The organism is Flavobacterium sediminilitoris (assembly GCF_023008245.1).
In the GTDB taxonomy this organism is placed as follows: Bacteria; Bacteroidota; Bacteroidia; order Flavobacteriales; family Flavobacteriaceae; genus Flavobacterium; species Flavobacterium sediminilitoris.
The window spans coordinates 2,593,150-2,650,820 of record NZ_CP090145.1; the positions used below are offsets into that span (position 1 = coordinate 2,593,150).

A 57,671-nucleotide genomic window follows, 5' to 3' on the forward strand; every position below is an offset into this window, starting at 1 on the left:
TGATAAGCTGCGAAAAGCTACGGGGATTGGCACACACGAATTGATCCGTAGATATCCGAATGGGGCAACCCACTATGTTGAAGACATAGTACTCCGATAGGAGAGTAAACCCGCTGAACTGAAACATCTAAGTAGGCGGAGGAGAAGAAAACAAAAGTGATTCCGTAAGTAGTGGCGAGCGAACGCGGATTAGCCCAAACCAAAGTTGTTACGGCAATTTTGGGGTTGTAGGACTGCGACATTCTATGCGGATTGAATTAGAATAACCTGGAAAGGTTAACCAAAGAAGGTGATAGTCCTGTATAGGTAAGAGAAGATATAGATAGCAGTATCCTGAGTAGCGCGGGGCACGTGAAACCCTGTGTGAATCTGCCGGGACCATCCGGTAAGGCTAAATACTCCTGAGAGACCGATAGTGAACCAGTACCGTGAGGGAAAGGTGAAAAGAACCGTGAATAACGGAGTGAAATAGATCCTGAAACCATACGCTTACAAGCGGTCGGAGCCCTTTCGTGGGGTGACGGCGTGCCTTTTGCATAATGAGCCTACGAGTTACCGTTGCTGGCAAGGATAAGTACTTCAGGTATGGATCCGTAGCGAAAGCGAGTCTGAATAGGGCGCCATAGTCAGTAATGGTAGACGCGAAACCGTGTGATCTACCCATGGGCAGGATGAAGCTGTGGTAACACACAGTGGAGGTCCGAACCCGTTGACGTTGAAAAGTCTTGGGATGACCTGTGGGTAGGGGTGAAAGGCCAATCAAACTCGGAAATAGCTCGTACTCCCCGAAATGCATTTAGGTGCAGCGCTGAATTAGTTATATAGAGGTAGAGCTACTGATTGGATGCGGGGGTTTCACCACCTACCAATTCCTGACAAACTCCGAATGCTATATAATGATGCTCAGCAGTGAGGGCATGGGTGCTAAGGTCCATGTCCGAGAGGGAAAGAACCCAGACCATCAGCTAAGGTCCCCAAATGTATACTAAGTTGAAAAAACGCGGTTTGTCTGCTTAGACAGCTAGGATGTTGGCTTGGAAGCAGCCATTCATTTAAAGAGTGCGTAACAGCTCACTAGTCGAGCGGACGAGCATGGATAATAATCGGGCATAAGTATACTACCGAAGCTATGGACAGATTAATCTGTGGTAGGGGAGCATTCTAAACTGGGTTGAAGGTGATATGTGAGTATTGCTGGACTGTTTAGAAAAGAAAATGTAGGCATAAGTAACGATAATGCGGGCGAGAAACCCGCACACCGAAAAACTAAGGTTTCCTCAGCTATGCTAATCAGCTGAGGGTTAGTCGGGTCCTAAGGCGAACCCGAAAGGGACAGTCGATGGCCAACGGGTTAATATTCCCGTACTACTTATAATTGTGATGGAATGACGGAGTGATGAAAGCACCGCGAACTGACGGAATAGTTCGTTGAAGTACCTAACTATATTCTCTATAGGCAAATCCGTAGAGAATGGTGAAATACGATAGTACTCGGAGTCTTCGGACAAAGGGATAGTGTGCCTAAGGGCTTCCAAGAAAAGTTTCTAAACTTAGATTATAAGTACCCGTACCGTAAACCGACACAGGTAGTTGAGGAGAGAATCCTAAGGTGCTCGAGAGATTCATGGCTAAGGAATTAGGCAAAATAGACCTGTAACTTCGGGAGAAAGGTCGCCAGCAGCAATGCTGGCCGCAGTGAAAAGGTCCAGGCGACTGTTTATCAAAAACACAGGGCTCTGCAAAATCGTAAGATGAAGTATAGGGCCTGACACCTGCCCGGTGCTGGAAGGTTAAGAGGAGATGTTATCTTCGGAGAAGCATTGAATTGAAGCCCCAGTAAACGGCGGCCGTAACTATAACGGTCCTAAGGTAGCGAAATTCCTTGTCGGGTAAGTTCCGACCTGCACGAATGGTGTAACGATCTGGACACTGTCTCAGCCATGAGCTCGGTGAAATTGTAGTATCGGTGAAGATGCCGATTACCCGCAGTGGGACGAAAAGACCCTGTGCACCTTTACTATAGCTTAATATTGACCTTGGACACGTGATGTGTAGGATAGGTGGGAGACTTTGAAGTGGCGTCGCTAGGCGTTGTGGAGTCATTGTTGAAATACCACCCTTTGCTTGTCTGAGGCCTAACCCCGCTTAAGTGGGGGACATTGTTTGGTGGGTAGTTTGACTGGGGTGGTCGCCTCCAAAAGAGTAACGGAGGCTTCTAAAGGTTCCCTCAGCACGCTTGGTAACCGTGCGTAGAGTGCAATGGTATAAGGGAGCTTGACTGAGAGACATACAGGTCGATCAGGTACGAAAGTAGAGCATAGTGATCCGGTGGTTCCGCATGGAAGGGCCATCGCTCAAAGGATAAAAGGTACGCCGGGGATAACAGGCTGATCTCCCCCAAGAGCTCATATCGACGGGGGGGTTTGGCACCTCGATGTCGGCTCGTCACATCCTGGGGCTGGAGAAGGTCCCAAGGGTTGGGCTGTTCGCCCATTAAAGTGGCACGCGAGCTGGGTTCAGAACGTCGTGAGACAGTTCGGTCTCTATCTACTGTGGGCGTTAGAAATTTGAGTGGATCTGATTCTAGTACGAGAGGACCGAATTGGACAAACCTCTGGTGTATCTGTTGTTCCGCCAGGAGCACTGCAGAGTAGCTACGTTTGGAAGGGATAAGCGCTGAAAGCATATAAGCGCGAAACCCACCACAAGATGAGATTTCTTTTAAGGATCGTGGAAGATGACCACGTTGATAGGCTATAGATGTAAAGGCAGTAATGTCATAGTCGAGTAGTACTAATAATCCGTAAGCTTATGTACGCTTTTCCTGCGCCGCAAGGCGCAGGGAGAAACTTTCTGTAAAAAATAGATTTTCTTGTCTCAATATGTTAAGATATTATTGTAGTTATTCATTTTGAAAAATAAATGTATATTACAAATAGTTGCCTAAAGCAATTATAACCTCTTAAGGTGGTTATTGCGGTGGGGCTCACCTCTTCCCATTCCGAACAGAGAAGTTAAGCCCACCTGCGCAGATGGTACTGCAATCCTGTGGGAGAGTATGTCGCCGCCTTTCTTTTAAAAACCCTAATCAGTACGATTAGGGTTTTTTTGTTTTTAAAATTTATTGGATATTCGCTATTTTTAAATGATTACTAATATCTTAAGTAGGTACTAGTGCTTATCCTTATTTATTGAATTGATTTATTACTATTTTAAAACTATATTTGTTTTATGCAGTATTTTATAGAAGTCATTTTACCATTAGCTCTCCAAAAGTCTTTTACTTATGAGGTTTCGGACAATTTTTTATAGACCTTATGCCTCTATTTTTAAATTGTTGTTAATTATTTTTTGATACTCTAAAATAGTTAAATTATTTAATAGGTTTGTGTCTTTTTTGGTTATTGCAAAATGTTTCGATATATTGTTTCGCAAGTTCACTACCGGTCTGGTCAAAGATTTATAATTCTGTCTCTTGTTTGGTTTGATAACGATTTTGATAAATTAATTCTACTTTTAATATTTTGAAAAATATTCCTATAACAGCATTATCATAACGATTCCTTTTTCTTGACATGCTTCTGATTATGGATTTATACCTGTTTAATTCTGATGTAAATTCTTCGCATGCATACTGTGTATTCCTCTATCAGAATGAAAATTAATGATTTATTCTTGATTGGACTATATCAAAACGGTTGGTATCTTTTGCTCTCATTGTGTTACTTAATAACCCTTTAAATACTTTCCTGTCAAACAAATCAATAACTAATGTTGAATACAACCAACCTTGACCAGTTCTGATATGAGTGATTGTCTGTACCCAAGCTGTATTCTCTTTAATTACTGTAAACTCTCTATTCAATTTATTTTCTAAAACAGCATATTTATGGGAAGAATTTATAGTTATTTTAAACTTACGTTTTATAATACTTTGTAAATAATTTTTTTTATTAGCTTTCTAACTAATTTTTTGAACGCTTTAAATCCTAACATTTCTACTCTGGTAATAAATTCCTTTTCGATGTTGTTCTTACAACCCATTTATAATAGCTGCTTTTATCGACTTTAAAAACGAAACATATCTTATTGACTGAAAATTCAGATTTATAGAATTAGATAAATTTATATTTTACTTGTCGTTCTTGGAAATCGAAGATTCATGAATTCCAATAAATAAAATGAAAACTTATGAATAAAAGATACCTACTGCCTTTAGTTTAAATTATTTCATTTGTATTTATTTTTTATGGTATTCAATAATTGCTTTGCAGTTTTAAACTGTAAATTCTTCTCTGTTTTTCCATTTTGTAAAGTTACAGCAGAAGGATTTAATTAATTTGTCCACCTAAAGGTAGTAACTCCCACTTATTAGTAATTGTATAGTGGTGTAATATATAAAATATTTTAGCTTATTTATGATAATATCTTTATAAAAAAGAATTAGGAGATTCATTAAAAATATCTGATTGAGTAAATTTGTAATAAATTCTCTGTTTTTTTATATTATAAAATTCCTCTAGCTTTTATCTCTAAATATTTGTTTATTGTATCTAATGTAAGATGTTCAGGTTGAGTTAATACAGAATAAATACCGTATTTTTTAAGTTCATTCACGATTAGTCGTTTTTCAAAAGCAAATTTTTCAGCAATGACTTTATCGTATATTTCCTGTACATTTTCAGCTTTCTTTTGGATAAGTTCGTTTAGTTCAGTATTATTGAAGAAGACTATTACAAGCAGATGATTCTTTGCAATTCCTTTTAAATAGGGAAGTTGTCTATGTAAACCATCAAGTGTTTCAAAATTTGTATATAGCATTATCAAACTTCTATGATTGATATGTTTTTTTATATCTACATATAAACGACTAAAATCGCTTTCAAAGTAATCAGTTTTAATGTTATATAAATTTTCCATGATGTTTTGCATCTGGCTTTGTCTTTTTTCAGCTACTACACGATTTTCTACTTTCTTTGAGAAAGTAAACATTCCAGCTTTGTCTTGCTTTTTGATAATTACATTTGATAAAACCAATGTAGCATTAATAGCATAATCAAGTAAACTTAATCCATTAAATGGCATTTTCATAACACGTCCTTTGTCGATAACCATGTAAACATTTTGAGATTTTTCATCTTGAAATTGGTTTACCATTAATTGATTACGCTTTGCTGTTGCTTTCCAGTTTATTGTACGAATATCATCTCCTTGTACATATTCTTTTATTTGTTCAAATTCCATAGTATGTCCAATTCTTCTAATCTTTTTTAAACCATATTGGAATAAATTATTAGAGAATGCCATTAGATCATATTTACGTAATTGAATATATGATGGATAAGTGGGCACCATTTGATCTTTATTAAAAGTATAGCGCTTAGCAACTAGTTGCAATGGAGATACTGCGTAGAAATTAAGATTTCCAAAGGAATATTCACCACGCTCTGTAGGACGAAGAAAATATTGGTAATTATCATTTGTAGAAGCTTTTATTTTTCGTTTTACTTCAAAATTTCGTTCTTGAAATTGAAATGGAATTTCATCAATAATTTTTGCAAGAATAGGAAATGTATATTTGTTTTTTATTCTGATAATTATTGAATTTTCATCACCATTTGATAATTTTTCGGGTGTAATTCTAGTAGCTTCAATTTTATTTCCAAATCCGAATAACAATAGAATGTCAATAGCTGTAAAGACGATTAATACATATAGTAAATACCAAGCGGCATTGTAAAACATGGGAAAAAAGTATGCAATAGTAAATAGGGTAATTATACCCATGAGGCAATAAAAAAAGAAATTATTGAGATATAGTTGTTTTAAAAGTTGCTTCATTTATCTATTGATTTTTTTATGAATCTATTGAATTCGTTCTATCTAGGAATTTCTACTGAATCAATAATTTGTTTGATAATTTCGGTGCTAGTAATACCTTCCATTTCGCGTTCTGGCGTAACTACAACACGGTGTTGTAATACAGGAATAGCAGCTTCTTTAATATCTTCTGGAGTAACAAAATCTCTATTTTTAAGCGCAGCAAAACCTTTAGAAGCATTTAAAATTGCAATAGAAGCTCTTGGTGATGCTCCAAGGTATAAAAATGGATTTTCACGTGTGTTTAATACAATTTTCGCAATATATTCTACTAAATGCGGTTCTATTAAAATTTGCTTTATTAAAGTTTGAAACGTTAAGATGTTACTTTTTGCAATAACTTGAGCAATTGGAGCTAGCTTGTCATTATTTTGTAAAACGTTCTCTTTCTGAAGAATTTGTATTTCTTCTGATAAATTAGGATAGTCAATGTTTATTTTAAAAAGAAAACGGTCTAATTGTGCTTCTGGTAAACGATAAGTTCCTTCTTGTTCTATAGGATTTTGAGTAGCTATAACAAGAAAAGGTAAATCAAGTTTGTAAGTATGACCGTCAGCAGTAATTTGACGTTCTTCCATAACCTCAAATAAAGCAGCTTGTGTTTTTGCTGGAGCACGATTAATTTCATCGATAAGAACAAAATTAGAGAAAATAGGCCCTTTTTTGAACTCGAAAGATGATTTTGATAAGTCAAAAACGGATGTTCCAATGATATCGGAAGGCATTAAATCGGGTGTGAATTGAATACGACTAAAATCTAAACTTAAAGTTCTTGATAACAATTTTGCAGTTATCGTTTTTGCTACACCAGGAACACCTTCTAGTAATACATGTCCATTAGAAAGAATAGCTACTAATAATTGGTCAACCATTTTAGATTGTCCTACAATTACTTTTGCTATTTCTTCTTTTATATTTGTTATACTTTCCTGAAGCGGTGCTAAATTTAAACGGGTTTGAAAGTTTAGATTATCATTTAAATTTTCGTTTACATTTAGATTTTCGTGTGATTCAAAATTATTTTCCATATATTTTTTCTTGACTTAATTTTATATTATTGAGACATGAGTACAGATTTGTGTTTTTATAATATCTGTAAAGTCTATATTATTCTTGTTTTATATTCCCAATTTTTCAATGGTATTATTAAATTCTAATAGGTCTTTCTCCGTACTTTGTTCTTGGTTTCTATATTTTTTTATTAAACGAACAAGGTTTTCAATTTCAGCTTTACTTTTTCCGGTTTTTTGATGCAAACGATTGATAAAACTTTCATTTAAATCGAATGTGTCAACTAAGTATTCATTTCTTATTTTTTCAAGAAAGAATTTTATTTTTTTATCAATTATATCTTGATGATTTCCTTCTTGATAATACAAGTTCCCAATAGTTTTTGTGAAATCGACTGTTGTATTTCTTAGTGGCTCTTTTATAGGAATAACTCGTTGTCTTCTTTTAGCGTTGAATATCATGAAGATAAAAATACTGATTAAACTAATATACCAAGCCCATTTTAATGCAGGTTGACTTAGCCAATATCTCATAGGAGAACCTACATTATTGCGATTTCCTTCTAAATACCAAAATATTTTTTCATCTTCAATATAAGAAAGTGTTCTTTCTGCATATTTATAATTTTCTTTATGAAGCAGGTAATAATTGGTAAAAGCGGCTGGTTGTGTATGCAAATAAAAATATCCGTTTACATGTGGAATTCTGATGAAGTTTGGAACAGAATCATTATTGCTGTTTTTTTGATAACCTAGTATTTCTACTTTAGTAGAATCGTATTCTTTAAAATAAACATCATTTACGCCTTTTAAGTACTTGTATTTTTCTTTGTTGTTTAACGAAAATTGTAATGTGTCAGCATAATTATTGGCATAACCATAGTCGAAATGTAAAGTATCTCTAATAGCTCTAGAAAAATCACTAGCACTTATAAATATTGAATTACCATGAGAAGCAAAATATAGTAGTTCATGTGCTGATTCATTATCAATATCACAATTCTCATTTATATATAAAATAGTTCCTTTTGTATTATAAGTACTATCTGTATAGGTATATTTTGGATCTAAAAACTCATATGGAGTAACACCAAATTTTTCTATTTTTTGCCCCTTAAATAAATTATCTATTTCATTGTCTAAAACATAAAGCCCATAAGGAATTTTGTCTTTAACACTATAAGTTGGTGCCCAATTTACTGGTTTTGGTCGGTTTGCATCAATAACTATTACTCCTATAAAAATAAGGACTAATATGAAGATGTATATTTTTATACTTTTTGGCATTTTACTTTTCTTGTATTGCTTTTAAAAATACGGTTTCAGCTTTTAAGAAATCGGGTTCATTAATTTCAAATTCTCCATACCAACTGTAATCGTAGATATATGAGAGGTATTTGAAATTTTCTTTTGTATTTTGAGATTTTAGTTCAGATAAATAATCTGAGTTTGTTTTTTCAATATCCCATTCAATTAGCTCTTTATCAGAATATGATTTTAATAACCATAAATAGTAATATCTAATAGTAAGTCGATAATCTTTTTCTTGTTTTGATTTTTTTATAATCTCATTAAAATTGATAGAATGAATGTTTTCTTCTACCAATTCTGAAACAGTAATTTTTTTATTTTTTTTACCAAATATCCATTGTCCTTCTTTGTTAATAATAACTTTAACAATCATGTAAATAACAAAACCAATAATGATAAAAGCAATAATTTTCATAATTATTTCTAATCCAGATATAGAACGTCCTAAACTTCCAAAATCAAATAATCGTTCAAAGAAATTTTTGATTGCTCTCCAAAAGCGTTCCCATGCTGTTAGCTCTTTATTATCAATTACAGTTTCATATATAAATTCATCATCAGTATATTTTTTTTGAAAATTTGGATCAAATGTTTTTGGAGTAATGATGTAGTTTTCAGTAGAATATAATGAATCTTGATATTCAGAATAAATTTCTTCTTCAAGAGTTGAATTTGAAGAAACTGTTATTGTATCGGATTGTGAAAACCCAATGCATGATAAAAAAAGGATAAAAAGAAATTGTTTATTCGCCATCTTTACCTATTAAATCTATATCACTTTTAATACTATTATTTTCTTCTTCCTCTTTTACACTATAATAGATTATTCCTTGATTAACGAAGATTAAATTTTGGAGAGTGTAATTTAATATTATTGAAATAACCATAACTGCTGATAAAACAACACTCATTGTAGTAAAAGTTTGATTGGTATTGCTAGCATCTATATCTGTAAACATACTCGCTAGAAAAATGCTATATGGAATGAAAGTAATGATTCCTACAACTACTTGAACTATGATATACATAATTACTGTAGAACCTACTATAGGCCAAAATTTCTTTTTGATTATTTCAAAGGCATTTCCTAATGATTGAAAATAGCCATTTTCTGTTGAGATGTAGTCGTAGTAACTTAATATCATCCAACTCATAATAGTAGGGATGAATATGAATAATAGTGGAATTCCTATTATAATAAATACTAGTAAAAACATTAAAAAACCAAGAATGATTAATAATGGAATGAATATTACAATAGAAGCAAGGAAAAAAATGATGGTTCTTCCTAATTTCAATTTCATTATTTTTAGAATGTTTTCCGTTGTAGTTTCTGTTCTACTTTCAACTAATTTTAAGTAACTTACAGGATAAGTATAATTAACAATGCTAACCAATAATATGGTAATAATTAAGAGAATTCCTAGTCCCATAAAAACCCACATATTATTAAACATGTGATTCATAAGACCATTTGGGTTATTGTCTCCTATAGTTATAGTTGAAAAAATCCCTTCGAAATATACTTTCGTTAGGAAATAAAGCGATATTACCAATAATAGTAGTAATGGACCATTTATGATGAAATAATTTTTGAAATAGTTTTTCCCATGTAATTTTAAAAACTCAAACGTATCGCTTACAAGTTCTCCAAAATTTCTTTTTTTATATAATTGAAACATAAATTAGTTCTTTATTTTTTTATTTACAATGAAAGGATATACTAAATAGTAAAAGCTAATCATTGCTAATGTGATTAATATTATACCAATACTTAATGGTTTTGGCATGTCTATAGAATAACGAGTAATATAACCTTCTAAAAAACCAGCCATTATGGTAAAAGGCATAGTACTTAAAAATATTTTGAAGGAGTTTTGAAACCCAATTTTAAAAGAATTCAATCTAGAAAAAGTTTTAGGAAACAGAATACTAGCACCTAATGCAAAGCCAGCGCCAGCTTCTATAACCATAGCAAAAATTTCCATTGAGCCATGAATCCAAATTCCTCGAACACTTTCCCAAAAAACACCTTCTTGGTAAAAAAAGTATTGAAATGAACCTAACATAATACAGTTTTGAATGAGTACCCAAAAAGTACCAATTCCAAAGAATATTCCATAAAAGTAAGACATTGCACCTACTTTTAGATTATTTAGTGTAATACCAATAAAACTTCCCCAATTACTACCACTTTTATAAACAGCAACAGGGTTTCCGTCTTTTATGTTTTCTAATGTCATGTTAACATAACCATCTCCTAAAATAAGTCTTACAAATGAATCATCGTTCTTTGCAGAGATTACTCCTATTGAAGTAAGTAAAGTAAAGAGAATAAAAGCGTATAAAATATATCTTCTGTATGAATATACAATTAAAGGCACTTCCGTTTTAAAGAAATATACCAATCGATTCGTATCTTCTCTTTTCGTTTTATAAATTTTTTGATAGGTTTGTGAAGCTAAGTAATTTAAATACACAACTGTCTTACTTTTAGTGTAGTAAGTCTGTGCGTATGCTAAATCATTTACCAAATGAATATATAAACTTGCTAATTCATCAGGATTTTTCTTAGATTTACCGAAAATTGCTTGTTCAAAATCAAGCCATTTTTCTTTATTTTGTTTTATAAATGCTACTTCTCTCATGAAGTGCTAAAATAAAAAATTATGTCACAATTAGCTATAACAACAACACAAAATGTTACGATAAATTTTACAGCCGCTTCTGTAGGAGATAGATTACTAGGGCAACTTCTTGATACACTGGTTAAAGCCGCTTATATTATTGCTGTGTATTTTGTTATAAATGTATTCGATTTAGATCGTTTTTTTAGAGGAATGGATCAATGGTCTATAATGGGAATATTCTCTATTATAGGTTTACCAATAATGTTTTATTCATTAATTCAAGAAAGTTTATGGGAAGGACAAACCATAGCAAAAAAACTTTTAAAGATGAAAGTAATTAAAATTGATGGTTATCAAGCAGGTTTTGGAGATTATTTGGTACGATGGTTATTTCGTTTAATTGAAGTCTTAATTGGTAGTGGCGTTATAGGTTTAATAGCGATTGTTACAAGTAATAAAAACCAGAGGTTAGGAGATATGGCAGCAGGAACAGCTGTTATTTCATTAAAAAATAATATAAATATTAATCATACTATTTTACAAGAAGTTAATAATGATTATGTTCCAGTTTATCCATTAGTTATTAAATTATCCGATAATGATGTTAGGATTATTAAAGAAACTTTTGAAACTGCTATAAAAACAAGAGATTATGCTACATTAATAAAACTTAGAGAAAAAGTAATTGCTGTAACAGGAATTAAAAATCAATCAGGAAATGATCAAGATTTTATTAGAACATTAATGAAAGATTATAATTATTATACACAAAATATGTAATTATCGAGTTAAGTATAAATAACCATTTAAAGGCTCAGGATAGCTAGGATCATTTAGATATAGAATATAAAAATAAGTTCCTTCTGGTACTAATTTTGAACCAATTCCTTCCTGAACATAACCATTCCAATTTGGTTTGTTGTTATTTCCAGTCCAAAGGTGTTTTCCCCAACGGTTGTATATTTCTAACCTGAAATTCACAAAAATATCTCTTAAACCATCTATAAAAAAAGAATCATTTAGAGTATCATTATTAGCAGAAACAGCATTGTAAACTGTTGGTGGACAGTTTTTTGTTTGTAAAAAGAAAGAAGTTATAGCAAAACAATTGTCATCTTCAATTCTAATGAAAATTTCTTTTGGAGAAGTAATAACTTCATAATTTGTAGTATTAAAAATCGGATTTACCTCATTAAAAGCATCATCATAGTTTTCATAAAATGTAGCCGTTTGAGAAGGATTCGTTTTTACCTGATATTCATAATTTGAAAAATCAAAAACACCTCTTGTTAATCCTAAATTACAGCTAATAACAGGTTCTAAAATATTAAATTCAGGAGAAACTAAAAGTTGGATAGCAATCGTGTTTGAATTATTGGATTCAACTAATTCAGTTACTATTCCTGAATTGTTTCCTATATCATCAACAACAGCAGTTAGGTTAAAATTTGTCGGAATATTGCTTGGAATAGTAAGAATAGCATTTCCAGATTCACTTTCTCCAATAGGAATTGTGTTTTGAGTTTGAGAAGTGCCAACTAAAACTCCATCTACATAAAAAGCGATAGGAGTATTGGCTTGTAAAATATCAGTACTATTCACATTATAAACAGTAAAACGAACAGGTAGTTCTCTAATATTACAAGCTAATTGATAATCATCTATTTGGATAGTAGCGTCTGGTAATTGACTATTTAATTTGGTTACAATAGCATTAATCATAACATAATCTCGTCCAGAAGTTAATTCAATAGTAGCATTTGTATCTCCTATAGCAATATTATTTTGAATGCCATAGATATCTAAATCCATATTATAAAGTTCATTAGAATTGGTAATTGAATTAGTACCATTGAAAGCATTATTAGCAGGATTAAGAGGAGGATTACTAAGAATAGTACCATTTATTCTCAATGTTTCATTTATAGCTAATCCAGAATCTCCTTCCCATGCTAAAAAACCTATTTTTGCATCTTGATTATCAATTACATTTAAAGCATCTAAATTAACAGAAAGTGAGTTTTGAGTTTGGGAAACAACTTGCAATCCATCATAAATATTTAGCTGATTCAAAGGAAGTGAACTGTTTTTATAAACGATTATTAAAGCCCATCCTGCGAAATTAGTTTTATTCTGAAAATGTAAACTAATAAAATTAGATACGTCTAAGTCTGAAACAGTATAAGTATTATTTCCTGTAGCTTGAACTTGAGAAGTAACATCTGCAAATGCACTAAAAAAATGAAATTGATTATATAAAATATTTGAAAAAGTTCTTTCGGGAACGACATCAACATCGTTTAGCTTTATATCAAAATCTCCTGTTCCGCATCCAGCCCAATATAAATAAGCACGTTCTATAATATCGTTCGAATTTAAATTTAAAGTGGCAGATGAACTAGTTAAAACACTCGGTGTAGTTTGAAAGGAATTTTCTTGAGAATTTAAAGTGTTCCCTATAAATGTAAAATCATATCGACCATTGATTTGAGTATACAAAGAAATATCTTGTCCAATAGTTAATATAGGAAATAATATAAAAAAGAAGTAACTATAGAGATTACTTTTAGGATTCATTTTTAATGTATTGGGGAATAATCAATGTCCAATATAATAAATTATTTGATAAAAAGTTACAGATAGACTATACAACAGTTAAAAAATTAGTAATTTTCGGGACTAATTCCATTTTTTTGAAAACATATTCCGTTAATAAATACACAAAGGGTTATTATAACGTTTGGAATAATTTTATTTCAGATGCTAAAAATGCTACATTTCTATTTCATAGAGATTATATGGAATATCATAGTGATAGATTTGAGGATTATTCACTTTTAATTTTTGATAAAAAAGATAATTTGAAAGCAATTTTACCTGCAAACAGAGTAGGAAATATTCTTTATTCACATCAAGGACTAACTTATGGAGGATTAGTATTAGAAAAGTTTGTTAAATACAACGAAGTTGATTCTTATTTTAATTCCATTTTTACTTTTTTGAAACAAAATGAATTTGATGAGTTGGTATATAAACCAATTAATATTTTTTATCAAATTAATAAATCGGAAGAGTATCTGTTTTCTTTTTTCAAGAAAAATGCTGTTTTGATGAAAAGAGAATTAAATTTATGTATACCATTTAAAGACGATTTTAGAATTTCTAAAAGCAAATTAAAACATTATAGAAAAAATTTAAAATTAAATTTAGAAGTAGAATCAACAGGTGATTTTTCCACTTTTTGGAATGAAGTTTTAATACCAAGATTAAAAGAGAAACACAATACCAAACCAGTACATAGTATTGAAGAAATACAATATTTAGCAAATAAGTTTCCAAATAATATTTTCCAATATAACGTTTTCTATGAAGGTGAAATAATAGCAGGACTTACTATTTTTAAGTTTGAAAAGGTATTAAAATCGCAATATGGAGCAACAACTTTATTAGGAGAAAAACTAAGAGCCTTAGATTTTCTATATTTTAAACTTATAGAAAAATATAAAGAAGAATTTGATTTTTTTGATATGGGAACATGTACTGAAACTAATGATTTAGGGTATAATGAAGGCTTATTAATGCAAAAAGAAGAATTAGGATGTTCTCTGTTTAATCAAGATACATATAAAATTAAATTATGATAAAATTCCTTGATTTACATAAATTAAACAAACCTTTTGAGATTGCATTTCAAGAAAAAATGAAGCAATTCTTAGATTCAGGCTGGTACATTCTTGGAAATGAAGTGAAATCATTCGAATCTAATTTTGCAACTTATTGTGGAACAAAATATTGTATAGGTGTAGGAAATGGATTAGATGCTTTAGTATTGATTTTTAAAGCGTATATTCAATTAGGAAAATTACAAAAAGGAGATGAGGTTATTATTCCATCTAATACCTATATTGCTAGTATTTTAGCAATTCTTCAAGCCGATTTAATACCTGTTTTAGTAGAACCTAAATTGGAAACCTACAATTTGAATCCAGATTTAATTCAGACAAAAATAACTAATAGGACAAAAGCCATTTTAGCTGTTCATTTATATGGACAATTAGCCGAAATGAATCAGATAAATAAAATTGCAAAAAAAAATAATTTGTTAGTTATAGAAGATGCAGCACAAGCACATGGAGCTATTTTAGAAAGTAAGAAAGCAGGAAACTTAGCAAATGCTGCTGGATTTAGTTTTTATCCAGGAAAAAATTTAGGAGCTTTAGGTGATGCAGGAGCAATTACAACCAATGATAATGTATTGGCAGAAGTGCTTTTTTCTATGCGAAATTATGGTTCTAAAGTAAAGTATGAAAATGAAAGAATAGGAACAAATTCTAGGCTTGATGAATTACAAGCTTCATTTTTAAATGTGAAATTAGCTCATTTAGATAATGAAAACGAAAAAAGAAGGCATATAGCAAAACGGTATCTTTCAGAAATTAAAAATAATGAAATAATTCTTCCTTTTTGGAATGAAAGTGAAAATCATGTTTTTCATTTGTTTGTTATTCGAACAAAAAATAGAGATAGGTTAGCCAAATATTTAAAAGAAAATAAAATTGAAACCATGATTCATTATCCTATAGCTCCACATAAACAAGAAGCTTTAAAGTATATGAATAATATGAGTTTCCCTATTTCAGAGAAAATTCATAATGAAGTTTTAAGTATTCCTTTGAATTCTGGTTTAAATTGTGGTGAAATAGATAGAATAGTTTTAATTTTAAATTCTTATTAGTTTGTTTCTTTTAAAAAAAATATTTAGTAATCAGTTAATAAAAGTTGCATCTTTAAATAGCATCAGTATCTTTATTAGAGTATTGACAGGAATAATTTCTTCAAAGGCAATTGCTTATTTTATAGGAGCGTCAGGAATGGCTTTGATGGGGAATTTTAGAAATTTTATTAGTTCTATAGAATCAATAGGCATATTAGGTTTAAATAATGGAATAATAAAAACTGTAGCTGAAAAATCAAATGATAGGGAGGAAATTTATCCTCTTATAACGACTATTTTGTATTTTGTCTTCTTTTTAGGTACCATTATTGGGATTGTAATATTTGTATTTTCAAACAAAATCAGTAATTATTTGTTTAATACGATAGAATATAGTATTGTTATTCAGATTTTAGCAATTCTATTACCTTTTCAAATTATAAATACGGTACTAATCATAATTTTAAACGGACTAAGAACTTATAAAAAAGTAATTATATTAACAATATTAACATATTTGATAGGAGTAATACTTTCAGTATATCTAATGTGGAATTTCAAAGTTTTAGGAGCATTGTTTTCAGTTTCTATTTTGTCAATAATCGTGTTTTTTATAACACTGTATTTTTTTAGTAAGGAAATTTCAATTAAGCGTATACTAAATTTCAAAAAGTTTAAAATAGAATTAATCTATAAAATTCTGCCATTAGGGATGATGACATTGTTTTCTGCGGTTATTGTACCAATAATATATATAAATATTCGAAAATATATAATTCAATTTGATTCTTTGGAAGCAGCGGGCTATTATGAGTCTATGAACAGGATATCAGGATTTTATATGATATTTATAACGACATTGATTAACTTGTATTTTCTTCCAGAATTATCAAAAGCAGAAACAGTAAAAGAAACTAAAAGTATTTTTATACAATATTATAAGCATATTATTCCAATTTTTACTTTAGGTTTGATTTTTATTTTTTTTACGAGAAATTGTATAGTAAAATTGTTACTGACTAGTGATTTTTTACCAGTTAATAAACTTTTTATTTGGCAATTATTAGGAGATTTATTTCGATCTTTATCATTAATATTAGGAATTCAATTTTTCGCTAAAAAGATGATTAAACCTTATTTTATAATTGAATTTTTTTCGTTAGTAATTCTAATAATATCAAGTTATTTTTGTATTCGTTTATTTAGAGTTGAAGGAGCAGTAATTTCTTATGCAATAACATATTTTATTTACTTTATAGTTTTAGTTTTTTTCTTTAAAAAATATCTTCAAATTAATACACAATTAAATGAGAAAAGATAATATTGTAGATATTTCTATACTTGTACCTCTCTATAATGAAGAACAGGTTTTTAGCATATTAATAGAAAGAATAAAAAAGACTATTGATAAAGTCAAATTTTCTTGTAATGTTTATTTAATAGATGATGGAAGTTTTGATAATACTGCATTTTTAATTGAAGAGATTTGTAAACAAGATAGCCGTTTTATAGGAGTACTTCTCTCTCGAAATTTTGGGCATCAATATGCGGTTTCAGCAGGATTAAGTGTTTGTAATGCTAAAAGTGGAATAATGATTATAGATGGAGATTTGCAAGATCCACCAGAATTAATATCTGATTTTTATGATTTACTAAAAAAAGGGAATGATGTAATTTATGCAGTTAGAAAAAAAAGAAAAGAATCTTTTTTAAAAAGGATTATGTATAAGTTGTATTACAGATTGCAACGAAAAATCTCTAATTTTAATATACCTATTGATTCAGGAGACTTTTCTATGTTAAGTAGGAGAGTTGTAGATAGTTTTAATAAGATGCCTGAAAAAGATGTTTATTTTAGAGGAATGAGAGCTTGGATAGGATTTAAACAAATTGCATTTGAATATGAAAGAGACGAAAGATTTGCAGGAGAAACAAAATACACATGGAAGAAATTGTTTGAATTAGCCTTTAAAGGAATATTTAATTTTAGTGACTTTCCAATACGCTTTATAACAAGATTAGGTGTTTTAAGTATTCTAATTTCATTAGTATATTTTCTGTATAATTTATATAGAAAGATATTTTTTAATGATATTCCTCAAGGATTTACAGCGACAATTTTAGCTATTATCTTATTCAGTGGTGTGCAATTATTGTCTTTAGGAATTATTGGCGAATATGTATTAAGAATTTTTAAACAAGTACAGAATAGACCTCTTTTTATAATTGATAAAATAATTAATAAAGAAAATGAAGATTGAAATAAATAAATTTATAAATTTTTTGATAAAAAAACCAATTAGAAATATATTGATTATTGGTGCTTTATTAAGATTAATGATTTTTCTAGTTTTTTACACTTCAATTTCAATATATACTGATACTGAGGGTTATACTGAATTAGCTAAAATAATTTCATCTTTAAGTTTAGAAGGATATCATGGATTACGTTCTCCAGGATATCCAATTTTAATTTCGTTAGCGAATCAAAACTTACATATTGTTGTTTTATTTCAATTTATATTAGGATTAATATCAACAGTTTTGTGGTATAGAACAATTATAAATTTAAATTTTTCAATTAAACATAGTTTCATAATTACTATTTTTATTAGTAGTTTCTTAAATGTTTTTTTCTTCGAGACTTCTATTTTAGTAGAAACTTTAGTTTTATTTTTTATTACATTGATTATTTATCACTTTTCTAAAGGATCTTTTAATAAATTTACATTTAGAAATTACTTTTATCTAAGTTTTTTATTTGGTTTTTTAGTGCTCGTTAAGCCTTTCTATGCTTATTTATCTTTTCTATTTACTTTGTTTGTTCTAATGCAGAGATTTACATTTAAACGTTTTTTTTACGGTCTAATATTAGTTTCTTGTTCATTAATCTCTTATTTTGGATGGTGCTACGTCAATAAAATTAATACTGGATATTTTGCACCTACATCATATTATGGATTGACTAATGCTCAAACTTGTGTTTATTTTGCAGAAAATACGCCTAGTGAATGGGACTGGATTTCAAAACCCTATGTTGAATACAGAGAAATGGCCATAAGAGAGAATAAAGATGTAGCAATGTCAATATGGTTTGCGTATGAAGATGATGCTTATAAAAAATATAATATAACATTTCATGAATTATCATTTGAATTAGGAAAATTTGCGAAAGTTGCTATAAAAGAAAACCCAAAAGAATATATTTATCAAGTTGTATGTAGATCTTGGCTTGATTTCTGGAAACCTGCAATGTATTGGAATTATGATAATTTTAATTTTAAATATGCAAATAAAATTTTTATTGGTATTTGGTATATCCAGTATGGAATTCTAATTCTTTTTGAACTCTTCTTTTTCTTTCTATTAATATTCCATGTTTTAAATTTTTTTAATACTAAAATGATTACTACAGAATTAATACTTAGTGTTATTGTTTTTTCAACTTCTGTTTTACAAGCAATAGTAACTTATGGAACAAATGACAGGTATAGTTTTCCTTTCGAATTTATAATAATTATAGTTGTTTTGTTATTTTTTAAACAGAATAATTGGTTCTTAAAAAAGACACTATCCAAAAATGGTGTTTTAAAAAATTAGGTTGGTTTAATTTATAGAGTTAAAGATATTTAAATAACGATCAGCAATAAGTTTATAGTTATGTTCTTTGTTTATAAAGTGTCTAGCATTTTTCGAAATTCTAATCATTTTTTCAGGATTCTCAATTAATAATGATAGTTTGTTTGAAATGTTTTTTTCACATGGTAATGCATTGATACATACTTCATCTTCGTCTAAGTTGTAAAAATTTAAAAATTCAGTTTCAGCTCCTGTAAAAACAATTTTTCCTTTGGCCATTGCCTCTAGTGCATTATAACCCTGGTCGTAAGCATATACTTGATCTAATAAAATATGAGCGGAATTATATTTTTCAATATATTCATTATAAGGAAGGTCTTCTGAAATTATAATTTCTATTTTATCTTTATATTTTTGTTTTACAATCTTTAAAGCTTTTTCAAAATAAATGATTCCTTTTTTTATATAATTTCCTCTATTAATACCTAGAAAGATAATTGTCTTCTCTCTATTTTCTAAATTTATATATTGAATTCTATCAGTGTTAATTGGATTTGGAATAAAATTTATAGTATAATTCATTTTTTCCATTGGAATTTTATAATCAATATCAGAACAAATTAAGACTTGACAATTTTGTATTAACCAATTGAATACTTTACGATAATTATTTTTACTATATTTTAAAGAGTAATGAAATTTATCTTTTTTAGTAGGATCTTTAAAATAAGGGGTTAGAATAGAATATTTTAATTCTTTTTTTAATAAATAATCTATTACAGGTGTTTCATCTCCACAAACTAAAAGACTTCTCTTTTTTACTTTTTTAAATAATTTTTTGTATAAAAATTGACTACAAAATGGAAAAGTTTCTATTGCATTAGAATTAATTAATTGAACATGGTCGAAATTATTTAATTTTGTTAACAAGTAATAAAAACGAATTGCTGTTTCAAATTCACTTAAATCAACTTTGAAGAAAATGTGAAAAATATGTTTTATTTTTTTAAATATCCAAAATCGATTGAAAAAATAAGGATATATAGAATAATCAATATTATATTTTTTAAAATGATCTCCTGTGCCTAATATTTTTACTTTATGTCCTTTTGCTATTAATCCTTCTTTTAAAGAATTATGAAGATTACTGTATTCACCAAGTAGAAGGATATTCATTTTGAAATATTAGAATTTTGTTATTTATACGTTATACTTTTTCCTACATTTGTGTAAATATAATACAATTGAATAAAATTTATCGAGAAACCGACATTCAAATTTTGATTGCAACAATGAATCGAACAAATCTCGATTTCTTAAGAATTATGTTTGGTAATTGTGAAGTTGAAAGTTTATCAATTTTAATTGTTAATCAAACTTCGCCTGAAAAACTACTTAAATCAGATTTTGATAATATAAAGATTATAAATTCCTTTGAAGTTGGATTGTCAAAAAGTAGAAATTTATCTTTAGAGAAAGCTTCTAAAGATATAGTTGTTATATGTGATGATGATGTAGTTTATAAGCATGATTTTATAAGCATGATTTTATTCTCCTTTAATAACTATAAATCATCTATTCATTGTTTCCAAACAGAAACAGATGAAGGAATATTATATAGTAATTACCCGAAGAAGATAAAAAAATTAAATTATAGAAGTATAAGAAAAGTATTGTCAATAGAAGTTTCTTTTTTACGAAAAGAGATAAAAAGTAAAAATTGCTTTTATAATGAACTATTTGGCTTAGGTGCAAAATTTGAAGATTCCGAAACATTTTTTTTTCTAAGAAATTGCATGTATAAATCTGTCGATGTTGTTTTTTTTCCATTCACAATTGTTGAACATAAAAGCTTTTCATCTAGTGATGATATAAATTCTGATAGATTATTATATGCAAAAATGGGAGGATTTTGTAAGGTTTATGGTTACTTGTCTTATTTTTTCCTCATTAAATTTATTTTTTTCTTAGTCCGTAAAAAGAAAATTCTGTTTAAAAGTTTTTTTTATAAATTTAAGGTAGGAAGTAAAGGTATAATAGATTATAAGATGATTTTAAAGAATAATTTAGATAAAAAATATGAATAAGGAATTAGTTAATTTAATAAAAATACCTAAGATTAGCGATCCTAGAGGTAATTTGGCCATAATAGAGAAAGATGCTCTACCTTTTACTTTTAAACGTATTTATTATCTTTTTGATGTTCCAAGTGGTACATATAGAGGAGGACACTCGCATATAGTACAACAAGAATTTTTAATAGCTTTAAGTGGAAGTTTTAATGTTATTTTGGATAATGGATCAATAAAAGAAGAGATTACGTTGAATAATCCTATACTAGGGTTAAAAATAGATGCTGGTGTTTGGAGAGAATTAACTAATTTTTCTTCTGGAGCAGTTTGTCTTGTTATCTCTTCTGATGTATTTGATGAAGCTGACTATATAAGAGATTATGATGAATTTCTAAAGTCAAAAAGATGATGTTTTAATATTTAAAAATTCTAAACCATTTTTTATATTGATTAAAATAATTAATATAACTTTTGGAGAATTTAATAAAAAGACTTGTCTCTTATTAAGATTTTTGATATTAATGTTTGATGAAATTTGATGAAATGATTTTAAATCTCCTATTAATTTACATTTTATTGCTAAAGAATATCGATTAATATCAATCATTTTTTTTGCATTTGGATGAATTTGTTCTAAAGATACATAAGCACTATAATCACAACGGTTCTGCATTGAAAACTTTTTAGTTGTTAAGCTGTTTTCAGTGTATTTATATATTGAGGTGTATTTTTGTAATAATCCTATTCGATATTTAAATCCTATTCTAATAAAAAGATCAGTATCTTCTCCATTACTATAATTAGTGTTAAAATTTCCAATAGTTTCAAAAATTTCTTTTTTAAAAATACTATTTGAAATAGTCAATATCGTCTTCTTTAAACTTGATTCAAAAAAATCTATTTCAGAGTAATCATCATTCTTTTTCTTTATGGAATAGTTACCATTAAAAATTCCGTTTTTAGTTTCTACTTCAATTAAAGAAGTGAATACTTTTAAATGCTTCTTTTTATTAATAAGAAACATAAGTTGTTCAATATGATTTGGATATAAATAATCATCAGCATCAAGGAATAAAATGTAATCTCCATTTGATTTTTCAATTCCAATATTTCTAGCAAAAGAAACACCTTTGTTCTTTTGATTAATAATTTTTATTCTTTCATCATTTTTTTTTTTGATAATATCAACACTATTATCAGTTGAACCATCATTTATAATAATTATTTCAAAATCACTAAAAGATTGTCTCAATACCGAATTTAAAGTATTAGATATAGACTTACTTTTGTTATATAAAGGAATTATTACGGAAATTATTGGCATTATTTAGATTTTAAATAACAAATATATCCTAATCGGTATAAATCAAAGTAAAATAAATTTGGATTAATATTTACAATTTTTTTTTCTAACTGTTTTTTGAATAAAATAAAAAGAATGCTTACAATTTTGGTGAGCTTTAAGTTGTCTATTTTTTTATAATGCTTTAAGAGAGGATTTATTTCTTCAATTCCATTTTTATTAACTAAATGTGTTTTTCTACTTTCAACGCTTTCTAATGCTTTTTTAAAAAAGACAATGTTTATTTCTAATCCTTGATGTATAATTGGATTATCGATATGTATAATTGGGATTTTTTTAATAAATAACTGGTAGCCAAAATAAATATCCATACCATATAAATTCTCTTCAGAATTAAAATTACATTCAAAAAACACTTGTTTATTTATTAGCATATTTCCAGATAATACGTTGGAATAGGGCTTTAAATTTCGAATAGAAGCCTTTTTTTCTTCTCTTTCTTTTCCATATTTGTAACGAAGTATGATGGAAGAATCAGGTTTTTTATCAGAATAAATATAACCTCCAAAGATTACTTGTTCTTTTGCAAAAGCTTGCTCTAAATAGAGTGATATGAAATTACTTTTATTTGGTATTACGTCAGCATCAAGGAACAATAGTAAATCATATTTTGCTTTTTTTGCCAAAATATTTCTATTTGTTGTTCTGCCTAAGTTTTTTTTGTTAATATCAAAAGAACAATTATCTAAATTATTTATTTTAGAATTTTCTATTGAAAATAAATGACTTCCATCGTCTTGAACTAAAATCTCATAATTTATAAATAATAAATCAGCTTGTTTTTTTAATTCCTCAACTAAAGGAAAAGTATTGTAATTGTATGTAGGGATTAATATCGATAGCATTAAACCGTTCTTTGTACTACTTCAAAAACTTTTCCACCGTCAAATTTTAGTGTTTTTGCAGGAAATTTTAATAACAAAGCATAATCATGTGTTGCCATAATTATAGTTTTTCCAGTACTATTTATTTTTCGAAGCACTTCCATAACTTCTACACTTGTTTGAGGGTCTAAATTTCCAGTAGGCTCATCGGCTAAAATTAATTCAGGATCATTTAGTAAAGCCCTTGCAATAGCAATTCGTTGTTGTTCTCCACCCGAAAGTTGATGAGGCATTTTTGATTGATAATTTTTCATACCTACCTTGTCTAAAACTTCATCAATTTTAACGTTCATCTCTTCAGTTGCAGTCCAACCTGTAGCTTTTAAAACAAATAAAAGATTTTGCTTAACATTTCTATCAGGTAGTAATTTAAAGTCTTGAAAAACAACTCCTAGTTTTCTTCTCAAATAAGGAATATCTTTTTCTTTTAAATTTCTTAAATCATATCCTACAATGTTTCCTTCTCCTTCTGTCAAAAATAAATCAGCATATAATGTCTTTAAAAAACTACTTTTTCCTGCTCCAGTTTTTCCTATTAGATATATAAAATCTCCATTTGTAACCTCTAAGTTAACATCTGTTAGTATAGGATTTTTCTCTTGAAATACTGTAATTTCTTTTAATGAAAGAATTGTTTGAGACATAGTTTACTAAAGTTTAATTGTGTAAAAGTAATAACTTAGGGCACGCTTTCAAAATTAAAAACTAATTTCAATCGAAAATATTATTATCGTTTATAAAAATGTTTAAAAAAAGTACAATAATATGTTAACTAGCTTCGTTTATAGTTGTAATAAACTTTATATTTGAGGTCAATAAAATACAAGCAAAAATGATAAAAATACTGAAACTTTCCTTATTCTTTTTATTTGTTAGTCCATTAATGGTTTCAGCTCAACAATCTTCAATTTATACACACGATTTGAAAGAGTATGATAGAGCTGTCGCATTGTATAAGGATAAACAATATCAATCCGCTCAAATTTTATTTGAAAGAGTTAAAAAAGAAGTCTCAAATCAGGAAGTACAAGCTGATTGTGCCTATTATATTGCGAATTGTGCTATTCGATTAAATCAAATGGGAGCAGATGACTTAATTGAAAAATTTGTAGAAGATTACCCTACAAGTACAAAACAAAACCAAGCCTATATTGAAGTAGCTCACTATTACTTTGAGCAAGGTAGCTATGCTAAATCATTAGAATGGTTTGATAAAGTAAATGAAAGTTCAATGTCTTACGAAGATCAAGAAAAATATAATTTTCAAAAAGGATATTCTTATTTTACAGCAAAAAACACCACTGAAGCATCAAAATATTTCAATAAAGTATTAAACTCTAAAACATTTGGTAGTCAAGCTAAATACTATTTAGGTTATATGTCTTATGAAACAGATGATTATAATACTGCGAATCAATATTTTGATCAAGTACAAGATAAAGATAAGTATAAAGAGAAAATGGGCTATTTTCAAGCCGATATGAATTTCAAATTAGGGAATTTTCAAAAAGCAATAGATTTAGGTCAAGAGCAAATTCCTAAGTCAAATGCAATTGAAAAAAGCGAATTATCTAAGATTATAGGTGAAAGTTATTTTAATTTAAAGCAATATGATAAAGCATTACCTTATTTGTTAGAATATAAAGGGAAAAAAGGAAAATGGAATAATACAGATTATTATCAATTGGGATATGCTTATTATCAGCAAAAAGATTATGAAAATGCAATTGCTCAGTTTAATAAGATTATTAATGGAAATGATTTTGTAGCCCAAAATGCTTATTATCATTTAGCTGAAAGTTATTTAGAAACAGGTAAAAAACAACAAGCTTTAAATGCATTCAAAACGGCATCAGAAATGGAGTTTGAGCCTAAAATTCAAGAAGATGCTTGTTTAAATTATGCTAAATTGAGTTATGAAATAGGAAATCCATATCAATCTGTTCCTGAAATTTTAAATGCTTATTTAGATAAATACCCTAACAATTCTAATAAAGAGGAGATTAATACATTATTAATTAGTTCTTACATTACATCAAAAAATTATGCAGAAGCACTAGTCTTATTAGAAAAAAATAAATCACCAGAAAATAAGTTAGCATATCAAAAAGTAACTTTTTATAGAGGATTAGAATTGTACACAGACAGTAATTATCAAGAAGCATATTCATTATTTAAAAAATCCATTTCGGAAAATAAAGATTCAAAATTTACAGCGCGTGCTACTTTTTGGAAAGCTGAAACAGAATATAATTTAGATCAATATAAAGAAGCAATGCTAAGTTTTAAACAGTTCATGAACTATAATGAAGCAGCATCTACACCAGAATATAAAAATGTGAATTATAACTTAGCTTATTCATACTTCAAGTTAAAAGAATATGACAATGCTATAAAGCACTTTACAGATTTTACCGCTGAGGTAATGAACGATAATGTGAGAAAAACAGATGCTTATCTTCGTTTAGGAGACTGTAATTTTATTTCAGCTAAATATTGGCCTGCAATGGAAGCTTATAATAAAACGATTGAATTAAAAAGTGTTAATTCAGATTATGCGGCCTTTCAAAAGGGAATTAGTTACGGATTTGTAGATAGAAACGATAGAAAAATAGAAGATTTAGAAAAATTTGTAAAAACGTATCCAAACTCGCAATATGCGGATGATGCATTTTACGAATTGGGAAATACTTATGTAAATGAAAATAATGAATCTAAAGCAGTTGCCACTTACGATAAATTAATTACTAATTATAAAACAAGTTCTTATGTAGCAAAAGCAATTTTAAAACAAGGGTTAATTTATTACAATAATAATAAAAGTGATCAAGCATTAACGAAGTTTAAAAAAGTAGCTGCCGAATATCCAGGAAGTCCAGAATCATTAGAAGCAGTTTCTACGGCTAGATTAATTTATGTAGATAGTGGAAAAGTAGATGAATATTCAAATTGGGTTAAAACATTAAGCTTTGTTGAAGTTTCAAATGCCGATTTAGATAATACAACTTACGAATCTGCTGAAAAACAATATTTAATGAACAATGCAAAACAAGCTATTTCTGGATTTAGTAGTTATGTTGCTAAATTTCCTAATGGAATTCATGCATTAAAAGCAAACTTCTATTTAGCTCAATTATACTTTGCAGATAAGTTAGAATCTAATTCAATTAAACATTATGAATATGTTGTAAATCAGTCAAGAAACGAGTTTACAGAGCAAGCTTTAGCACGTTTATGTCAAGTACATTTAAAAACAAACGATTATGATAAAGCAATTCCTGTTTTAAAGCGTTTAGAAAATGAAGCCGATTTTCCTCAAAATAAAACGTATGCACAATCTAATTTGATGAAATCGTATTATGAAAAAGAAGATTATACAAGTGCTGTTGTTTATGCAGATAAAGTGTTAGCAAATGACAAAATTGATGATAGAATTAAAAGTGATGCTCAAATTATTGTAGCACGTTCAGCAATTAAAACAAATGACGAAGTTAAGGCAAAACAAGCTTATGCTGATTTATTAAAAATTGCAAAAGGAGAATTAGCAGCAGAAGCGCTATATTATGATGCATATTTCAAAAATAAAGAAGAAAAATTTGAAGCTTCAAATAAAGTAGTTCAGAAAATCGCAAAAGATTATTCAGGATATAAATATTACGGAGCAAAAGGATTAGTGATAATGGCTAAGAATTTTTATGGATTAAAAGACAGTTTTCAAGCAACTTATATTTTGGAAAGTGTAATTAAGAATTTCTCAGATTATCCAGATGTTGTAGAGGAAGCTAAAACAGAATTAAATAAAATTAAAACTGAAGTGTCTAAAACAAATTCATCAGTAACTAATTAGTATAAAATATAAAAAAGAATAAAAAGAAAAATTTAGAATATATTCTATTTTCTTTTATCTAAAAATAATAAATATGAACAAAGTCAAAATATATTTATCACTAGCAATCTTTACTTTAGTAACACAAATATCTTTCTCACAGGTAAAAGACGAAAATATAGGTTCTGAAGTAGTAAATATTGTTAAACCATATACTCCAACAATATCTGATGCTTTTAAAGTAAAAGAAACACCAGTAATGGAAGACGATGAAAGTATGAACAAAGAAACAATTCAATATAATATTTTCTCATTTCCAGTAGCTTCAACTTTCACACCGGCAAAAGGAAAAGCAGCATCTGTAGATAAAGTAGAAAGAGAGAAAATATTTCGTAATTATGCAACACTAGGATTTGGGAACTATTCAGCAGTAAATGCAGAATTATTTGTGACAGAAAATTTTGGGAGAAATAGTTATGTAGGAGGAATGTTACGTCATTTATCTTCTCAAGGAGGAATAAAAGACTTAGTATTAGACGATAAATATTATAATACAAGCTTAGATGTTACCTATGGAACACGTGAACGAGACTTGAGTTGGAATGTAGATTTAGGTGTTAAAAACCAAATTTATAATTGGTATGGTTTACCAACAAAGAATATCGTTTTTGATGAAGCAACAATAAAAGAAATAGATCCAAAACAATCTTACAACACTATTGCTTTAGGTGGAAAATTAAATTTAGAAAACAGCTTTTTTAATGAAGCGAGTTTACTCTTTAAACGATTTTCTGACGGATTTGGTTCAGGAGAAAACCGTTTTTATGTGAAGCCAAATTTTGATTTTGATGTCGTAAATCAAAAAATAAAAGCAAATTTTATATTAGATTATGTAGGTGGTAAATTTGAAAAAGATTATACTGCTTCAAATGAAATTAAATATAGCAATGTTATCTTCGGAACTAAGCCAAGCATCTTATATCAACAAGACGATTTATCAGTACAGCTTGGAGCAGGAATATTTTATACAACAGGAAAAATAAATGGTGAAAGTGATAGTAAATTGTTTGTTTATCCAAATGTAAAAGCATCTTATAAAATTGTTGGTGATGTATTAATAGGATATGCTGGAGCCGAAGGTGGTTTAAATCAAAATTCGTATGCTGATTTTGTAGATCAAAGTCCTTTTGTTTCTCCAACACTTTTTGTTGCACCAACAGATAATAAATATGATATTTATGTAGGATTAAAAGGGAAATTAGCTAATGCTGTAGCTTTTAATATAAGAGGATCATTTAATAATGAAGATAATAAACCTCTATTTATGAGTAATGAATACGTTTTTCAGAATGCAAATACAGAAGGCTATACATATGGAAACTCTTTCAAAGTAGTGTATGATAATGTTAAAATAGCAAGTTTTTTTGGAGAAATTAAAGCCGATTTTTCTAAAAATGTATCATTAGGAATTAATGGAACTTATAATAATTATACAACAGACGAAGAATCAGAAGCATGGAATTTACCACAGTTGAAAGTAGGAACAACATTAGATTTTGATATTAATGAAAAATGGTATGCCGGTGTAAATGTATTTTTTGTGGGAGAACGAAAAGATAGAGTTTCAGTTCAGAGCTTAGCGGCAGTTTTTCCTCCAGAATTTCAACCACAAGATGTAACTTTAGATAGTTATTTTGATTTAAATGCTCATGTCGGATATAAATATAATGACAGATTAACTGCGTTTTTAAGAGGAAATAATTTAGCAAATCAACAATATAATCGTTGGACAAACTTTCCAGTACAAGGTGTTCAAGTGCTTTTAGGAGCTAATTATAAATTTGATTTTTAGAATTGAAAAGTAAACAAGTTATAGTTGTTAGTCGTAAAAAAGAGAATAAGAACGATTTTTTGTCAGAATTTGAGAGTGTTTTTAAAAGCTAATTTATAAATATGAACCTTAAACAAAAAATGTACAATCATTATTGTAATTTATTAGAAGAAAAAATAAAAACACTTCGTAATAGAATTGCTGATTTGGCAGAAGACGCTCAAAATGATGCAAAAGGTTCAGCAGGCGATAAGCATGAAACAGCTCTGTCTATGATGCATTTAGAGCAAGAAAAATTAAATCACAACCTGAAAGAAGTTTTAGATCAAAAAAGTATATTAGAAAATATTGATATTACCCTTGTAAATAAATACATTGGCTTAGGAAGCTTAATTTACACAGATAAATTTATTTTCTTTATAAGTTTAGCTTTACCAAAGATTGAAGTTGATGGAAAAGAAATAATAGCATTGTCTTTACATTCACCATTAGGAAAAGAAATGAAAGGGAAAAAAAAGGAAGAAACCTTCACTTTTAATAAAACAAACCATAAAATTGTAAAAATAGAATAATTAAAAACCACTTTACAAGTGGTTTTTTTATGATTTGTAACCAATACCATGTGTTTTTATCATTTCAGTTTAAATTTTAATTATAATTTAGATATTTTGGTTATAATTTGTAATTAAAATTAAGTTTATGATTTATATTTAGTACTTAAATGCTCAAATTTGCTTTGTTAATGAAACAGAAATAAAGTATTAAAAATAAATTATAAAGTTATGTGTGGAATTTTAGCCATTATAGGAAAAGGAAAAGAAGAAGCTTTAGTGCAACAATTATCAAAGCGAATGAGTCATCGTGGACCAGATGAAAGTGATATTCATGTTACGGAAAACGGACATATACTTTCACATGAAAGATTATCAATTGTAGACTTGCATACAGGGAAACAACCTATTCAAGGTACATCATCTGCTTGGATGGTGCATAATGGTGAAATTTATAATCATAGTGCTTTAAGAGAAACGGTCTTGAAACATCACACTTTTAGAACAACTTCAGATTCAGAAGTAATTGTTCATTTATATGAAGAATTTGGATATGACTTTTGCGACTATTTAGATGGAATGTTTGCTTTTGTAGTGGTAGATGGAGATGATTTTATAGTAGGAAGAGATCCATTAGGAATTAAACCATTATATTATGGTATTGATGAAAGGGGAAGATACTATTTTGCAAGTGAAATGAAATCAATAGCTGATCAATGTAAAACATTTTCCACTTTTCCACCAGGACACTATTATACAAATAAAACAGGTTTTGTAAAATATTATAAACCTGAATGGGAAGACGATTTAAAAGCAGTAGAAGAATTAGACTATACAGCAATCAAGGAAACACTAACAGAAGCAGTTCGTAAAAGATTAATGGCAGATGTTCCATTTGGAGTTTTACTTTCAGGAGGATTAGATTCATCATTGACATCTTCAATTGCAAAACGATTGTTGGGAGATTCGCAAACGCTTCATTCATTCTCAATTGGTTTAGATGAAAATGCTCCAGATTTAGTTGCAGCAAGAAAAGTTGCTGAATTTTTAGGAACAGAACATCATGAAGTATATTTTTCAATTGAAGAAGGAATTAAAAATATTGAGAACCTTATTTGGCACTTAGAAACTTATGATGTTACTTCTATTAGGGCAAGTACGCCAATGTATTTTATGTCTAAAAAGATTACCGATTTAGGAATTAAAATGGTATTGTCTGGTGAAGGAGCAGATGAAATATTTGGAGGGTATTTGTATTTTAGAAATGCTCCATCTTCAGAAGATTTTCAAAAGGAAACAATTGAAAGAGTTCAAAAATTATTTACAGCCGATTTATTAAGAGCCGATAAATCGACAATGGCTCATGGATTAGAAGCACGTGTGCCATTTTTAGATAAAGAGTTTTTAGAATTGGCAATAAAAATTAAACCAGAAGAAAAACAACCGAAAAGATATAAAGGAATTGAAAAATATATATTAAGAAAAGCATTTGATACAAAAGAACAACCTTATTTACCAGATGAAGTTTTATGGAGACAAAAAGAACAATTCTCTGATGGAGTTGGGTATAATTGGATAGATCAATTAATAGAATATTGTACAACACAAGTATCTGATGTAGAATTTGCAAAAGCTAAAGATTTATTTCCATATAATACGCCTACAAGTAAAGAAGCTTTTTATTATAGAACCATTTTTCATAAACATTTTCCACAGGAAAGTGCTGCGCAAACAGTAAGAAAATGGATTCCAAAATGGCAAGAAAATCAAGACCCAAGTGGTAGAGCAAATGCAGCACATGTACAAGCAGATATTGAAATTGCAAAAGAAAAAGAAATAGTTTAAAATTTTGAATATGATTTGTTTTTGAAACGTCAGCTATATTGGTTGACGTTTTTTTATTTTTAATCGCTTAAAACCCTCTTAAAATGAAAATTTTCAACATTTGTTAATAACTTATGCCTAAAAACAAAACTAAAGGAAGATAAATTTTTATATAATGGTTATATTTGTCTGTTTAATAATAACCAGTCTTTTTTAAGAATTAAAATATGAGTGAAGAAGTAAAGAAAAACAATTATTCAGCCGACAGTATTCAGGCTTTAGAAGGAATGGAGCATGTTAGAATGCGACCTTCTATGTATATTGGAGATACTGGAGTTAGAGGTTTACATCATTTAGTATATGAAGTTGTTGATAATTCAATTGATGAAGCTTTAGCTGGACATTGTGATACTATATCTGTATTTATAAATGAAGATAATTCTATTTCGGTTGAAGATAATGGTCGTGGTATTCCTGTAGATATTCATAAGAAAGAAGGAATCTCTGCTTTGGAAGTTGTAATGACTAAAATTGGAGCAGGAGGTAAGTTTGATAAAGATTCATATAAAGTTTCTGGAGGACTTCATGGTGTAGGTGTATCATGTGTAAATGCATTGTCTGATAATCTAAGAGCAACTGTATATAGAGACGGGAAAATTTGGGAACAAGAATATGAAAAAGGAAAATCTTTATATCCTGTTAAACAAATTGGAACAACAGAGAAAAGAGGTACAATGGTTACATTTAAACCAGATGCTACAATTTTTACTCAAACATTAGAATACTCTTATGATACTTTAGCAGCTCGTATGCGAGAGTTATCGTTTTTGAATAAAGGGATTACAATTACATTAACAGATAAGAGAAATAAAGATAAAGAAGGAAACTTTATATCAGAAATTTTTCATTCTAAAGAAGGATTAAAAGAATTCGTTAAATTTTTAGATGGCAATAGAGTGCCAATCATTAGTCATGTTATTAGCATGGAAAATGATAAAGGAGAAATCCCTGTTGAGGTCGCTTTAATTTATAATGAAAGTTATAATGAAAATATCTTTTCTTATGTAAATAATATTAATACTCACGAAGGAGGAACGCATTTACAAGGTTTTCGTATGGGATTAACCCGAACTTTGAAAAAATATGCAGATGCTTCTGGGTTATTAGATAAATTAAAGTTTGAAATATCAGGTGATGATTTCCGTGAAGGTTTAACGGCTATTATTTCTGTAAAAATACAAGAACCTCAATTTGAAGGTCAAACTAAAACAAAATTAGGAAATAGAGAAGTTGTTTCTCCTGTTTCTCAGGCAGTAGCAGAAATGCTTGAAAATTATTTGGAAGAGAATCCTAATGATGCAAAAATTATTGTTCAAAAAGTAATTTTAGCAGCTCAAGCACGTCATGCAGCTAAAAAAGCTAGAGAAATGGTACAACGTAAAACCGTTATGGGCGGTGGAGGTTTACCAGGGAAACTTTCTGATTGTTCTGAACAAGATCCTGCAAAATGTGAAATTTTCCTTGTTGAGGGAGATTCGGCAGGTGGTACTGCAAAACAAGGGCGAGATAGGATGTTTCAAGCTATTTTGCCATTAAGAGGTAAGATTTTGAACGTTGAAAAAGCAATGCAGCATAAAGTCTTTGAAAATGAAGAAATTCGTAATATTTTTACTGCATTAGGCGTAACTGTTGGTACAGAAGAAGATAGTAAAGCTTTAAATCTTTCAAAATTAAGATATCATAAAGTAGTAATCATGTGTGATGCCGATGTCGACGGTAGTCATATCTCAACACTTATCCTAACATTCTTCTTCAGATATATGAAAGAATTGATTGAAGGAGGACACGTATATATTGCTGCACCACCTTTGTACTTAGTGAAAAAAGGAAATAAAAAAGAATATGCTTGGAATGATAATCAACGTGATAAAATTGCAATGCAAATGGGTGGAGGTGTAAACATTCAGAGGTATAAAGGTCTTGGAGAGATGAATGCTGAACAGTTATGGGATACAACTCTTAATCCAGATTTTAGAACACTACGCCAAGTAACAATAGATAGTTTATCTGAGGCGGATAGAGTGTTTTCAATGTTAATGGGAGATGAAGTTCCTCCTCGTAGAGAGTTTATTGAGAAAAATGCAGCTTATGCTAAAATTGATGTTTAGTATAGCTATAAATAAATAACAGTTAGGCATCTTATATAAGGTGCCTAACTGCTTAAAAAAAGGATATAAAATAAAAGAGTTAAGTTTTGTTGAACTTTCATCTTTTAGCTAAAATTATATAACAAACTTGCTTTGCAAAGTTCATTTGCTTTTGGTAAATTTGCGAGAGTTAATAAAAATAGTAAATAACAACATACAAAAAAAATAAAATGAAAGTAACTATAGTAGGTGCAGGAAATGTAGGTGCAACATGTGCAGATGTAATTTCATATAGAGGAATTGCAAGTGAAGTAGTATTATTAGATATCAAAGAAGGATTTGCAGAAGGAAAAGCAATGGATATCATGCAATGTGCTACAACTACAGTTTTTAATACAAAAGTTTCAGGAAGTACAAATGATTATTCAAAAACAGCAGGGAGTGATGTAGTAGTAATTACTTCGGGTATTCCTAGAAAACCAGGAATGACTCGTGAAGAATTAATAGGAATTAATGCTGGAATTGTAAAATCAGTTGCGGAAAATGTATTAACTCACTCACCTAATGCAATTATTGTTGTGGTTTCTAACCCAATGGATACTATGACTTATTTAACATTAAAAGCAACAGGTTTGCCAAAGAATAGAGTAATAGGTATGGGAGGAGCTTTGGATAGCTCTCGTTTTAAATACTTTTTATCTCAAGCATTACAAAAACCAGGAAATGATGTACAAGGAATGGTTATAGGTGGTCATGGTGATACAACAATGATTCCTTTAACAAGATTAGCATCTTATAATGGTTCTCCAGTTTCAAACTTCTTATCACAAGAAGAATTAGACAAAGTAGCAGCTTCTACAATGGTAGGTGGTGCAACATTAACAGGTTTGTTAGGAACATCAGCGTGGTATGCACCTGGAGCATCAGTAGCTTATTTAGTAGATAGTATTTTAAACGATCAAAAACGTATGATACCTTGTTCAGTAATGTTAGAAGGAGAATATGGACAAAATGATATTTGTATTGGAGTACCATGTATTATAGGGAAAAATGGAGTAGAGGAAATTGTAGACGTACAATTAAATGATACTGAAAAAGCATTATTTGCTAAGAGTGCAGACGCAGTTCGTAATATGAATGCAGACTTAAAAGCAGTTTTGTAATATATATAAAAGGAATAAAAAAAACTGTCAAATAAAATGACAGTTTTTTTTATATAGTCAACAATAGGTTAATATTGAAAAAAACTAATTTTATTAGGAAATAAAATTGGTTAATCCTATTGTAAATTATATATTTGTCCGTTTTTATAAAATAGAATAATTAATTTATAGTAATAATGCAGAATAAAGGACTAATTAAATTTTTCGCAATTCTTTTCGCGTTGGTTTGTATTTACCAACTTTCTTTCACTTTTGTAGCTAATGGAATTAGTGAAGATGCTAAAACATTTGCAAAAGGAGATTTCACAAAAGAATTAAGATATCTAGATTCGATTGGAAAAGAAACGGTTTTCTTAGGGAAAACCTATAATGAAGTGAGAGATAATCAACTACAAAAGGGACTTGACCTTGAAGGTGGATTGAACGTAATTCTTCAAATATCTGTAAAAGATATTTTAAGCGGTTTAGCAAATGACTCAAAAAATGTAGCATTTGTTAAAGCTTTAAATGATGCAAAAACGAATCAAAAGGGAAATCAAGATTATATTGATGCTTTCTTTATTGAAGCTAATAATGCAAATTTAAAATTAGCAAGTTCTGACATTTTTGGAAATAAAAATCTAGATGAAGTAATTAAATTTGATATGACTAACGCTCAAATAGAGCCGATTATCAAACAAAAAGTTATTGAATCTGTAGAAAGTGCTTTTGGAGTTTTAAGAAAGCGTATTGACCAATTTGGTGTTACGCAACCAAACATTCAAATGTTAGGAAATTCGGGTAGAATTTTAGTAGAATTACCAGGTGCAAAAGATGTAGATCGTATTAAAAAATTATTACAAGGTACTGCAAAATTAGAGTTTTGGGAAACTTATAAAATAGAAGAAGTAGCTAATTATTTAATTTCTGCAAATGAAGTATTGAAAAAAACTGAAGTTGCAATTAAAGATGAAGTAAAAGATAAAGTTTCAACAGGAATAGACTCTTTATTAACGGATAAAGCTGATTCAACTCAAGTTCAATCAAATCCATTATTTGAAAAATTACAAATTACTCAACAACAAGGGTTATCAGTTTTAGGATATGCTAAAGTTACTGATACTGCTTTGATTGGCGGATATTTAAGGAGAAGTGATATTGTTTCAAATTTACCAAATGCTTTATCTAACATTAAATTTGTATGGGGAAAAACAGATGAAAAAACTCCAGATATTGTTGAATTATATGCATTAAAAAGAGGTAGAGATGGTAAAGCTCCTATTAGTGGAGGTGTTATTGTTGATGCTAGAGATACATTTGATCAATTAGGTAAACCAGCCGTTTCAATGCAAATGAACGGAACTGGAGCAAAAGAATGGGAAAAATTAACTGGAAAAGTTTCTCAACAAGGAAATGCTATTGCAATTGTTTTAGATAATATTGTATATTCTGCACCAGGTGTAAGTAGAGGAGCTATTTCAGGTGGACAATCTGAAATTTCAGGAAACTTTACGCTTAATGAAACTAAAGATTTAGCAAACATTCTTAGAGCTGGGAAATTACCTGCTGAAGCTAAAATCGTTCAATCTGAAGTAGTAGGACCATCTTTAGGAAAAGAATCTGTAAGAAGTGGTATGTTGTCATTCATTATTGGTTTCTCTTTAGTTCTTTTATGGATGGTTGTATATTATGGTAAAGCTGGTTTCTATGCTAATTTAGCATTATTAGTGAATATCTTATTCATTTTTGGTGCCTTAGCAAGTTTTGGAGCTGTGTTAACATTACCAGGTATTGCAGGTATCGTATTAACAATTGGTATGGCAGTAGATGCAAACGTAATTATATACGAGAGAGCAAAAGAAGAATTAGATTCAGGTAAAACAGTTGAAGAAGCTGTTAATTATGCTTATACATGGAAAGGAGCAATGTCGTCTATTGTAGATGCAAACGTTACTACTTTTATAACTGCATTAATCTTATTTGTATTAGGTACAGGACCAATTAAAGGTTTTGCAACTACATTATTAATTGGTATTATTACATCATTAATAACAGCTATATTTATTACAAGAATATTCCTTGACTGGAGTTTAAGTAGAAATGAAAAAATTGCTTTCTCTACATCAATTACAAAAAATTGGTTTAAAAACTTAAACTTTGATTTCTTAGGAAAACGTAAAATTGCTTATGCGATTTCAGGTACATTAATCGTATTAAGTTTAGTTTCTTTATTTACAAAAGGATTAAATCAAGGAGTTGATTTTGTAGGAGGAAGAACATACCAAGTTCGTTTTGATAAAGCAGTTTCTGCTCCACAAGTTACAGATGAATTAGTAGCTGTATTTGGAAGTGCTGAAGCTAAAGTTTTTGGTAATGACAATCAATTAAAAATTACTACAAAATACAAAGTAGAAGAAGAAGGTGAAGAAATAGATAAAGAAGTAGCAAATACATTATTTGATGCATTAAAGAAACATTTACCAGCAGATTTAACTTACGAGAAATTTGTGAATTCTTATGATGGTAAAAATATCGGAATTATGCAATCTTCTAAAGTATCTGGAACAATTTCAAAAGATATTAAAACAAACTCTATTTGGGCTGTTTTAGGATCATTATTTGTAGTTTTCCTTTACTTAATGATGTCGTTTAGAAAATGGCAGTTTGGTCTTGGTGCTGTTGCTGCTGTTGCACATGATGTTATCATTGTATTAGGGATATTCTCTTTCTTTTATACAATTTTACCTTTCAATATGGAAATAGATCAAGCATTTATTGCAGCAATCTTAACTGTAATTGGATATTCATTAAATGATACGGTAATTGTATTTGACCGTGTAAGAGAGTATTTAGATTATAACTCATCGTCAGATTTTAAAGGATTAGTAAATAAAGCATTAAATACTACATTAAGTAGAACAATTAATACATCTGCAACTACATTAGTAGTATTACTTGCAATTTTCTTCTTCGGAGGAGATTCAGTAAAAGGATTCGTATTTGCTATTTTAGTAGGTATCTTAGTAGGAACTTATTCGTCATTATTCGTTGCAACTCCTGTAATGAATGATACTATGAGTGATAAAGAAGCTAAGAAAATGGCTGAGTTTAAAAAAGAAGAATAGTATTTAACATATTATTGAGTTGTCTTAAAATAGATTGGACAGTTTTATAATAAATTAGTTAAAACCAGTGGATAACATTTCACTGGTTTTTTCATATATAAAACTAGGTGTTTTAATCATTAAACTTAAATGTGGTCTTTTTATTATTATAACATTCAATAAATTCTTTAATTAACTTGTTGATTTATTGAGTATTTTTGCATTTGTAAATCAAAAATTAGTGCTTTAAAATCCTGTTAATTTTCTCTGCTAAAGCATTTTGATAACGATCATAACCATCTGTCATTGATGGATTGATTCTATTTGATTTTAATATATTTTGATAGTTTTGCTCCAATCTAAGTTACCAAATTTTTAATCATACTAAAACAGTGCTTCTAACTTGAATATAATATCTTTTTTGTGCTTGTTTATGGATAAATTCGCCTTTTTCAATTTGGGGTATAACAGATAATTTAAAGCTTAAATTATAATCTCATTGGGCTCGCTTTTCCCTTTTGTTTTTTGAATTAATAATATAATGAGTCTATTTTGTGTCAACTTACTTAAGATGAGACATGATTAAAAAATAAATAGAAATAATTTTTCTTTATATGTTAAAAAAAGGTTAAATTTGTTTCTTTAAAAATAAATTAAGCCCTAACCAAATACTATTTAAAATGAAACATTATTACATTAGTTTACTATTTATCATCTGTTTTACCTTTCCCACTTGGTCTCAGGAATATAAAGAGATGATAATAAAATCAACGTATTCAGTTCAAGAAATTCAAGCCAAAGCAGAAGAACATTTTGCAATTGTAGGAAAAGAAAGAGGAAAAGGATATAAACCCTATAAAAGATGGGAATACAACGCATTAAGAAATATGGACGAGAGTGGACACCTTAAATCGCCAGATTTTTATTATAGCGAATTAGAAAGGTATAATAGATACAGAAACAACAACAATGTTTTAGCAAGAAACAATCAAGGAGGTTGGGAAGAACTAGGCCCAACATATTGGGATGATACTAGTGGATGGAATCCAGGAGTTGGAAGAATTACTTCAGTTAGTGTAGAAAGCAATAATACAAACCATATTATTGTAGGAGGAGCTTCTGGAGGAGTATGGAAAACAATAGATGGAGGAGCAAACTGGACTGTTTTAACAGATAACATGTCTAATCTAATCGTTTCCTCTTTAACAATTAACCCTTTAGATAATACTAATTATTTTTGGGGATCTTCAAACGGAACTATTTTTACTTCTACAGATTCAGGAAGCACATGGACTTTATTATCAGACACAGGTTCGGGTAATGTTAATAAAATATTGATAGACCCTACAGATGCCACAAAAATGTTTTGTAGTGTTCAAGGAGGAGGAATCTATAAGTCAACAGATTCGGGAGTAAATTGGACAATAATTCACCCTTTGGCGACTAACGGATATGATGTAGAATTTAAACCGGGTAATACAAATGTTATTTATGCAACAGGGAGTAAATTCTTTAAATCTATAGATGGAGGAGTAACTTTTACAACAGAAGATGATGTATTAAGTGTTTATCAACAACAATATGTATCTGGAGCAACGAGTTGGCAATTTGCTACTTCAAATTTAGATAATAGTGTAACACCAAAAACAGGAAATGGTTTAGGATTATTTTATATAACGGATTTTACTAATCCAGTAACACGTTTAATTCCTCCAGCAGTAAATTTAACAGGAGCTACAGCTCCAAAACTTAAGTTTTCTTATACTAATGTAAATTGGGATGACGATATAGATGAGTTAAGAGTTTTATATAAAACATCTGTAGGAGGAACTTGGACAGTATTAGCAACTTATACTACAGAAGCAAGTACATGGCAAGATATTACCATAGATTTACCAAATCAGTCTTCGGAATACTATGTTGCTCTTGAAGGAAAATCAAATTATGGTAGAGGAGTAACGCTAGATGATATAAGTATTGTTGATGTAACATTAGGAACACTTTTTGAAAATGGTTTTGAGTCAAATTTACCACTTTCAACTGGACCAAAAATGATGGGAGTTTCACCTAATGATCCTAATATAGTATATATCCTAGAAGCTAAAAATGGAAAATTTGGAGCATTTTACAAATCTATAAATAGTGGAGATACATTTGTTAAATTAAACCATGGGAACAAAAATTATTTTGGTTATAGTTCTCTAGCAGATGACGATAGAGGACAAGCACCAAGAGACATGGATATAGCAGTAAATCCTAATGACGCTAATGATGTACATATAGCAGGTATTTTATCTTGGAGATCTACAAATGGAGGTCAAAATTTTAGTATTACATCACAATGGGTTCCTCAAGACGCTGCAAATCAAAATATAGGATATTGTCATGCAGATATTGATATAATGGAATATGTAGGAGAAAAACTATATGTTGGAAGCGATGGAGGTATCTTTGTAGCAGAAAATCCATTAGTGGTAAATAGCAATTATTTTACAGATTTATCAACAGGACTAGGAATCAAACAGTTTTACAAAATTGGAGTTAGTCAAACAAGCCCTGAAGTAATAAGTGCAGGATCACAAGATAATGGATCATCAGTTTATAATAGTTTAGGAAATTGGAAAGATTGGTTAGGAGCAGACGGAATGGAATCTTTCGTAGATAAGAATAATAGTAATATCTTATACGGAACCACTCAACAAGGATCTTTATACAAATCAACAAATCAAGGAACATCTTATTTCGGATTAGCCTCTCCAGAAGATAAATCGGGAAATTGGATTACTCCTTTTGAACAAGACCCAATTGTACAAAACACAATATACTCTGGATACGATAAAGTATATAAATCTACAAATGGAGGCAATAGCTGGGTATCGATTTCTCAACTATTCGCAGGAAATTTAGACCATTTAAAAATTGCACCATCAAATAACAATATTATGTTTGCTGCAATAGGTGGTTCATTATATAAAACTATTGATGGAGGAGCAACAAACTGGGTTGCATTAAACGGTTTCGCAGGAAGCATTAATTCAATAGCAATACATCCTACAGACGCTAACAAAATAGCAATAGCAACAACAGGAAATCAGAAAGTATATATCAGTACAGATGGAGGAACAAACTGGACAAGCTATTTAAAGAACTTACCAAATTTCAGTGCCTTAGCCTTAGTATGGACAAATTATCAACAAGAAGGCTTATATGTAGGAATGAATTACGGTGTATTTTATATTGCAACAGCAGATCCTTTAGCAGAATGGCAACCTTTTAGCAACAATTTACCTAATGTACAAATTAGCGAATTAGAAATAAACACAGCAAATAATAAAATATATGCAGGAACATTTGGAAGAGGATTATGGAAATCAAATCTTTTTGAAACAGCATTGAGTATTGATAACTTTGATGCATTAAACACAATAACACTATTCCCAAATCCAGCAACTAACAAGGTAAACTTAAAATGGAATGAAAACGAAAATGTAACCATAAAAATATATGATGCATCAGGTAAATTAGTGTACTATACTAAAGATAAAAACCTAATAAATACATTTGAAGTAAATACATCTAGTTTTACATCTGGATTATATTTTGTAAACATTAATACTATAGACAAATTCGTGATAAAAAAGCTAATAATAGAATAAATCACCTTTTTAAATAGTTAATAAAGTAAGCCCAATACTAGATTTTTATTTCTAGTATTGGGCTTTTTTTATTCAGAAAATATTATTTTGAACCCGTTGGGTGCAATTATTAAAAACGGTAGTTTGAGTGTTTTTTGTGCAGTAAAACAGAACAAAAAATGTATCGAGAACCGTTTTTAATGAAATTTTTCTTGTTCTCGATACGATTTTCTATCGAAAAACACTCGAACTGACAAAAAAATCATCAAAAATTAATTACACCCAACGGTTTTTTTTGATAATAAATACACTATAACAATTTGTATTCTTTAAGTTTTGAAAAAGAATTAGTTAAACGTAAAACAGATACTTAAAATCCCCATTGTTAGGTATTTTATTCTTATTTTAGAGTGTTAAATTAGCACTATAGAAATCAAAAAATATAAAACATGAAAACCTATGAATCTTGCGGAAAAATAAACTTCAACAACGATATAAAAACAGTTGAAGTAAGAACAGCACTTCCAGAAACATTAGAAAGCGGACAGTATAAATACATAAAGTATTATAACATTTCAAATGATAAACATTACGGAATTTTAGGAATCTTAATTATAGAAGGAGGATCAAACAAAGATTTAAGAGATTCAAATTCACCACTAGGAAAAATACAAGTAGATAAAAACCTTATAAAATTAAACGATCTAAAACCATTTAACAATGGGAAAGACTTTTCAAAATTAGAAAAAGATGACATCATTTATTTTATGTGTTTTCATGATGAAGAATTTTATGGTTCTGAAAAAGAACTAAAAATATTCCAAGAAAGCTTGCCAAAATTTCCCGATTTTGGATTAATAGAAGAACCAAAAGTAGGAAATGGAGGTGTATTAACATTTGAAGGATGCTTATAATAAACACAAATAAAACACTATTAACCATAGCAGCAATCTTAATTGTTGCTTTTTCGTTTAGTCAAAATTTAGAACTAAATAAACTAAAAGAGAATATAAACAAAGCAGACATAGAATCGTCAAAAAATAATATTGAAAAAATAGAAAAAATCCCCTTAAATAACCCTCAAAAAGCAACTTTCAATTATTTAAAAGCCAATTACTTTAAACTCATAAACGAAGATAATCTAGCCTATGAAAACTATTTAAAATCTAAAAAAAACTATTTAGAATTAGATAGTTTAGCCAAAGTAGCCACAATAAACATTGAAATGGTTTCATTATTATTAGCCATAAACAATAATAAAATAGACTACAATTTATATATCAAAGAATTCTTAGACTACGCAGAAAAAACAAATGATTCAAAAAGACTAAGCGAAGCATACATGCAATTAGGAAAATCATTTTACACCTCAAACCCAGAATTATCAATACAATACTTCTTTAAAGCACTACATGAAAATAGCAAACAAAAAAACACTATTTATAGTGCAAGAATCATGCAAAACATCGGAGCAACATACGCTTCAGATAAAATATTAAAATTAGATTCAGCCCTCTTTTTCTATGATAAAGCAATGAAAATTTATGAAAAAGACACATTAAATGAATACAAATCATATATCTATATAAACAGAGGAGTCGTTTTTACCAAAAAAAAACAATTCGAAAAAGCAATAGAAAGCTTTCACAAAGCCGATTCAATTCCAGTAAAAGAATTTAAAAACAAAAACAAAGAAATAATATATGGATTCTTAGCAAATGCATACAAAGAAAATGGAGACTATAAAAAAGCAATAGAATACCTCGAAAAACAAAAAGTATATCAAGATATTTTAGGCGAGAAAGAACAAAATAAAGCCATTATTGAAATAGATACCAAATACAAAACAATCGAAAAAGAAAAAGAAAATAAAGCACTAAAAAAAATAAACTTCAAAAGTAAAATAACAATTATAATCATTGTAACACTCCTATTATTATCCATTCTCATAGGATTATTATCATTTAAAAATATCATAAATAAAAAGAAAATAATAGAACAACAAAAAACAATCGAAGTAAACCTATTAGAAAATAGACTAAAAGAAAACCAACTTAACGAAATTGACAAAATGCTAGAAGTTCAAGAAAAAGAAAGACAAAAAATAGCTGATGAACTACACGATAACTTAGGAAGCCTATTAGCAACCTTAAAAATAAACTTTGAAACCATACAAAACCAACAAATAACAGACAAAGCATTATACGCAAAAACAAATGAAATAATAAACGAAACATATCAAGAAGTTAGAAATATAGCCCACCTAAAAAATAGCGGAGTAATAGGAAGAGAAGGACTATTGGCATCGGTAAAAAAAATGGCAGAAAAAATGTCCATTCCAAACAAAATTATTTTTAATGTTATCCCATCCGGACTAAATGAAAGAATAGACAACACTATAGAAGTATTACTATTTAGAATCATCCAAGAACTATCCACAAATAGCATAAAACACGCAAAAGCAACAGAAGTAAATATTTATCTAAATCAATACAATAAAAAAGAAATTAATATAATGATTGAAGACAACGGTTGCGGCTTTAATCCAGAAAATATAAATAAAAATGGAGGAATAGGACTAAAAAATATAGAAAGAAAAATAGAACAATTAAATGGAGTATTTACAATTGATAGTAAAATTTCAAAAGGAACAACCATAATAATAGACTTACCAATATGATACGAATAGTTATAGCAGAAGATCATCAAGCTCTAATAGATGGAATAAAACTAGCATTAGAATATGAAGAAGACATAATAGTAATAGGAGAAGCATTAGATGGAGAAATGCTAATAGAACTAGTTAAAAATAAAAAACCCGACATTGTTGTAACCGATATAAGAATGCCCAAATGCGATGGCATTACAGCAACTCGAATAATAAAAAAAGAATTTCCAAGTATAAACATAATAGCCTTTAGCATGTTTGACCAAGATGAAGCAATTGAACAAATGAAAAATGCAGGAGCAATAGGATATATCATGAAAAATTCATCTCTAAAAAAACTAGTAGAAGCAATAAAAAGCGTAGCCAAGAACACTCCATTCTATGATGATGCTATAATTACAAAAGACACCACAACCAAAGAAGAAATCATTCTAAGCACAAGAGAAAAAGAAATACTTAGATTAGTAGGAGAAGGAAAAACATCACAAGAAATAGCCGACATACTATTTGTTGCCAAAAGCACAATAGACACACATAGAAAAAACATTTTAAAAAAAATGAATATTTACGGAAAAACCGATTTAATCCGATTTGCAATTGAAAGAAAATACGACTTTTAACCTCTTAAACACTATATAATAAAAAGTATAAAACCAAATAAATAAAATAGTATCCTAACCAAACAAAGCAATGTCTTAACAAGATAAGACAGTGGCTCAATCAAATAAAGCTTTGGTACAATCAGAAAAATAAACATAAAATAATAGTAAAAAAACAGATTAAAAACCTGTTAAGCATAAAAAAATCCCCATTGTTGGGGATTTTTTTATGAATATAAATAAAGAATTTTACCATGTAGTTAGCTAACCAATAAACAAATTAAAATGGAGATTAGAAACCAGAATAAAAACAAGGCGTAACCGAAAAGCCAAACGAGTAGGAAAACTAAAACTAAAAATCATGGAAAATAAAGAAAATTTAAACGACATTATAAAAGGATTAACAGGATATGTGTCAAAACCATTTAAATACACAGTTTCCTATTTTAATGGAGAACAAACATATACAGAAAAATTTGTAGTCCTTACAATAGGGAAAGAATTCACAGGAAACACCTCAAAAGGATTAGATGTTATAATTGACCAAGTATCAACAGCACTTGGAGCAGCTGTAGGAACTGCAACAGGAGGTTTAGGTTTAGCTTTAGGACCACTTACTAATATTGCACTACACTGGATAAAAGACCAAATATTCAATGCAGATGGAACCATTACAATTATGCTAGCAAATCATTATATAGGAACAAAAAACGGAGGAATAGATCCTACCTTTTGGCCAGGAGGCTTAGAAACAGCACATTGGGAAGGAATTGTAAATAGTATTATGGTAGCTTTAAATGCGCTAGGAAGTAAGTTTGATGGAAAAGAAGAACTTACCTATTCTGAAAACATAACCGTTCAAGGAAATTATTCAGAAGAAACTAATATTCCAGCAGTAGAAAGAGTTAAAGAATATTTTTCAAATCAAGAAATATTTACAAGAGAATCTATCTCAGTAAATAATTTTTCAAACCAAAACTTTTATAAAATGGGATTACCAACTTTAGTAAATAATAAAGGATTTGAAACATTTCTAAATGAATCTTTAGGGCAAATGAGTATTAGCTCATCTAATGTATCCACTTACGGATTAAGTTGCTTGGCTTGTAAATCAGTTGCTTATGCAACAGCAGGAGTTTTAGTAGTAATGAGTGCTGTAGCATTAGCAGAAATAGTAGTTACTTCAAGCATTGTAGGCTCATTAGCATCAGCATTAGGAATATCACCAGCATTAGCACTTCAATGCATTAGAGTAGCAGTAAATTCAATTGCTTTTGGAGCATCAGTAGTAGCAAATGAAATATGTTCAGCAGCAGGATTTTGTTAAAAAAATAAATAAACTAAAATATTGGCACGACTATTGTTTATCTTTATATAGAAAATAAAAATAAAAAAAGATATGAAAAAAGTGACCTTAATTCTAGCTTTAATCGGGATGATTACGCTACAAAGTTGTGTTAAAGAAGAAGTAATTGTAGATGATAACTTTGATAATGATACCATTAGTGAAGTGTTTGAATTAAAAAATGTAAATTTTAGTTTTAATAATTCTACTGGTGGATATTTTATCTATAGAGAATTAAATCCACAAATTTATGCATCAGATGTTATTCTAATATATAGATTGACCGATTTAATTAATTCAAATACACCTGTTTGGCAATTAATTCCAAGAACAGTGTTTTTTGATAACGGAGATGAATTAGATTATGATTTTGATTTTAGTAAAGAAGATTTTACAATTTATGCTGATGGTACTTATAATTTATCAAATACACCTGAATTTATTAATAATCAAACTTTTAGAATTGTAATTGTTCCAGGTTATTTTTCAAAAACTACAAACTCTATAGACTATTCTAATTATGAAGAGGTTATAAAGTATTTCGGAATAGACGATAAAAATGTTGAAATTTTATAGTGATTTATAAATAAGAAAGAGGAATAGAAAGTTCCTCTTTCTTATTTATAAATTAAATTTACTTATCTTATTAATTTTTAATTATTTTTTTTGAAAATATTTCGTCATTTCCTTCTATAATTAAATTGTACATTCCTTTCGGTAAATTTGATATATCTAAACTTAATGATTTAGAATTAATTTTTTTTTCACTAATTAAAACACTACCTATAAGATCTATAATTTTAATTGAATATGGGAAATTTTTGCTATTAATTTCTATATTTAAAATTGAGGATGAGGGATTTGGATATATGTTGAAAGTAACATTTTTATCATTATTTTCTACCATTAATTTTGATGCTCTATTCGTTCGTTCTACATAGACTGAATTACTTGGGTAATAATACGTAAAATCATTTTTAACTACCATTCTGCGATAATAAACTTTATTTGATCGACTTGCTCTTTGATTTGGAGTATAGTCTTTTGAAAATTCTTTATCTATGTTATACCAATTTATATTATCATGTGAAAACTGCCATAGATAAAAGTGATTATTCATGTCTAAAGTTGGATCGCTTCCAAGAAATGGTTGAACTGATTCTGATCCACTAGTCAGACTACAACAAATTGTATTAGTGATATTGCTATTGTTAGTTGGGTATATTCCAATTACATTGCTGGTAACTGCCTTTCTTGCTGTAATGACATTAGCTGGGTTATTTATATCAATTACTAATCTTCTGTATTGCCTTGCTTGATTAACTGAATTTGTTGGTGTATAATCTTTCTGTGTTGCATTAGGAATGTCTTTCCATCCATAACTTTCTTTATAATCAACATAGTTATCCCAATTAGGCATAGTAGGGTTTGCAATTCTTGTTTGCCACTGGTAATTATTTACAGGAATATTAGGAGTATTACGATCTGAACTAACGATATATGCATTATTCCCAACTATAGTTTGTGGTATCGATCCATAAGGTAAATATTGTTCTGCCTCAATATTATTTGAAAACTTCAATCTTGATATATTTTCAAAGGGTCTATTCATGAAAATTCTGAACGTTTTCGAATATGAAATTATAGTTACTGCTTCACCAGTATTACTAACTATACCATATGTTTTTTTCTTTTGTTTCAAAACAGCTGAAGAATAAGCTTGGGCCATATTACCTTGTCTATCTATAAAATCATAAGGAGTCTCAAAGGTGGTAGGGTTATTATAATCATAATAAACCCATGTAAACTCTTTACTTCCTGGAATAGATATTGGTAATTCTGGAGATATTGGTACAGCAGCATAAGGAACAATCTCATAATATTCGCATGAAGTACAATTGCCACTACTATTACCAGTTCCACCATCACCACCAGTTGTCGTACTTACAACAACAGATTTATTTGCGCTTTTGTATTTTATACCTGAATAGGTTTGGTATTCAGCGTAAATGTAACCACCAGTTGCATCAAATTGGCCAGAGTTTAAAGTAATTGTAAAACTTCTATATGCAGTTGTAGAACCTAAAAATAAAAGACCTCCACCATCACCACCATTGGCAACATTTATTGGAAAAGATGTGTTTTTTTGATAGTAAATCTTAATTGTTCCAGGATAGTTGTCACTTGGAGCATTAGCAAGTGTAACCTGTGTGTCTAGTGAAACAGTAGCTGTTGTATTTGCATTAATTGAAATAGGTTGGCTTGAACTTATTCCACTACCATTTACGTTATTTACGGTTAATGATACTGATTGAGAAAAAATTTTATTACTGATATTTATTAATAATAAAAGAACTAATTTAAGAATAATTTTTTTGTTCATTTTTTGTTTTTGTAAAAGTATTATTTAATAGAATTTGAATTATGATTAAATCAAGATTATTTTTTACATTGTATTTAATATAAAAAACAATGCAAAGAATAGGCGGTTATATTTCTTTTTTGGGTATACAATTGGGGAAGACACTGTAGGTTGAATCATTATGATAGCATTTATACTAGTAGATTGAGCTTGTCAAAATAATTTATTTACTTATTCTTTAAAAATTTAGACAAGTTCGATCTGATAAAATTATAGTACTATTTTTTATCTTTTTATTTTATCAAATTTTAAATAACCAATGTGTTTTTCATCAGTAATTAAATCATTTTGTTTTGTGATTCTTAATTGATATAAAGATTTAAATTTTGGTAATAAAATATCTTCAATATTGTGAATATCATCAACATCAACACCATATTGATCGTCAATGTGAGAAACAGCCCCTTTAAAATTATAATGCTTATAAAAAGCAGTTTGTTTAGCTTTTTTTATAGCTTCAGCCTTACTTTTAGCAACAGTTAAAACCTTATAATGATATTCCTCAAATTCATTTTCTTTATAACCACCTAAATTCAAAAAGAAAAGTTTCTCTTCTTGCTCATTTTTTTCATTTCTAGCAATAACTTCAATAGAATACTCATCTACACTAGTTACTTTTTGCCAAGCATCAACATGAATCTTACCATTAGCTTCAGGCCAAAAATCGACCATATCTTCCTTTAATTCAACTAGAGTAGTACCAATGCCAAAAAAAATATCATGTTGTTCCGTTAATCTACCTTTTGGAGTACAACCTAACATGATCATGTGTAAATAAGATGTCTTCATATATCAAAGATAAAAAAAGACCACAAAATAGAAAGCTAAACAACTTATTTTTAGTTTTATTTCTCAAAAAAGCTTAGTAAAAGTTTTTATTTTGTGATTAACCCTATTTTTTTAGGGGTTACTTTTAAAATGTAATAAAAAATAAATATATTTGCATCGTAAAACAAGGGGTATAACTTTTAAAACACAACTTTATGTCAACATTTCGTTTTAATGCATTAAAAGAAACAGCAGGTAGAAAACCAGTAGTTGTTGAAAAACTAGAAAAAAAATCTATCATTTTTGGAAGCAATGTTTTTAATGATAAATCAATGCGCCAATTTTTAACACCAGATGCTTATAAAGCAGTACAGAATGCAATTCAGTTAGGGACAAAAATTGATCGTAATATAGCGGAATATGTTGCAATGGGAATGAAAGAATGGGCATTAAATAAAGGAGTAACCCATTATACACACTGGTTTCAACCATTAACAGGGACAACAGCAGAAAAACACGATGCCTTTTTTGAAACCTCATTTGATGGCTCTGATCCAGTAGAAAAATTTGGAGGAAGTCAATTAGTACAACAAGAACCAGACGCATCTTCATTTCCAAATGGAGGAATTAGAAACACATTTGAAGCAAGAGGATACACAGCTTGGGATCCTACATCTCCAGCTTTTATATACGGAACCACTTTATGTATTCCTACAATCTTCGTTTCTTATACAGGAGAAGCATTAGATAATAAAACACCATTATTAAAAGCATTACAAGCTATCGATCATGCTGCAACCGAAGTAGCAAAATACTTTGACAAAAACGTAAAAAAAATTACACCAACATTAGGTTGGGAACAGGAATATTTCCTAGTTGATAGAGCATTGGCAAACGCTAGACCAGATTTATTAGCTACAGGAAGAACACTTTTAGGACACACAGCGGCAAAAGGACAACAATTAGACGATCATTACTTTGGATCAATTCCTTCAAGAGTGCTAACATATATGCGAGATTTAGAAAACGAATGTATGCTATTAGGTATTCCAGTAAAAACACGTCACAATGAAGTTGCGCCAAGTCAATTTGAATTAGCACCAATTTTTGAAGAAACAAACTTAGCGGTAGACCATAACTCTTTATTAATGGATGTAATGCAAAAAGTAGCAGAACGTCACGATTATAAAGTACTATTTCATGAAAAACCATTTAAAGGAGTAAACGGATCAGGAAAACATAATAACTGGTCACTAGCAACCGATACAGGAGTAAACCTATTATCACCAGGAAAAACTCCTATGAGTAACTTACAATTTCTAACATTCTTTATTAATACTATTAAAGCCGTTCATGATTACGAAGAACTAATGCGTGCATCAATTGCATCAGCAAGTAATGATCACCGTTTAGGAGCAAATGAAGCACCACCAGCAATTATTTCGGTATTCATCGGACAACAATTAACAAAAGTATTAGCAGAACTAGAAGGTGTAACAAAAGGAAAATTGTCACCAGAAGAAAAAACAGACTTAAAATTAAATGTAGTAGGAAAACTACCAGATGTCTTATTAGATAATACAGATAGAAACAGAACATCACCTTTTGCATTTACAGGAAATAAATTTGAATTTAGAGCAGTAGGATCAACAGCGAATTGTGCTACTTCAATGACAACATTAAATGCAATTGTAGCAAAACAATTAAGAGACTTTAAAAAAGAAGTAGACACATTAATTGATACAAAAGAATTAAAGAAAGACGAAGCAATCTTTAATGTATTAAGAGAATATATAAAACAAACGAAAAATATCCTTTTTGAAGGAGATGGATATAGTGAAGCTTGGGAAAAAGAAGCTAAAAAACGTGGATTAAGCAACCATAAAACGACTCCAGAAGCATTAAAAGCTAAAGTTTCTAAAAAAGCAATTGAATTGTTTGAGGAATTAGAAATAATGAACCATGTTGAGGTAGAAGCTCGCTACGAAATAGAATTAGAAGAATACACTAAAAAAATTCAAATTGAAGGAAGAGTTTTAGGAGATATTGCTCGCAATCATGTAGTTCCAACAGCAATTCGTTACCAAAACACATTAATTGAAAACGTAAAAGGACTAAAAGAAATTTTCGGAAAAGAATTTGAAAAAATCGGAAAAGAACAAATCACTTTAATTAAAGAAATTTCAGAACACATTGAAGGAATTAATACAAAAGTAGAAGCAATGATAGAAGAGCGTAAGAAAGCAAATAATATTTCAGACGCAGTGAAAATGGCAGAAGCATATTGTAATAAGGTAAAACCATATTTTGAAGAAATTCGTTATCACGCAGACAAGTTAGAACTACTTATTGATGACGAAATGTGGACTTTAGTAAAATACAGAGAATTATTATTTGTAAGATAATAATAAATGATTGAAATTGTAAGAACAGACTCTAAGAATACTAATTTCATAGCATTAGTACAATTATTAGACGTGTATCTTGCTGAAAAAGACGGGGAAGAACATGATTTTTATGATCAGTTTAATAAAATAGACACAATAAATAATGTAATTGTCCTATTTGAAAACAACATAGCTGTTGCTTGCGGTGCAATAAAACCGTTTGATAAACAAACTATGGAAATAAAAAGAATGTTCACAAAAACAGAAGCAAGGAAAAAAGGATTTGCTAAAATGATTATTAATGAATTAGAAAAATGGGCTTTCGAATTATCTTATAATAAATGTATCTTAGAAACAGGAATAAGACAAATAGAAGCAATACAATTCTATCATAAAAACAATTATCAAGTAATTCCTAATTACGGACAATACAAAGGAATTGAAAACAGTATATGTTTTCAAAAAAAACTTAGATAGTTCTTCAAAAAATATTAAAAACCTATTCATAACGAATAGGTTTTTAACTTTTATAAAAATTCAGGGATTATAAATTCAAGTAACACCAAAGAGCCTACCTCTATATTGATAATGTAACTATGCCTGATTGGAAATAAAAAATTAAAATCAATTAAAAACAAACGTGTATATTCTAAAAAATAACCACGTTTTTTATATTTTTACACTTTAGCACACTTTTATATATAATTTAAAAGTTGTTACTTCGTAAAAAAATACAATTATGAGAGTTCGCTTTTTAATAATATTTATACTTCTTATTAATACACTTTTTGCACAAGAGCAATTTTCTGTATTTTTTGAAAGTGATAAGTATGATTTAACAACTCAAGAAGAAATAAAACTAAAAGATTGGATTGCAAAAAATAAAACATCAAAAATTGTAGCTATAAACGGTTACACAGATGAAGTAGGATCTTCTAGTTATAATGATAGTTTAGCACAAAAAAGAGTCAGTTTTATCCATAATTTTATAAAGAAAGAAGTTCAAATAAGAGAAGACTTTAAAACAAGAAGTTTTGGAGAAAAATTTGCCCATTCAGGAAATAAAGCAGAAAACAGAAAAGCTACTATTTATTATATTCTTGAAGAAGATCTGCATAAAGAAAACGAAATCCTAGGAATTGAAGAAAAAGAAATAGATACAGTTGCAATAGTTGTTGATGAAAATGCACCACTTCATGAAAAAGTAAAGCATGCAAAAGTAGGAGATAAAATAATTTTAAAAAACATCAATTTTTATCAAAATACATTTGCAATTACACAAGAGTCAAATGCAGCACTATATGATTTATTATTTGTAATGCAAAACAATCCAAGTTTAAAAATACAGATACAAGGACATATTTGTTGTGTAGATGAAGACAGAAGGAACCTATCATTAGAAAGAGCCAAACAAGTAAGGCGATTTTTAGTTGTCAAAGGAGTATCACAACAAAGAATATTAGTTACAGGATTTGGAGTCACTCAACCTATGTATCCAATTCCTGAAAAAAATGAAGAACAAGCAGCAGCAAATAGAAGAGTAGAAATAGAAATTATAAGAAAATAATTATGAAAAAAATATTTTGTATAACATTAATAAGCATACTTTTTTTAAGTTGTTCAGATAAATGTTTGGAAGGAAAACATCCAGTTCCAGCTACTTTTTTTGTCGAAATTATAGATGAGACAACAAATGAAAATGTTTTTGAAAACGAAACATTTGCAGAAAGCGATATTAAAATAACAGATGTAATAGGAAACGAAGTACCTTATAATTTTATTGAAGGAATTAACACAATTCAACTCTATCCTAAAACAACAATTAATGCTAATAATATTGATGTTAAGATTACGTTGAATAATCAAACTACAATGCTAATAAAAGAAGTAAACTTAAAATATAATGTAGAATCTAAACAGGAAGAATGCTATACTTCATTTAGTTTCACTAATATTTTATTTCCTGATAATGACTCAGAATTAGTTGGAGGAGTCTTTAAAGTAAAAATTTAAACAGTTTTCTAATTTCAAATTTCTAAGTTTTGATTTAAAAAACTATCTTTGCACAACAACTACAAACTGAAGAATTTCAGTTTAAAACAACACTACTTTCAATGAGTTCTGAAACGAGCCAACGCTACAATCTTAGAGGAGTTTCTGCTTCTAAGGAAGATGTGCATAATGCCATCAAAAACATTGACAAAGGATTGTTCCCAAAAGCATTCTGTAAAATCATTCCTGATTACTTAACAAATGACGAGGATTACTGTATTATTATGCACGCAGATGGTGCTGGTACAAAATCAGCATTAGCGTACATGTATTGGAAAGAAACAGGTGATATTTCGGTTTGGAAAGGAATTGCGCAAGATGCATTAATCATGAATATTGACGATTTATTATGTGTAGGAGCAACAGATAATATTTTACTTTCTTCAACAATTGGAAGAAATAAAAGTGTTATTCCTGCGGAAGTTTTGTCAGCAATTATTAATGGAACAGAAGAATTAATCTCCGATTTAAAACAACATGGTGTAACTATTCATTCAACAGGAGGAGAAACAGCCGATGTAGGTGATTTAGTAAGAACAATAATTGTAGATTCTACCGTTACAGCAAGAATAAAACGTATCGATGTTATCGATAATGCAAACATTCAAGCAGGAGATGTAATTGTAGGTTTAGCCTCTTACGGACAAGCTACCTATGAAAAGGAATATAATGGAGGAATGGGAAGCAACGGATTAACCTCTGCTCGTCATGATGTATTTGCTAAATATTTAGCCGAAAAATATCCTGAAAGCTATGATGCATCTGTTCCTAATGAATTAGTATATTCGGGTCAAGCCCAATTAACCGATGTAGTAGAAAATAGCCCAATCGATGCAGGAAAATTAGTATTGTCACCTACAAGAACCTATGCACCAGTAATTAAGAAAATTTTATCAAAATATAAATCAGATAAAATTCATGGAATGGTACATTGTAGTGGTGGAGCACAAACAAAAGTACTTCATTTTGTAGATAATGTTCATGTTATAAAAGATAATTTATTTCCTGTGCCACCATTGTTTAAGTTAATACAAGAACAATCGAAAACCAATTGGAAAGAAATGTATCAAGTATTCAATTGTGGTCATCGTATGGAAATTTATGTTCCTGCTAACATAGCAACTGACATCATTGAAATTTCTAAATCATTTAATATAGAAGCTCAAATTGTAGGAAGAGTTGAAGCTTCAAATGAGAAAAAATTGACTATAAATAGTGAATACGGAACTTTTGAATACTAAAAGAATTTCATGCTGAACTTGTTTCAGCATCTTTTTTAATATTCGAATGTATTTAAAAAAAAAACAATAACAACTCAAAACTTTTAAAATAAAAGTACAACAATGCAACACAACGTATTAATTTTAGATTTTGGTTCACAATACACGCAATTAATAGCGAGAAGAGTAAGAGAGCTAAATATTTTTTGTGAAATTTTTCCATATAATAATCCTCCAAAAGATTTATCAAGCTATAAAGCAGTAATCCTTTCAGGAAGCCCATTCTCTGTTCGTGCAGAAGATGCTCCTCATCCAGATTTGTCAGAAATTAGAGGTAAAAAACCATTATTGGCAGTTTGTTATGGTGCACAATATTTAGCCCATTTTTCAGGAGGAGAAGTAGCGCCTTCAAATATTCGTGAGTACGGAAGAGCAAATCTTTCTTATATTAAAGAAAATGAGGTGTTTTTAGAAGGTGTGTCGGCAGGAAGCCAAGTTTGGATGAGTCACTCAGATACTATTAAAGCGTTGCCAACAGGTGCTGTGCGTTTAGCAAGTACTAAAGATGTTGAAAATGCAGCTTATAAAATAGAAGGAGAAACTACTTATGCGATTCAGTTTCACCCAGAAGTATATCATTCAACAGACGGAAAACAAATGTTAGAAAACTTCTTAGTGAAAATTGCAGAAGTACCACAAACCTTTACACCAAATGCTTTTGTTGAGGAAATTGTTGCCGAAATGAAAGAAAAAATCGGTAATGATAAAGTAGTTCTAGGATTGTCTGGAGGAGTAGATTCTACTGTTGCAGCAGTTTTATTAAATAAAGCCATTGGTGAAAACCTATATTGCATATTTGTTAATAATGGACTTTTACGTAAAAACGAATTCCAAAGTGTATTAGATCAATATAAAGGAATGGGATTAAACGTAAAAGGGGTTGATGCATCTAAACGTTTTTATGATGCTTTAGCAGGATTAGATGATCCAGAAGCAAAACGTAAAGCAATTGGTAATGCTTTTATTGAAGTTTTTGATGATGAAGCTCATCAATTAACTGATGTTAAATTTTTAGGGCAAGGAACAATATATCCTGATGTTATAGAATCAGTTTCAGCTACTGGCGGACCAAGTGCTACAATAAAATCACATCATAACGTAGGTGGTTTACCTGATTTTATGAAATTGAAAATCGTAGAACCATTGCGTATGTTGTTTAAAGATGAAGTACGTAGAGTAGGAGCAACTTTAGGAATTGATCCAGAATTATTAGGGCGTCATCCTTTCCCAGGTCCAGGTTTAGCAATTCGTATTTTAGGTGATATCACTCCAGAAAAAGTAGCTATCCTTCAAGAAGTAGATGCTATTTTTATAAACGGATTAAAAGAACATGGCTTATATGATAAAGTATGGCAAGCAGGAGCTATTTTACTTCCAGTAAATAGTGTTGGTGTAATGGGAGATGAGCGTACTTATGAAAAAGTAGTTGCACTTAGAGCGGTTGAATCTACAGATGGAATGACAGCAGACTGGGTACATTTACCATATGATTTCTTAATGAAAACTTCAAATGAAATTATTAATAAAGTAAAAGGCGTAAATAGAGTCGTTTACGATATCAGTTCAAAACCACCAGCAACTATTGAATGGGAATAAGAATAATATTTAGTTGAAAAAACTTTGAAAAGTCATTACAATAAATAACTTTGTAATGACTTTCTTAATTTTTAAAACAAACAAACATTCATTCATGAAATACATTTTAATTTTATTAGCATGCTCTAACCTCCTTTTTGCCCAAGAAATTAAAACAAATAACTACACAATACAACCTAAAGAAACATTGTATTCTATTTCAAAGAAATTTAATGTTTCAGTTGATGAAATCAAAAAGATTAATACAGATCTTACAGATAATTCACTTAAAATAGGACAAGTAATTTTAATTCCAGAAAAACTTCAAAAAAAACAATCAAAATTAAATTCAAATAAGAATGAACACATTGTTCAATCACAAGAAACCCTATTTGGAATTGCTAGAAACTATAATGTATCTGTTCAAGACTTAGAAGATATAAACGAAGAGGTGTTAAAAGAAGGACTACGAACAGGGCAAAAAATAAAAATTCCTAACAAGAAAAAAACATTAGATGGAAAGCCAAGAATAATTACAAATGAAACAGTATTTCATAAAGTTATACTTGGTGAAACAAAATATTCAATTTCAAAAACCTATAAAATTTCTATAGAACAATTAGAAATACAAAATCCAGAAATTATAAACGGACTTGTTGAAGGAACTATATTAGCAATCAATTCGTCGGGCATAAAACCTAAGAATGAACGTGAAGAATTAATGGTTGCATTAGCCGAAAAGCAAGCTATAATTGAAAAGAGTAAAGCACAAAACTCTAAAATAGAAGATTTAGAAGATAAATTAATTGTGCAAAAAGAAATGAATCAAAAAATTATAAAATTGAATTCATTAGACGTTGATCTGAAAGAAATTGATGAATCAAAAGGGAATTCAGTTGAAAAACTAAAATTAATATTAGAATCAAATAAAAACGTTCAAGACATTCTATCATCAAAATTAGATTCATTAGTAGTGAATATGTATAATGATTTAGATAATTTAAAAAAATCAAATATAGATGATGTAGATACTTATAAAAAGCTTCAAAAAGAATCTCAAGCCAATAGAATA

At 29.1% G+C, this 57,671-nt stretch carries 42 protein-coding genes and 2 rRNA genes (2 of these 44 only partly in view); 30 read left to right on the forward strand and 14 right to left on the reverse strand.

Going from position 1 to position 57,671, the window contains the following annotated elements; all coding sequences use genetic code 11:
- Positions 1–2,817, forward strand: a 23S ribosomal RNA gene (locus LXD69_RS11920); it begins 59 nt to the left of the window's first position.
- A 146-nt stretch (positions 2,818–2,963) separates the two neighbouring features.
- A 5S ribosomal RNA gene (gene rrf, locus LXD69_RS11925) occupies positions 2,964–3,073 on the forward strand.
- Positions 3,074–3,661: 588 nt separating this feature from the next.
- On the opposite strand, the gene LXD69_RS11930 is transcribed toward rrf, so the two are convergent.
- The 7 genes from LXD69_RS11930 to LXD69_RS11960 all read right to left on the reverse strand — a co-directional run bounded on the left by LXD69_RS11930 (position 3,662) and on the right by LXD69_RS11960 (position 10,849).
- On the reverse strand, positions 3,662–3,865 hold the full coding sequence (locus LXD69_RS11930) for a hypothetical protein (RefSeq protein WP_246915587.1): 204 nt from the start codon (positions 3,863–3,865) through the stop codon (positions 3,662–3,664).
- 641 nt (positions 3,866–4,506) lie between these two features.
- Positions 4,507–5,841, reverse strand: coding sequence for a DUF58 domain-containing protein (locus LXD69_RS11935; RefSeq protein WP_200894121.1), 1,335 nt, complete (start codon positions 5,839–5,841; stop codon positions 4,507–4,509).
- A gap of 38 nt (positions 5,842–5,879) precedes the next feature.
- Positions 5,880–6,908 carry an AAA family ATPase gene (locus LXD69_RS11940; protein WP_045966338.1) on the reverse strand — a complete coding sequence of 343 codons (1,029 nt, stop codon included), beginning with the start codon at positions 6,906–6,908 and terminating at the stop codon, positions 5,880–5,882.
- 90 nt (positions 6,909–6,998) lie between these two features.
- A complete protein-coding gene (locus LXD69_RS11945) occupies positions 6,999–8,177 on the reverse strand; it encodes a DUF4350 domain-containing protein (protein ID WP_246915588.1) in 1,179 nt (392 codons plus the stop codon).
- Position 8,178: 1 nt separating this feature from the next.
- Positions 8,179–8,955, reverse strand: coding sequence for a DUF4129 domain-containing protein (locus tag LXD69_RS11950; protein ID WP_246915589.1), 777 nt, complete (start codon positions 8,953–8,955; stop codon positions 8,179–8,181).
- Positions 8,945–9,883 (reverse strand): hypothetical protein, encoded by a 939-nt coding sequence (locus LXD69_RS11955; protein WP_045966344.1) that lies wholly within the window; start codon positions 9,881–9,883, stop codon positions 8,945–8,947. Before LXD69_RS11955 ends, LXD69_RS11950 begins: the two co-directional genes overlap by 11 nt.
- A 3-nt stretch (positions 9,884–9,886) precedes the next feature.
- Positions 9,887–10,849, reverse strand: coding sequence for a stage II sporulation protein M (locus LXD69_RS11960; protein ID WP_246915590.1), 963 nt, complete (start codon positions 10,847–10,849; stop codon positions 9,887–9,889).
- A 21-nt stretch (positions 10,850–10,870) separates the two neighbouring features.
- Here LXD69_RS11960 and LXD69_RS11965 point away from each other — a divergent pair, with 21 nt between their 5' ends.
- Complete coding sequence (locus LXD69_RS11965; protein WP_045966348.1) at positions 10,871–11,611, forward strand: RDD family protein; 741 nt, start codon at positions 10,871–10,873, stop codon at positions 11,609–11,611.
- Here LXD69_RS11965 and LXD69_RS11970 read toward each other — a convergent pair whose 3' ends face one another.
- Positions 11,612–13,408, reverse strand: a complete 1,797-nt coding sequence (locus tag LXD69_RS11970) for a gliding motility-associated C-terminal domain-containing protein (protein WP_246915591.1) — start codon at positions 13,406–13,408, stop codon at positions 11,612–11,614.
- Positions 13,409–13,524: 116 nt separating this feature from the next.
- On the opposite strand from LXD69_RS11970, the gene LXD69_RS11975 reads away from it, so the two are divergent.
- Genes LXD69_RS11975 through LXD69_RS11995 form a run of 5 tightly spaced genes read left to right on the forward strand, consistent with a single transcriptional unit; the run spans position 13,525 to position 19,145 of the window.
- Positions 13,525–14,472 carry a FemAB family protein gene (locus LXD69_RS11975; protein WP_246915592.1) on the forward strand — a complete coding sequence of 316 codons (948 nt, stop codon included), beginning with the start codon at positions 13,525–13,527 and terminating at the stop codon, positions 14,470–14,472.
- Positions 14,469–15,566 carry a DegT/DnrJ/EryC1/StrS family aminotransferase gene (locus LXD69_RS11980; protein WP_246915593.1) on the forward strand — a complete coding sequence of 366 codons (1,098 nt, stop codon included), beginning with the start codon at positions 14,469–14,471 and terminating at the stop codon, positions 15,564–15,566. The genes LXD69_RS11975 and LXD69_RS11980 overlap by 4 nt, the downstream gene beginning before the upstream one ends.
- Before the next feature lies 1 nt (position 15,567).
- A complete protein-coding gene (locus LXD69_RS11985; RefSeq protein WP_246915594.1) occupies positions 15,568–16,866 on the forward strand; it encodes an O-antigen translocase in 1,299 nt (432 codons plus the stop codon).
- Positions 16,853–17,806 (forward strand): glycosyltransferase family 2 protein, encoded by a 954-nt coding sequence (locus tag LXD69_RS11990; RefSeq protein WP_246915595.1) that lies wholly within the window; start codon positions 16,853–16,855, stop codon positions 17,804–17,806. Before LXD69_RS11985 ends, LXD69_RS11990 begins: the two co-directional genes overlap by 14 nt.
- Entirely contained in the window at positions 17,796–19,145 is a 1,350-nt protein-coding gene (locus tag LXD69_RS11995; RefSeq protein ID WP_246915596.1) for a hypothetical protein, read from the forward strand. Before LXD69_RS11990 ends, LXD69_RS11995 begins: the two co-directional genes overlap by 11 nt.
- Positions 19,146–19,151: 6 nt before the next feature.
- Here LXD69_RS11995 and LXD69_RS12000 read toward each other — a convergent pair whose 3' ends face one another.
- Entirely contained in the window at positions 19,152–20,300 is a 1,149-nt protein-coding gene (locus tag LXD69_RS12000; protein ID WP_246915597.1) for a glycosyltransferase family protein, read from the reverse strand.
- 68 nt (positions 20,301–20,368) lie between these two features.
- Between LXD69_RS12000 and LXD69_RS12005 the strand changes: the two genes are divergently transcribed.
- Together LXD69_RS12005 and LXD69_RS12010 are read left to right on the forward strand one after the other, a co-directional pair.
- On the forward strand, positions 20,369–21,211 hold the full coding sequence (locus LXD69_RS12005) for a glycosyltransferase family 2 protein (RefSeq protein WP_246915598.1): 843 nt from the start codon (positions 20,369–20,371) through the stop codon (positions 21,209–21,211).
- A complete protein-coding gene (locus LXD69_RS12010) occupies positions 21,204–21,605 on the forward strand; it encodes a sugar 3,4-ketoisomerase (protein ID WP_246915599.1) in 402 nt (133 codons plus the stop codon). Before LXD69_RS12005 ends, LXD69_RS12010 begins: the two co-directional genes overlap by 8 nt.
- Here the strand turns inward: LXD69_RS12010 and LXD69_RS12015 are convergent.
- From LXD69_RS12015 to LXD69_RS12025, 3 genes are read right to left on the reverse strand one after another with little or no spacing between them, the layout of a single operon-like run.
- Entirely contained in the window at positions 21,594–22,520 is a 927-nt protein-coding gene (locus LXD69_RS12015) for a glycosyltransferase family 2 protein (RefSeq protein WP_246915600.1), read from the reverse strand. The two genes, LXD69_RS12010 and LXD69_RS12015, sit on opposite strands and share 12 nt — an antisense overlap.
- Positions 22,520–23,404: a glycosyltransferase family 2 protein gene (locus tag LXD69_RS12020; RefSeq protein WP_246915601.1), complete on the reverse strand. Its 885-nt coding sequence runs from the start codon at positions 23,402–23,404 to the stop codon at positions 22,520–22,522. Before LXD69_RS12020 ends, LXD69_RS12015 begins: the two co-directional genes overlap by 1 nt.
- Entirely contained in the window at positions 23,404–24,087 is a 684-nt protein-coding gene (locus LXD69_RS12025) for a cell division ATP-binding protein FtsE (protein ID WP_246915602.1), read from the reverse strand. The genes LXD69_RS12020 and LXD69_RS12025 overlap by 1 nt, the downstream gene beginning before the upstream one ends.
- A gap of 188 nt (positions 24,088–24,275) precedes the next feature.
- Between LXD69_RS12025 and LXD69_RS12030 the strand changes: the two genes are divergently transcribed.
- The 13 genes from LXD69_RS12030 (at position 24,276) to LXD69_RS12090 (ending at position 46,691) form a co-directional block, all read left to right on the forward strand.
- Entirely contained in the window at positions 24,276–27,290 is a 3,015-nt protein-coding gene (locus tag LXD69_RS12030) for a tetratricopeptide repeat protein (protein ID WP_246915603.1), read from the forward strand.
- Between the two features lie 73 nt (positions 27,291–27,363).
- A complete protein-coding gene (locus tag LXD69_RS12035) occupies positions 27,364–29,121 on the forward strand; it encodes a porin family protein (RefSeq protein ID WP_246915604.1) in 1,758 nt (585 codons plus the stop codon).
- Between the two features lie 101 nt (positions 29,122–29,222).
- Positions 29,223–29,672 (forward strand): hypothetical protein, encoded by a 450-nt coding sequence (locus tag LXD69_RS12040; protein ID WP_246915605.1) that lies wholly within the window; start codon positions 29,223–29,225, stop codon positions 29,670–29,672.
- A gap of 210 nt (positions 29,673–29,882) precedes the next feature.
- Positions 29,883–31,496: an asparagine synthase B gene (asnB, locus tag LXD69_RS12045; protein ID WP_246915606.1), complete on the forward strand. Its 1,614-nt coding sequence runs from the start codon at positions 29,883–29,885 to the stop codon at positions 31,494–31,496.
- Between the two features lie 206 nt (positions 31,497–31,702).
- Entirely contained in the window at positions 31,703–33,643 is a 1,941-nt protein-coding gene (gene gyrB / locus LXD69_RS12050) for a DNA topoisomerase (ATP-hydrolyzing) subunit B (RefSeq protein WP_045966369.1), read from the forward strand.
- A 209-nt stretch (positions 33,644–33,852) separates the two neighbouring features.
- Complete coding sequence (gene mdh / locus LXD69_RS12055; protein WP_045966371.1) at positions 33,853–34,785, forward strand: malate dehydrogenase; 933 nt, start codon at positions 33,853–33,855, stop codon at positions 34,783–34,785.
- 176 nt (positions 34,786–34,961) lie between these two features.
- Positions 34,962–37,889: a protein translocase subunit SecDF gene (gene secDF, locus LXD69_RS12060; RefSeq protein ID WP_246915607.1), complete on the forward strand. Its 2,928-nt coding sequence runs from the start codon at positions 34,962–34,964 to the stop codon at positions 37,887–37,889.
- Positions 37,890–38,548: 659 nt separating this feature from the next.
- Positions 38,549–41,524 (forward strand): T9SS type A sorting domain-containing protein, encoded by a 2,976-nt coding sequence (locus LXD69_RS12065; protein ID WP_246915608.1) that lies wholly within the window; start codon positions 38,549–38,551, stop codon positions 41,522–41,524.
- A 428-nt stretch (positions 41,525–41,952) separates the two neighbouring features.
- Positions 41,953–42,417 (forward strand): hypothetical protein, encoded by a 465-nt coding sequence (locus tag LXD69_RS12070; protein ID WP_246915609.1) that lies wholly within the window; start codon positions 41,953–41,955, stop codon positions 42,415–42,417.
- Positions 42,408–44,183, forward strand: coding sequence for a tetratricopeptide repeat-containing sensor histidine kinase (locus LXD69_RS12075; RefSeq protein WP_246915610.1), 1,776 nt, complete (start codon positions 42,408–42,410; stop codon positions 44,181–44,183). Before LXD69_RS12070 ends, LXD69_RS12075 begins: the two co-directional genes overlap by 10 nt.
- Positions 44,180–44,791: a response regulator transcription factor gene (locus LXD69_RS12080; protein WP_246915611.1), complete on the forward strand. Its 612-nt coding sequence runs from the start codon at positions 44,180–44,182 to the stop codon at positions 44,789–44,791. Before LXD69_RS12075 ends, LXD69_RS12080 begins: the two co-directional genes overlap by 4 nt.
- A gap of 340 nt (positions 44,792–45,131) precedes the next feature.
- Positions 45,132–46,097 carry a hypothetical protein gene (locus LXD69_RS12085; protein ID WP_246915612.1) on the forward strand — a complete coding sequence of 322 codons (966 nt, stop codon included), beginning with the start codon at positions 45,132–45,134 and terminating at the stop codon, positions 46,095–46,097.
- A gap of 72 nt (positions 46,098–46,169) precedes the next feature.
- A complete protein-coding gene (locus tag LXD69_RS12090) occupies positions 46,170–46,691 on the forward strand; it encodes a hypothetical protein (protein ID WP_246915613.1) in 522 nt (173 codons plus the stop codon).
- Between the two features lie 70 nt (positions 46,692–46,761).
- Here the strand turns inward: LXD69_RS12090 and LXD69_RS12095 are convergent, their stop codons facing one another.
- Positions 46,762–48,498 (reverse strand): T9SS type A sorting domain-containing protein, encoded by a 1,737-nt coding sequence (locus tag LXD69_RS12095; protein ID WP_246915614.1) that lies wholly within the window; start codon positions 48,496–48,498, stop codon positions 46,762–46,764.
- Between the two features lie 264 nt (positions 48,499–48,762).
- The gene (locus LXD69_RS12100; RefSeq protein WP_246915615.1) at positions 48,763–49,326 is read right to left on the reverse strand and encodes a DUF1543 domain-containing protein; all 564 of its coding nucleotides are present in this window, start codon (positions 49,324–49,326) and stop codon (positions 48,763–48,765) included.
- A 194-nt stretch (positions 49,327–49,520) separates the two neighbouring features.
- Between LXD69_RS12100 and LXD69_RS12105 the strand changes: the two genes are divergently transcribed.
- The 7 genes from LXD69_RS12105 to LXD69_RS12135 form a co-directional block, all read left to right on the forward strand.
- Complete coding sequence (locus LXD69_RS12105; protein ID WP_045966704.1) at positions 49,521–51,710, forward strand: glutamine synthetase III family protein; 2,190 nt, start codon at positions 49,521–49,523, stop codon at positions 51,708–51,710.
- A 6-nt stretch (positions 51,711–51,716) separates the two neighbouring features.
- Positions 51,717–52,169 carry a GNAT family N-acetyltransferase gene (locus tag LXD69_RS12110; RefSeq protein WP_045966706.1) on the forward strand — a complete coding sequence of 151 codons (453 nt, stop codon included), beginning with the start codon at positions 51,717–51,719 and terminating at the stop codon, positions 52,167–52,169.
- 262 nt (positions 52,170–52,431) lie between these two features.
- Positions 52,432–53,259: an OmpA family protein gene (locus LXD69_RS12115; protein WP_045966708.1), complete on the forward strand. Its 828-nt coding sequence runs from the start codon at positions 52,432–52,434 to the stop codon at positions 53,257–53,259.
- A gap of 2 nt (positions 53,260–53,261) precedes the next feature.
- A complete protein-coding gene (locus LXD69_RS12120; protein WP_152640674.1) occupies positions 53,262–53,705 on the forward strand; it encodes a hypothetical protein in 444 nt (147 codons plus the stop codon).
- A 101-nt stretch (positions 53,706–53,806) separates the two neighbouring features.
- Complete coding sequence (locus LXD69_RS12125; protein ID WP_246915616.1) at positions 53,807–54,985, forward strand: AIR synthase related protein; 1,179 nt, start codon at positions 53,807–53,809, stop codon at positions 54,983–54,985.
- A gap of 102 nt (positions 54,986–55,087) precedes the next feature.
- On the forward strand, positions 55,088–56,620 hold the full coding sequence (guaA, locus tag LXD69_RS12130) for a glutamine-hydrolyzing GMP synthase (protein ID WP_246915617.1): 1,533 nt from the start codon (positions 55,088–55,090) through the stop codon (positions 56,618–56,620).
- 94 nt (positions 56,621–56,714) lie between these two features.
- Positions 56,715–57,671 carry the 5' portion of a LysM peptidoglycan-binding domain-containing protein gene (locus LXD69_RS12135; protein ID WP_246915618.1) on the forward strand. The gene runs 750 nt beyond the window's last position, so 957 of the gene's 1,707 nt are visible here — the first part of the coding sequence; the start codon lies at positions 56,715–56,717; its stop codon lies off the right edge, out of view.

Excerpts from the sequence above, each read along its gene's own strand:
- LXD69_RS11935 (WP_200894121.1), bottom strand. The coding sequence starts at position 5,841 with ATGAAGCAACTTTTAAAACAACTATATCTCAATAATTTCTTTTTTTAT.
- LXD69_RS11940 (WP_045966338.1), bottom strand. The coding sequence starts at position 6,908 with ATGGAAAATAATTTTGAATCACACGAAAATCTAAATGTAAACGAAAAT.
- LXD69_RS11945 (WP_246915588.1), bottom strand. The coding sequence starts at position 8,177 with ATGCCAAAAAGTATAAAAATATACATCTTCATATTAGTCCTTATTTTT.
- LXD69_RS11950 (WP_246915589.1), bottom strand. The coding sequence starts at position 8,955 with ATGGCGAATAAACAATTTCTTTTTATCCTTTTTTTATCATGCATTGGG.
- LXD69_RS11955 (WP_045966344.1), bottom strand. The coding sequence starts at position 9,883 with ATGTTTCAATTATATAAAAAAAGAAATTTTGGAGAACTTGTAAGCGAT.
- LXD69_RS11960 (WP_246915590.1), bottom strand. The coding sequence starts at position 10,849 with ATGAGAGAAGTAGCATTTATAAAACAAAATAAAGAAAAATGGCTTGAT.
- LXD69_RS11965 (WP_045966348.1), top strand. The coding sequence starts at position 10,871 with ATGTCACAATTAGCTATAACAACAACACAAAATGTTACGATAAATTTT.
- LXD69_RS11970 (WP_246915591.1), bottom strand. The coding sequence starts at position 13,408 with ATGAATCCTAAAAGTAATCTCTATAGTTACTTCTTTTTTATATTATTT.
- LXD69_RS11980 (WP_246915593.1), top strand. The coding sequence starts at position 14,469 with ATGATAAAATTCCTTGATTTACATAAATTAAACAAACCTTTTGAGATT.
- LXD69_RS11990 (WP_246915595.1), top strand. The coding sequence starts at position 16,853 with ATGAGAAAAGATAATATTGTAGATATTTCTATACTTGTACCTCTCTAT.
- LXD69_RS11995 (WP_246915596.1), top strand. The coding sequence starts at position 17,796 with ATGAAGATTGAAATAAATAAATTTATAAATTTTTTGATAAAAAAACCA.
- LXD69_RS12000 (WP_246915597.1), bottom strand. The coding sequence starts at position 20,300 with ATGAATATCCTTCTACTTGGTGAATACAGTAATCTTCATAATTCTTTA.
- LXD69_RS12010 (WP_246915599.1), top strand. The coding sequence starts at position 21,204 with ATGAATAAGGAATTAGTTAATTTAATAAAAATACCTAAGATTAGCGAT.
- LXD69_RS12015 (WP_246915600.1), bottom strand. The coding sequence starts at position 22,520 with ATGCCAATAATTTCCGTAATAATTCCTTTATATAACAAAAGTAAGTCT.
- LXD69_RS12020 (WP_246915601.1), bottom strand. The coding sequence starts at position 23,404 with ATGCTATCGATATTAATCCCTACATACAATTACAATACTTTTCCTTTA.
- LXD69_RS12025 (WP_246915602.1), bottom strand. The coding sequence starts at position 24,087 with ATGTCTCAAACAATTCTTTCATTAAAAGAAATTACAGTATTTCAAGAG.
- LXD69_RS12030 (WP_246915603.1), top strand. The coding sequence starts at position 24,276 with ATGATAAAAATACTGAAACTTTCCTTATTCTTTTTATTTGTTAGTCCA.
- LXD69_RS12035 (WP_246915604.1), top strand. The coding sequence starts at position 27,364 with ATGAACAAAGTCAAAATATATTTATCACTAGCAATCTTTACTTTAGTA.
- LXD69_RS12040 (WP_246915605.1), top strand. The coding sequence starts at position 29,223 with ATGAACCTTAAACAAAAAATGTACAATCATTATTGTAATTTATTAGAA.
- asnB (WP_246915606.1), top strand. The coding sequence starts at position 29,883 with ATGTGTGGAATTTTAGCCATTATAGGAAAAGGAAAAGAAGAAGCTTTA.
- gyrB (WP_045966369.1), top strand. The coding sequence starts at position 31,703 with ATGAGTGAAGAAGTAAAGAAAAACAATTATTCAGCCGACAGTATTCAG.
- mdh (WP_045966371.1), top strand. The coding sequence starts at position 33,853 with ATGAAAGTAACTATAGTAGGTGCAGGAAATGTAGGTGCAACATGTGCA.
- secDF (WP_246915607.1), top strand. The coding sequence starts at position 34,962 with ATGCAGAATAAAGGACTAATTAAATTTTTCGCAATTCTTTTCGCGTTG.
- LXD69_RS12065 (WP_246915608.1), top strand. The coding sequence starts at position 38,549 with ATGAAACATTATTACATTAGTTTACTATTTATCATCTGTTTTACCTTT.
- LXD69_RS12070 (WP_246915609.1), top strand. The coding sequence starts at position 41,953 with ATGAAAACCTATGAATCTTGCGGAAAAATAAACTTCAACAACGATATA.
- LXD69_RS12075 (WP_246915610.1), top strand. The coding sequence starts at position 42,408 with ATGCTTATAATAAACACAAATAAAACACTATTAACCATAGCAGCAATC.
- LXD69_RS12080 (WP_246915611.1), top strand. The coding sequence starts at position 44,180 with ATGATACGAATAGTTATAGCAGAAGATCATCAAGCTCTAATAGATGGA.
- LXD69_RS12085 (WP_246915612.1), top strand. The coding sequence starts at position 45,132 with ATGGAAAATAAAGAAAATTTAAACGACATTATAAAAGGATTAACAGGA.
- LXD69_RS12090 (WP_246915613.1), top strand. The coding sequence starts at position 46,170 with ATGAAAAAAGTGACCTTAATTCTAGCTTTAATCGGGATGATTACGCTA.
- LXD69_RS12095 (WP_246915614.1), bottom strand. The coding sequence starts at position 48,498 with ATGAACAAAAAAATTATTCTTAAATTAGTTCTTTTATTATTAATAAAT.
- LXD69_RS12100 (WP_246915615.1), bottom strand. The coding sequence starts at position 49,326 with ATGAAGACATCTTATTTACACATGATCATGTTAGGTTGTACTCCAAAA.
- LXD69_RS12105 (WP_045966704.1), top strand. The coding sequence starts at position 49,521 with ATGTCAACATTTCGTTTTAATGCATTAAAAGAAACAGCAGGTAGAAAA.
- LXD69_RS12110 (WP_045966706.1), top strand. The coding sequence starts at position 51,717 with ATGATTGAAATTGTAAGAACAGACTCTAAGAATACTAATTTCATAGCA.
- LXD69_RS12115 (WP_045966708.1), top strand. The coding sequence starts at position 52,432 with ATGAGAGTTCGCTTTTTAATAATATTTATACTTCTTATTAATACACTT.
- LXD69_RS12120 (WP_152640674.1), top strand. The coding sequence starts at position 53,262 with ATGAAAAAAATATTTTGTATAACATTAATAAGCATACTTTTTTTAAGT.
- LXD69_RS12125 (WP_246915616.1), top strand. The coding sequence starts at position 53,807 with ATGAGTTCTGAAACGAGCCAACGCTACAATCTTAGAGGAGTTTCTGCT.
- guaA (WP_246915617.1), top strand. The coding sequence starts at position 55,088 with ATGCAACACAACGTATTAATTTTAGATTTTGGTTCACAATACACGCAA.